We start from the raw sequence: 51,417 nt of genomic DNA, 5'->3' as shown, positions 1-51,417 counted from the left end.
GGCTGAGCGCGCCGCCGCCGCTGGAGATCGACCTGCAGATCGAACCCGACGGGGACGGTGTCCGGCTCACCGACGGCGACACCCTGGTCGCCGTCGCAAACCTGAGCGAGCCCTTGCCGCGCCCGTCGGGGACGCCCGTGACGTTCGCCGAGGCGCGGGCGGTGGGATCGGCATACGAAGGGTTGACGGAGCATCCGTTCTCGACCTGCTTCTCCTGCGGAACGGCCCGCGAGGACGGTTTGGGGTTGCGACCGGCGGCGGTGGGCGATGACACCGGGGCGTATGCCGCGGCTTGGGTCCCGCGGGAGGTCTCGGTCCCGATCGGGTGGGCCGCGCTGGACTGCCCTGGGGGATGGTCGGCGGGGATCGCCGGGCGCCCGATGGTGCTGGGGACGATGACCGCGCAACTCTTCGCGCTGCCCGAGGTCGGGCAGGAGTGCGTCGTGATGGCGTGGCCCGGGGCGAGTTCGGGGCGGCGGTTCGAGTCGTCCTCGGCGCTGTACGGGCCGTCCGGTGAGCTGCTCGGCGCCGCCCGGGCCGTCTGGATCGCCGTGAACCCCGCTGCGGTGCGCCCGGTGGGTCGGTGACAGTCCTCCGAACTTCTGCTCGCAGCAGTTAGTCAACTGTGGACACCTTGCAAGTTGTCCGCAGTTGACTAACTTGTGCTGAGTTGGCCTTGTGCAGAGTCGGCCCTGTGCTGAGTTGGCCTTGTGCCGAGTCGGCCCTGTGCTGAGTTGGCCTTGGGCTGGAGTCGGCAAGGGCAGGCGTGGGCCGGGGCGAATTCCGGCCGGCCGTCGATCGAGTACTTGAAGGGAAGGCACGGCGAGGATGAGCGCCCCCCGGCATTGGGAGTCGACCGCGGTGGCGGTATTGCTGACGGCCGAGGTTCTGGCGCTCACGGTGATCCTGCTCCCGCTCGGCCTGGTCTGCTGGGTCGTCGGCCTGGTGCTGCTGGCCAAGTGCCGCCGGTGGACCCGCGCCCAAATCACCCGCGCCGCACTGGTCCTCGGCACCGGCCTGCCCGTTGCTGGGCTCGCGCTCGTCGCGAGCGGGATGGCATTCCACGCGGCCGGCCGAGTGTGCAGCCCCGGCGCGGACGGGGGTCAGCAGTGCACCTACACGGGGTCCGGCCCGGCGGTGTTGCTGCCTTGGCTGCTCGCTGCGCTCGGCATTGCGTATGCCGCGTTGCAGGTCGTCACGGCCCGTCGCCTTCTCGAGGCCGTCGGTGAGCACGGCCCCCGCCCCCGCGGCTTGCGTCTGCGCTAAGGGACCGGCCCAGCCGGTCAGACCGGCACCGTGGGAGGGAACATGGACATACGCAGCGGTAATGATCCGTTGCGTATGTCCATGTTTCGGCAATGGGCGGAAAAGTGCGCTACCAGCGACAGCGACCCCAGGCGGCCAGCGAACCCACCGGAGCCGGGGGACGGGCGGGCCTCGTGGGCCTAGTGGGCGAAGTGGCGGGTCCCGGTGAAGTACATCGTGACGCCGGCCGCGTCGGCGGCGGCGATCACCTCGTCGTCGCGGATCGAGCCGCCCGGCGCGACCACGGCGCGCACGCCCGCCTCGATCAGCAACGCCAGCCCGTCGGCGAAGGGGAAGAACGCGTCTGAGGCGGCGACCGCCCCCTGAGCCCGCTCCGCGCCGGCCCGCGCGATCGCGAGGCGGCACGAGTCGACCCGGTTGACCTGACCCATGCCAATGCCGACCGAAGCGCCGTCGCGGGCGAGCAGGATCGCATTGGACTTCACCGCGCGCACGGCGCGCCAGGCGAATTGCAGATCGGCCAAGGTCGCCGCATCCGCCGTCGCACCCGCCACCAAACTCCAGCGCTCCGCGTCATCCCCACCGGAGATCGCGCCGTCGTCGGACTCCACCACCGCGTCTAGCCGATCCACGGTCTGCATCAGCACGCCGCCGGAGATCGGCCGGAACTCCACCCGATCACGCGCAGACGCAAAGTCCGTCGGCAACTCCACGAGCCGACGATTCTTCTTCTCCCGCAACACCTCCAGCGCGTCGTCGTCGAAACCCGGCGCGGCCACGACCTCGCTGAAGGTCTCGTTGAGCAGGCGCGCCATCGCCGCGGTGACGGGGCGGTTGGTGGCGACCACTCCCCCATACGCCGAGACGGGGTCGCACGCGTGCGCGGCCGCATAGGCTGCCTCGACGCTCGCGCCCACCGCGATCCCGCACGGGTTGGCGTGCTTGATGATGGCGACCGTCGCCGCGTCGCCGTGGTCGTAGGCCGCCCGCACCGCCGCGTCGGCGTCGACGTAGTTGTTGTAGGACATCTCCTTGCCGTGCAACTGCTCCGCGCTCGCGAGCCCCGGCCGCCAGTGCCGATAAAGGGCCGCGCGCTGGTGCGGGTTCTCGCCATACCTCAGCACGTGCGCCTTCGACCAGGTCGCCCCGGTCCAGGCCGGGAAGCCGGAGCCCCCCGAGGTGTCGACGTAGGCATTGCCGAGCCAGTTGGCCACCGCATTGTCGTAGTCGGCCGTGTGCGCGAAGGCGCGCGCCGCCAGGAGCTTGCGTTGCTCCAGCGTGAAACCGCCGCCGCGCACGGCCTCCAACACCCGGTCGTATGCCGCGGGGTCGGTCACGATGGCCACGCTCGGGTGGTTCTTGGCCGCCGCCCGGACCATCGTCGGCCCGCCGATGTCGATCTGCTCGACGCACTCGTCGGGATCAGCCCCCGAGGCCACGGTCGCCACAAAGGGGTACAGGTTGCACACCACCAGCTCGAACGGCCGGATGCCGAGCTCGGTCAGCTGCTCCAGGTGCTCCGGTTTGCGCGTGTCGGCCAGCACACCGGCATGAATCACCGGGTGCAGGGTTTTGACGCGGCCTTCGAGGCACTCCGGGAAGCCGGTCAGGTCGGCCACCTCGGTCACCGGAATGCCCAACTCGGCGATGAACTTGGCGGAGCCGCCGGTCGAGATCAGCGCCACGCCGGCGTCGTGCAAACCACGGACGAGTTCGGCCAGACCGGTCTTGTCATAAACCGAAATCAGCGCTCGCCGGACCGGGCGGACGTCCTCGGCTGCGCCAGGCGGCGTGACGGTTGTGCTCACGAGCGGGGGTCTCCTTCGCCGGATCCGGGGTGCCATATCGATCCTAGGCGGTGGCCCCGACAGCCAGCGCACGGACCACGTCGATGAGCATCTTGCGCTCGACGACCTTGATGCGTTCGTGCAGGTCAGCCTCGCTCTCCCCGTCCAGCACGCGCACCGCGCGCTGGTCGATGATCGGTCCGGTATCCACTCCGGCGTCCACCCAATGGCACGTCGTGCCGGTCACTTTGACGCCATGGGCGAGCGCGTCCCGCACCCCATGTGCGCCGGGGAAGCTCGGCAGCAGCGCCGGGTGCGTGTTGATGATGCGATTGCCCGCGAGCACCGCTCGCCCCAGGATGCGCATGAATCCGGCCGACACCACCAATCCGGGCGTATGCCGCGCGATCTCCTCCGCGAGCGCGGCATCCCACTGCGGCCGGTCACCGGCCGGGGGAACCACGAACGTCTCGACGCCCGCGCGCTGCGCGCGCTCGATCCCCAACGTGCCCTCACGGTCCGCGCCCACCGCGACGACGCGCGCTGGGAAGCTCGGGTCGGCGGACGCATCAAGCAAGGCCTGCAGGAGGGTGCCGGACCCGGAGACCAAGACGACGACCCGCAGCGGGTCACGGGCCCGAATGTCACGGGCCGGGATGTCAGGCGCCGGGATGTCAGGCGCCGGGATGTGACGGGCCGAGAGGTTGCTTGGCAAGGGTGAATCGGACATGAGACTCATCCTGCCAATAGCCACCGACAGCCTGCGGCAGCCGGGCAGCGGCCCAGGCGGCCAGCGGCCCAGGCAGAAAGTCCCGACAACCGGTCAGCGGCGCAGGCGCAACCAGTCGCGCAGCGTCAAAACAGCCGCGCCCAGCCCCATCAGCAGCGCCATGAAGAACGCCAACGTCGGCGCGGAAACGCCGATGTCGCGGATGCGCTCCATACCGGCGCTCCCGCCACCCAGCAGATCGACCACCGCAAGCGTCACCGAAGTCCCCACCACGGTCACGGCAACGGCCGCGAACTTCACCCGGCCTCGCGCGAGGCGAGGGATCTCGGCGAGGGTGCGGCGCGCGGCATACGCCCCGAGGAGGAGCGGAATGATCAGCAGAAGGCGCGACCACCAGCCGAAGTGACCCGGGCCAGGGATGGCCGCCAGCACGGGCACCTGCGGCAACACCCCGAGCGAGGAGCCGCCCAGGCTCACTCCCGTGCCTTCCGCGATCGAGAAGCCGGGTCCGGCGACGAACCCGAGCGCCCACAGGCCGAGATTCGGCACGATGAGAAGTTGGGCCAGCAGCAACGCCGTGCCACCAGTCAGGCCGGGCGACAGCGTGCGCGTGACCGCGGTGACGTCGTGCCAATGCACGATCGTGCTGATTAGCACCAACAGCACCCCAGTCGCCAGCGCGAGCACGGAGGTCTGCACGATCGGGCGCACACACCGGCGCACCCACCGCGGAAGCCGATGCACCACGTCGTCCAGGCGGCCGCGGCGCATCTCCACCAAGGCGAGCGCCAGGCCCGGCACACCGACGAGCGGCACTGGCACCGTCCACCACACCGTCCGGATAGGCCCCGCAAACGTCAGCGCGATGGCCAGCAGGGCGACCGCGGCATAGCCGCCGAGCCAGGCGAGATAGGGGTCGCGACGCGGCCCCTCGCGGCGTAGTGAGCGGCGTACGCCGAGCACGGCGCCCGCCAGCAGCAGCGCAAAACCCAGCAACGGCGTGAAGGCGACGATCACCTGGTCGACGTGCAGTCGCGCCCCACCGGTCAGCAGCCACAACGCCGATCCGACCCCGAAGATCTCACCCCAGTTGAGGTCCGCCCGGTGGGCCAGGGACGCGGCGATACCGACCAGGGCGAGCACGATCGCCAAGGTCGCAGCCGCCGTCGCGGCACCCCCGACGAACGGGCGCACCAACGGATGCACCGGCGGGCGAGCAGACTCGTCGGCGGGCGATTCGGGGCGGGGTTTGCGCAACATCTCCAGGACCGTCATGAGGGGACCATCGTCGCCCATCGCCGCCACCGATCTGCGGAGGCAGCGCCGTAGACTCGGGCGCCTGTCCCCACCGCTCGCGCCTGTCCACACCGCTCGTCAGAGGTGCCATGTCCATGCACGCCCTACGCGCTGCGTACTACGGCGGCATCGCGGCGGCCCTCGCCCTGATCCTGCTCCGGGTCACCGATGCCGTGTTGCCGGGCCACGCGGCCAAGTACATCGCCGAGAACACCGAAGCCTTGGTGTATGCCGCCCTGGTCGGCCTCGCGATCGACCTCCTGCGCCCGCGGGGCCGGGGGCGCGCCAACTGGGCCATCGTCGCCGCCGTGGCCGTCGCGGAGTTGGTCATCGGCTGGCTTCTCGTCCAGGCGATCGGGACGTCGGTGAGCCCGCGGATCGCCACCCTGAACGAGGGTTTCCTCGCCGCGGCCGTAGTCACGCCGTTCGTCGTCCTGCGCCGACCCGTCCGCTGGGCGGGTGCCGTCGGACTCGCCCTGCTCACGGCGATCGTGGTCTTCAATCGCACGGACTTCGTGACCCAACAAGCCGAGAGCGTCGTCATGGTCGCCCTCGCCCCGTTGGCCTTCGACGTCTTCGATCGACGCAGCCTCGACCCGGCGGCCCCGGCGACCCCCGCGCTTCGGGCGGGATTCTGGGTGGCGATGATCGCCATACCCCTGTTCTTCAGTCTGTTGCAGGACCGGGCGCCGAGCGGGCTCCTCGGGGAGTTCTCCGTCTTCGGCAGTCGGGTGACCGAGGCGTTCTTCGGCACCCTGCTCGTGCTGAGCTATTGCGCGTTGCGACCGAATGCGCCGGAGCGGGCGAGGCGAGGCTCAGAAATAGTCGGCTAGGTTGGCAACGCAACCACCCCACCGCGCGTCTGGTGGAGCATGACCGCCTATGTCCAAGCGCCGGGCCTGCGATGGGGCCCGCCACGCGCCGCGAGGGGAGTGCCAGTCGTCGTGGACTCCGGCCTCGATTTCGATGCGTTCTATCGCGACACGTCGGCCCGGGTGGTCCACCTGGTTTATGCCTCCACCGGCAATCTCACGCTCGCCCAGGACTGCACCCAAGAGGCGTATGCCCGTGCCTGGCAGCGCTGGGGCAGCGTCTCGCGGGCGGATGATCCGCTGTCGTGGGTGCGCACGGTCGCCCGTCGCCTGGCGATCTCGCAGTGGCGCAAAGACACCAACCGCGCCGAGGCACACCGCCAACTGAGTCTCGTCCAGGAGACCGCGACGATCTCGCCCGAGCGCGTAGTGATCGTCGAGGCCCTGAAGTCGCTGTCGGCGCAGCACCGTGAGGTACTCGCGCTGCACTACCTCCTCGACATGAGCGTGGAGGCGATCGCCGCCGATCTCGGCGCACCGGCCGGCACCGTCAAGGCCCGGCTGCATCACGGCCGCAAGGCGCTCGCCGCCGCGTTGGGTGGGAAGGAGGCGCACCATGGCTAAGTCCTTCGACGACGTCGACGACTGGAGCGCCGAGGAGGACGACCTCGTCCGACGAGCCCTGTTGTCGTTGGGTGAGGACGTCGAGGCCAACCCCTTGCCCGGCTCGGCCGCGATCACCGGCGTCGGTATGGCCGCGTCCTCGCCGGAGTCGGCCCCCTCCCGATCCCCGCGTGCCGGGCGATTCGTGGGTGCCGGGCGATCCCCATCCGAGCGACGCCGCAATCCGTGGGTCGTGGGAGGCCTCGGCCTCGCCGCGGCCTCCGTGGCGATCGCGGCCGTCGGCTTGTCGGGCGTCCTGCGGGGCGCGGACCGGGACCCGGGCGATCCGGCGAGCAGCGCGGCATACTCCAGCAGCACCTCGCCCACGTCGACAAGCAGCGCCGGTCCGAGCAGTTCGGCGAGCGATCCGGACCGGCCGGGGATGCTGGCGGCCTCGGACGCCCTGCTGCCGACGGCTCCGGAGTGGCAGGCCGCGCTCGGCGTGGCCGGGACCCTGGGCGTCGCCCCCAACACCGGCGAGGGAGACAACGGCCCGCTCTGCTTAGTGCCACTCGGTGAGGGCGTTGCCAAGGCCAATGAGAAGGTCCAGGCGCTCCCAGCCACGGAGGGGTTCGCGGGCCAGCGCTCCTGGTCCTATCTCTCGGCCGACCTCGCCGTAGGGGCGGTCAACGCGATGACCGAGACGCTGAGCGCGTGCACCCAACCCAAGCTCACGCCGGAGTCCACCGACGCCTTCGAGGAACACCCCACCATCTGGTCGTTCTCGACGGGCACCGACGACAAGGGCTGGGTCGTGCTGACCCAAGTCGGCAAGCGGATCAGCTATCTCGAGATCTGGGCCTCCCCCAATGGCGACCCGATCACGTTGCCCGAGGTGGCCCGCCTCAGCTTCATCGCGGGCCTGCGGCTACAAGGGGCCGACCAGGCCGATCGCGGCGGCTCGACGAGTGATGAATCCGGCGTCGACCGCGTGGTCATCGGACCGCCGGAGGCCACCGTTGCCGACCGCTACTTCCTCGATCCGGCTGACTTCTCCTCGACGGGGCTGACGTCGGGTCGGGCCACCCTTGCGACCGGATTCGAGTTCGAGGGCTCGCCGGCGATCGTGGGGACTTGTGACCCCGACACCGACCCGGCCGGGATGTTCGGGATCATGCGCGTGGTCGAATCCGGGGGCAACTCCGGCACGCTGGCCTGGCAGCGCGTCCGCGATGCGGCCCCCGACAATGGCGGACTGGGCGATGACGACGCCGACCAACTCGCCACGACCGAGGCCATGCGGATAGCGGAAAATCTCGCAAGCTGCGCCACCTCCGGCACGACCGTGACGCCCGGTCCGAGCGAGATGACGTATGTCGTGTCGGACGCCAACGGGTCCATCTTCGTTGCGGTGACCAAGCTGGCCACGCCCGGCTATGTCAGCACCATCGCGCTGACCAGCCCAGATGGCCCAACGGTTGGCGCGGACACCTACTGGACCGAACTCGATCGGCTCGCGGCCCTGGCCGCGAAGCGCTGAGGCCGCCCGGTTATCCACAGGCTCACCCGGCTCGGCGCGCGCGAGGCGAGCCCTCGGCATACCCTCGGAATCGGTGGTGTGGCGTGTTCGGGTGTGACGTGATCGAGTTCGGGGGATCTGACGATGGTGGGGACGGTGCTGGCCGGCGCGGTCGGGCTCGGTGGCGGCCTCGCGGCATACCGGTTCGTGGCTGCCGGCGGGCATCGCGTCGCTGAGGACACCCGGGCGCCGCGCAACCTGGCCTGGGTGCCCGCACTGAGCGCCGCGCTGGCCGCGATCGCCGGCTGGCGACTGGACGATCTGCCCCTGATCGTGCCGCTGACCGTTGCCGTGGCGGTTGTTGTGTTGGTCGCCCTCGCCGCGATCGACCTCGACGTGCACCGCCTCCCGCGGCTGCTGACCTGGCCGGCCTACCCGGCCTTCGCCGTGCTGTTGGCGCTCTGCTCATGGGCGGCTGACGACTGGGCCGCGCTTGGGAGGGCCGTGGAGGCAGCAGCGGCGTCCTGGCTGTTCTTCTATGTGCTGCACTGGCTTTCGCGCCGATCCCTGGGCCGGGGGGACGTCACGCTGGCGGGGTTGCTAGGGCTCCTCCTGGGCTGGTTCGGCTGGAGCGCCGTCCTCGTCGGGCTGTATGCCGCCTTCCTCCTCGCCGGCGTCGCCGCCGGCCTGCTGCTGCTCACCCGTCGCGCCACGCGGCGCTCGCGGATCGCTTTCGGCCCGGCGATGGTCGCGGGCGCACTGCTGGTGCTCTTGGCCTGAACGGCGACCGCCCGGCACCCCTTAAGGGCACCGGGCGGGTTGTCGGTGAGCAGGTCAGGCGGAGAGGCCCTGCATGATCTCGCGCATGAGCGCGGCGGTCTCCGAGGGGGTCTTGCCGACCTTGACCCCGGCGGCTTCGAGGGCTTCCTTCTTGGCCTGCGCGGTGCCGGACGAGCCGGAGACGATGGCACCGGCGTGGCCCATCGTCTTGCCCTCGGGTGCGGTGAAGCCGGCGACATAGCCGACGACCGGCTTGGTCACGTTGTCCTTGATGTATGCCGCGGCCCGCTCCTCCGCGTCGCCACCGATCTCGCCGATCATCACGATCGCCACCGTCTCGGGGTCGTTCTCGAAGGCCTCAAGGCAGTCGATGTGGGTGGTGCCGATGATCGGGTCACCGCCGATGCCGACGCCGGTGGAGAAGCCGAAGTCGCGCAACTCGAACATCATCTGATAGGTCAAGGTGCCCGACTTCGAGACCAGGCCGATCTTGCCCGGGCCGGCGATGTCGGCGGGGATGATGCCCGCATTCGACTTCCCGGGGCTGATCAGGCCGGGGCAGTTGGGGCCGATGATCCGGGTGCCCTTGCCGAGGCTGTAGTTGTAGAACTCCGCGGTGTCTTTGACCGCGACACCCTCGGTGATGACGACCGCGAGGCCGATCCCGGCGTCGATCGCCTCGATGACGGCGGCCTTGGTGAAGGCCGGAGGCACGAAGAGCACCGACACATCGGCGCCGGTCTCGGCCATCGCCTCAGCGACGGTTCCGAAGACCGGCACCTGCTTGCCCTCGGGGAAGTCGACCGTCGTGCCCGCCTTACGCGGGTTCACCCCGCCGACCACATTGGTGCCCGACGCGAGCATGCGCGTGGTGTGCTTCATACCTTCGGAGCCGGTCATGCCCTGAACGATGACCTTGGAGTTCTCGGTGAGAAAGATTGCCATGGCTGTGTATGCCGTCCTTATCCCTGGGTCAGTTGCGTTCAGTTGGCCGCGGCGGCGAGTTCGGCGACGCGGCGCGCGGCGCCGTCCATCGTGTCGACGCGCTCCAGTAGCGGCAGGGCGGCCTCGTCGAGGATTCGGCGGCCCTCCTCGGCGTTGTTGCCGTCGAGGCGCACGACCAGCGGCTTGGGCGACTTGCCGTGGCCTTCGAGGATGCCGTAGGCCTTGACGATGCCGTCGGCGACCGCATCGCAGGCGGTGATGCCGCCGAAGACGTTGACGAAGACGGCCTTGACCTGCTTGTCCTCGAAGATCACATCGAGGCCGTTGGCCATGACCTCGGCGTTGGCGCCGCCGCCAATGTCGAGGAAGTTGGCGGGCTTGGGGTGGTTGCCGTCGGCATTCTCGAACTCCTCGCCGGCATAGGCGACCACGTCGAGGGTGCTCATGACCAAGCCGGCACCATTGCCGATGATGCCGACATCGCCATCAAGCTTGACGTAGTTGAGGTTGCGCTCGATCGCCAGGACTTCCAGTGGGTCGGTCTTGGAGTGATCGACGAAGGCCTCGTGCTCGGGGTGACGGAAGTCGGAGTTGCCGTCGATCGACACCTTGCCGTCGAGCGCGACAATGTCACCGGCGGCCGTCTGGACGAGCGGGTTGACCTCGACCAAGGTCGCGTCCTCGTCGCGATAGACCTCCCATAGCTTCTGCAGGACCGGGACGATCTTGTCGCCGGTCTCGGCCTCGAAGCTGGCCGCCTCGACGATCTCGCGAGCCTTGGCCTCGTCGATGCCGACATTGGGGTCGACCGCGATCCGCGCCAGAGCCTCGGGGCGCTCGACCGCGAGAGTCTCGATGTCCATGCCGCCCTCCTTGGAGCACATGGCGAGATAGGTGCGGTTAGCGCGGTCGAGCAGGATCGAGAAGTAGTACTCCTCGGCGATCTGGGCGCCCTGGGCGATCATCACGGTCTTGACCGTGTGGCCCTTGATGTCCATGCCAAGGATCTGCTCGGCATACTGCTCGGCCTCGTCGGCGGTCTTGGCGACCTTGACGCCGCCGGCCTTGCCTCGTCCACCGGTCTTGACCTGGGCCTTGACGACGGTGACCCCGCCGCTGTTGGCGCCGACAGTCTCCGCGGCGGCCCGAGCCTCCGCCGGGGTGGTGGCGGTGGCTCCGACGAGCACGGGCACGCCGTGCTGCTCGAAGATGTCACGCGCCTGGTACTCGTAAAGGTCCACGCTGGGTTCCGTCCTTGCTTGCGTCGATGCTGCAGGGTCGGCTCCGAGCCTAGAGGGTCCGGGCGGCTGGTTCCGACCGAAGGGGTGGCAATCGGCGGCTTGAGGGATCAGCCGGCCATATCCGTCCAGGCCCAGGTGGCGCCCTTGTCGTGGGACCAGTAGTAGCCCTTGGCGCCGTCGACCGGCAGGAGATAGAACCAATCCGGGCCGGGGGCCCCGACCCACCGCCAGCCGCTCTCGGGAAGGCCGGGGTTGGAGACGACGGCCCAGTGCCTGCCGCCGTCGGCGGTGCGCACGAGGTCGCCGTGGAAGGTGGTTTCGCCGCCGGCCAGCGCCACGATGTGGTCCGGATCGGTGGCCGCGAAGCTGGTGATCGGGGCCGCGACCAGCGTGGTCGCCTCGCCGGACGCAGCCCAGGTCGCGCCGTCGTCGTCGGAGATCCGGATGGTGAGCGCGGTCGTTCCGCCGGCTTCGGGGACCTGGCACATCGCGAGCAGAGTGTTGCCCGAGCCGGGGCGCACGATCGTGGTCGCGGCACCAGCGGGACATCCGGCATCGACGGTGCTGGGGCCACTGATCGGATCGACCACCACGGTCGAGGTCGCCCCGTCGGCCAGCGTCGACACAATGGCGCGACCCTTCCACCAGGCGATCGAGGCCTTCGTGGCATTGGTCACACCGAGGGAAACCGGGTCCGATTTGGCCTGCGCGGCGGCAACCGGGGCGAACTGGAGCTGAAGGTCCCCGCCGCAGCTCTTCCCATCGCACGGGTCGACGCTGCTGACGATGGCGGCCGTGTCGCCGTCGACGGCGACGTCGAGAACGCTGGCGCCAGCGTGGTCATAGGCCGTCCACGTGAGTCCGCCGTCGCGAGTCTGGAGCAGCGCGTCGCCGAAGATCCAGCCGGTGGTGGCGTTCGCCATACGAATCTGGGAGAAGGAGCCGTTGACGCCGGTGCCGGCGGTCGACGGAGCGCCGGTGGTGACGGTCGCGACGCGCTTCCATGTCCCGCCGTTGTCCTGGGAGCGCGCGACCACCAGGCACTCCTTATCCGTGCAGCGGCTGACCCCGAGGGCGAAGACCGTGTTGCCGTCGGCCTGGGACATCGAGAGCGCCTTGAACGTCTGGGGCATCGGCAAGGCGCCGGTGACGGGCGTCGAGGACGGGGTGCTCGCGATCGTGTCTTCGGTCTTGGCCGGCCTACTCGGGGTGACCAGCGGGGGCGGGGTGGAGGTTTGACTTGGCGCGGAACTTAGGGAACTCGTCGTGGAGGCACCGTGTCCGGCTACGGTCCCGGTGCCACCGGCGTCGACACCGCGGCCCACGGCATACCCGACACCGCCGACAAGGACGGCCGCCGCTGCGGCAGCGGCGAAGGTGCGCCACCGCTGGCTGCGACCTCGGCGACCGGCGGCGACGATCTGCTGCCAGCGCTCGTCGTCGGCCGGCTCACGGGTGATCGCCGCGCGTTCTCGCGCAAAGAACTCCTCGATCGGGTCATGGCCGTTCATCGGGCACCTTCCAAAATCACAGCGAGCTTGCCTCGGGCCTCCCAGAGGTCGCGCTTGACCGCGCCCTCGGACTTGCCCATTTGGGCGGCCACCTGAGCGACGGTCAGGTCGGCGAAGTAGTGCAGCATCACGGCGACGCGGAGCCGGTCAGGCAGGCCGAGGACGGCCTCGCGGACGGTCACCGTGGTGGCAACATCGGGGGTGCTGGTCGTTTCGAGGTCATAGGCGACCTTGCCGTATGCCGTGGCCTCCCGCCCCCGCTTGCGCCAGTGGTCACGCACGAGGTTGGCGGTGGCGGTGTAGAGCCAGGCGCGCGGCTCGGCGACCTCACCCCAGTGGCGCAGCAGTCGGATGAACGCTTCCGTGGCGAAGTCGTGCGCGAGGTCGCGGTCGCCGACCAGTCGGGTGGTCCACCCCACGAGGGTGCCGTAGTGGGCCTGGTAGATCTCTCGGACGGCGAACTCGTCGGCGCCGACGAGGGCAACCGGCATACCCGCTCCTCCCCACCCCGGATGCCGCAGCGGCACTGCAATCGTCGTCACAAACCTTACGACGCCGCAGCCGGGCATGCGGTTGGGGGCCAATTTCGCGGCGCCGCCGAAGGTGCGTGCTAGGGGGCAGCCAAGTGGTTGGCGAGGGGGTTCGCGCGTTATCACGGGGGTCGGCCCTGCCCACAAGTCAGCTGGCCCGAATTTTGTGTAACGAATCCGTCACGCTACTCTCGTTGTCAAGCAATTGCCGACGCAACGAGGCGTCCCCCCGATTTCTGCCTTCGTCAGCGTCCCCCTGCCCCCGTTTGTAAGGACCTCCCCCGTGGCCAATCCCGACGGTCAATCGCGCCCTGCCCGGAACACCTCCCACCACTTGGTGCGTCGTGTCCTGGTCGGCCCCGCCCTTCTCGGTCTCGGCATCGCCACGACCTTCTCCGGCTCGGCGATCGCCTACACCGCCGGCGGCACGCAGGCGCTCGCGGTCGGAGCGATCAACGCAGCCGCCACCGACACCGCGGCCGCTCAGGCTGCCGCCGCCCGCGCCGAAAGCGCGGAGCTCGCCAGCCGCCAGGTCGCCAGCCGTTCCGCCGTCTCATTGGCGCAGGGTCAGAAGGAAGAGCGCGCCCGCGCCGAAGCCGCCGCCCGCAAGGCTGCGGCCGAGCGCAAGGCCAAGGCACTGAAGGCCAAGCGCCTCGCCGCCGCGCACCGCTGGGTCATGCCGATCAAGCACCCGAACCTGACCTCGCGGTTCGGCCCCCGCTGGGGCCGCCTGCACGCCGGCCTCGACTTCGGCGCCCCCGTCGGGACGAGCCTGTTCGCCATGTCGAGCGGCGTTGTGACCAAGGCCGGCAATGGCGGTGGCTACGGCAACAAGATCGAGATCACCTACTGGGACGGCACCGTTTCCTACTTCGCGCACATGAGCGAGATCGACGTCAAGGTCGGTCAGCAGGTGCGCCCCGGCACGTATGTGGGCAAGAGCGGCAACACCGGCCAGTCCACCGGCCCGCACCTGCACCTGGAGATGCACCCCAAGGGCGGCGACCCGGTCGACCCGATGGCGTGGCTGCAGAAGCACGGCGTCAAGATCGGCTGACCTCGAACCGCCAGACGGTTGTCAGCCGCCGGCGACGTCCTTGTTGGCGCGGCCTGCGGGGGTGGCGTTGGCGAGGCTTCCGAGGACCCATCCGTAAATTCGCAGGTCCCCTCAGAGTTTGACGAGCGGGGCGTAGCGCAGCAGCAACCGTTTCACGCCCGAATCCCCCCCGAAGTCCACATGCGCTACGGTCTTGTCGGCCACCCCATCGATGCGTATGACCGTGCCAAGACCGAACGAGTCATGACTCACCCGGTCACCTTCCGACAGCGCCAGGATCGGCTTGGTCCCGGGCGAGCGCACCCCCGGCTGCGCGGCGAGGCGGGCCAGTGACGGCGCCTCCACACTGCGCGCCGAGGCCTCCACCAGCCGCTCCCAGTCGATCAGGTCGGCCGGAATCTCGTCGAGGAAGCGTGAGGCGGGTTGGTATTGCGGGCTCCCCCACGCGCGCCGAACTGTCGCCCGCGAGACATGCAGTCGCTCCCGCGCGCGGGTAATGCCGACATAGGCCAAGCGCCGCTCCTCCTCCAACTCTTTGGCGTCGGCAAGCGAACGCATGTGCGGGAAGGTGCCGTCCTCCATACCGGTCAAGAAGACGACCGGGAACTCCAACCCCTTGGCCGTATGGAGGGTCATCAGCGTCACGACGCCGCCGCCCTCCTCGTTGTCCGGGATCTCGTCGGCGTCCGCGACGAGGGAGACCTGCTCCAAGAAGTCGTCCAACGAGATGACCTCGCCGGTCTCCATCCGGGTCTCATCGAACTCACGGGCCACGGAGATGAGCTGGTTGAGGTTCTCCAGCCGCGTCTCGTCCTGCGGGTCGAGACTGGCCCGAAGCTCACGCAGATAACCTGACTCATCGAGCACCGCTTCGAGCAGCGGCGCCACGCCCTCCCCCTCATCGCGGATGCGACCCAGCCTCTCCAGCAACGAGGTGAACCCGGTGATCGCAGTCACCGACCGGGTCGCGATTCCGGGCGCATCGGCCGCCCGCCCGAGCGCCGCGACGAACGGGATGCGCTCCCGCTCGGCCAGGGCAGCCACGCACGCCTCGGCCCGATCGCCGATGCCGCGCTTGGGCACGTTGAGGATGCGCCTGAGGTTGATCGTGTCGGCCGGGTTGGCCAGCACCCGCAAGTAGGCGAGCGCGTCTTTGATCTCGCGTCGCTCGTAGAACCTCGTGCCGCCGACCACCTTGTAGGGCAAGCCGACGCGAACGAAGATCTCCTCGATCGCCCGGGACTGAGCATTGGTGCGATAGAAGACGGCGACATCCTTGGGCTGGACGCCGTGATCGTCGCCGAGCCGGTCGATGCTGCGGGCGATGAAGCCGGCCTCGTCGTGCTCGTTGTCGGCGACATAGCCCACGATGGCCGCGCCATCGCCCGCCTCCGACCACAACCGCTTCTCGCGACGACTGCCGTTGTTGGTGATGACCGAGTTGGCGGCCCGCAAGATGGTTTGCGTTGACCGATAATTCTGCTCCAGCAGAATAGTTTTGGCGTCGGGGTAGTCCCCCTCGAACTCCTCGATGTTGCGGATGCTGGCCCCGCGGAAGGCATAGATCGACTGATCGGCGTCCCCGACGACGACGAGCTCGCCTGGGGGGACCTGCGGGCCGTCGCTCGGGCGGCGGCTGGAGCCGTGGCCGCCGACCAACTCTCGGACGAGGACATATTGCGCGTGATTGGTGTCCTGATATTCATCGACCAAAACGTGGCGGAACCGCCGCCGGTAGTGCTCGGCCACATCCGGGAACGCTTGCAGGATGTTGACCGTCGTCATGATCAGGTCGTCGAAGTCGAGGGCATTGGCCTGCCGGAGCCGCCGCTGATACATCGAGTATGCCTGCGCCAGCAGGCTCTCCTGCTGCGTCGCCCCCGGCGCGGGTTCCTCGGTGCCGACCCGCGAGGCGTAGGTCTCCTCATCGATCAATTCGTTCTTGAGGTTGCTGACCCGATGCGAGAACGCACGCGGGTTGTAGCGCTTCGGGTCCAGATCGAGATCGCGCAGCACCAAGGCCATGAGCCGCTGGCTGTCGGCGGCGTCATAGATGGAGAAACTCGACTTCAGGCCCACCTTGGTGGCCTCGCGGCGCAGAATGCGCACGCAGGCAGAGTGGAAGGTCATGACCCACATGGCCTTGGCGCGCGGCCCGACCAAGCCCTCGACCCGCTCGCGCATCTCGGCCGCCGCCTTGTTGGTGAAGGTGATGGCGAGGATCTGACCGGGCTGCACACCGCGATGCCCGAGCAGGAAGGCAATCCGGTGCGCCAACACCCGGGTCTTGCCCGAGCCGGCACCGGCCACGATGAGCAGCGGCGATCCCTCGTGCACGACAGCGGCGCGCTGCTGTGGGTTGAGCCCGCCAAGCAGCGCCTCCGGATCGGCAGGCTTGCGTGCCGCCCGCGGGCTCGCCGAACCGAGGGCCCGCGCCGGGCCCTCGTCGGTCATCGCCCAGGTCGGTATGCCCGTGGCCGTCACGTCCGCGGACCACTCCGGGAACTCGTCAAACAGGGTCGTCATCTCGCCCGCAACCCTACGTCGAGCTACCGACAACTGCGTCCGCCCCGGCCTCGTCGCTCACTACGCTCAGCGGATGCGCCTCATCCCTCCGGACACTCGATTGCAGCGCTCCTATCTCGCTGCGGTGGATGAGTTCGCCGACGAGATCAGGCATGGCGACGGCCGATGGGTCTGGTTGGACGAGGCCGGCATGGAGCACCCATGGAGTCGGGCCGACCTGGAAACGCCTGACGGATTCGCCGACTTCGTCGCGCGTCGCCGTGACCCAAATGCGGACCTCCCACCCGGATGGGTGCCGTGCACCTATCTCTGGATGGACCACGACGGGGAGTATGTGGGTTCACTCGCCATCCGCCACCACCTCACCGACTTCCTGGCCACCGAAGGCGGACACATCGGCTACGGCGTGCGTCCGTCGGCACGGGGGCAGGGCTTCGCCAGGGAGGCGTTGCGCCAAGCGCTGACCGTATGCCGCGACGACCTCGGCCTCGCCAAGGTCCTCCTCACCTGCGACGACGACAACGCCGCCTCGGCCAGGGTGATCGAGGCGAACGGCGGGGTTCTGCAGGACGTCGTGACCGCCGGAAGTGACGGGCGCGCCGTTCGCCGCTACTGGATAGCGCTGGACTGATCGCGGTGCTCGCTCACCAGCCCACGACGTGGACCTCCTGATCCCCCCGGGCCCCGGCATACCTCACGGTTTGGTCGTGCCGGGCGGCCTGTTGATCGAGCGCTTCTCCCGCTCCCCGGGTCCCGGCGGGCAGTCCGTCAACACCACCGACAGCCGGGTCGAGGTCGAACTGCCTCTTGTGGCGCTCGACACCTTGTTGACGGCTGCCCAACGGCAGCGGTTGCGACGTGCCTATCCCGGCGACGACCAGCGCCTTGTCGTGGCCGCGCGCGAGCACCGATCCCAACACCGCAACCGCGTGGCCGCCCGGGAGCGGCTCGCCGACCAGATCCGTGCCGCCCTCGCCCCGCCCCCGCCGTCCCGGCGCGCCACCAAACCGACGAAAGGCTCGACCGAACGCCGGCTGCAATCCAAGCGTGAGCGTTCCCAGACGAAGGCGGCGCGCACGCGACCACCGCTTGACTCCTGATCAGCGCCCGGACTCTGAACACTTCTCGATCACCTGCCGTCGCTGGACTTCTGACCAGCGACGGGCCCTCGATCAGATCACCGTCGACGGCGGCGCCCTCGATGTCCGCAGCGTCACGTCGCCCGCATCTTGACCCGCGCCCCGGACCCGCGCCTAGCCTGGAATATGACCTTCTCGATCGTCGCCCGGCAGGGAACGTCGTATGGAGTAGCCGTCGCCAGCAAGTTCCTCGCCGTCGGAGCGGTCGTTCCGGCCGCGCGACTGGGCACTGGCGCCGCCGCCACCCAAGCCCGTGCTCGCGTGGCCTATAAACAGGATCTGCTGAGCACCATGATGCGCGGCGCCACGGCGGCCCGCGCGCTCGCCGCGGTGACTGCCGAGGACCTGAACGCGAGCGAGCGCCAAGTCGGTGTCGTCGGGGCCCGGGACGCCGCGACCTTCACGGGCGCCGACTGCCTGCCGTGGGCCGGTGGGCTGACCGGTGAGGTCGATGGCGCGCAGTACGCCATTCAGGGCAACATCCTCGTCGGACCCGAAGTGATCGAGGCCATGGAGTCGGCCTTCATCGAGGCCGCCAGCCAGCCGTTCACGCGCCGGCTCATCGCGGCGCTGATGGCCGGAGATGCGGTCGGTGGCGACCGCCGCGGTCGACAAAGTGCGGCCCTGTATGCCGTGGCCCCCAGGGCTGGCTACGACCGCTCCGGCGTCCTAGCCGACCTCCGCGTCGACGACCATCCGGACGCAACCGCCGAATTGGCCCGCCTGAGCGAGCTCAACGACGCTCTTTAGCTCGGTGCGCTCGTGACCGTTAACTCAGTGCGCTCGTCTAACTGGGGCGCTCGTCACCGACATGCGCCGCCGGCCCGAACATGGGGTCCGCCAGCGGAGTCCCCTTGCGTCCGCGCCAGGTTATTGCGTCCGCAGGGGGGGTGCGTCCGCGCCCAGGGTCAGCGGGGCGACCGGCGACGAGGGGTTGTCGGAGCCCGTGGCTAAGGTCGGTTGTGGGGTCGAGGTGACCCCGCACCATACGACCGGAGGAATCGGATGCCGTCCACGCCTGCCCTGACCGTGCCCCGCAATGGCGGCAGTGATGTCCTCGAGGTGACCGAGCGAGACCTGCCCGCGCCGGGACCCGGCCAGGTCCAAGTGCGCGTGGCCGCGGCCGGGGTGAACTTCATCGACGTCTATCAGCGCCAGGGGGTCTATCCGATCCCGACCCCGTTCACGCTGGGCATGGAAGGCGCCGGCGAGGTCGTGGCGGTCGGTGAGGGCGCCGAGTTCGCCGTCGGTGACCGGGTTGCGTGGGCGATGCAACTCGGCAGTGCCGCGGGGCTGGCCAACCTGCCGGCGGCCCAGCTCGTTCCCGTCCCGGACGGGCTCGCCCTCGACATCGCGGCGGCCGCAATGCTCCAGGGGATGACGGCGCATTACCTCGTGAATTCGACGTATGCCGTGCAGCCCGGCGATATCGCCCTCGTCCACGCCGCCGCGGGCGGCGTCGGCCAACTCCTCGTGCAACTCATCACCGCCAAGGGTGGCCGGGTTATTGCGACCGCCGGCGGCCCGGAGAAGCTCGCCATCGCGGAGCGTCTCGGAGCCGAGGGGTTGATCGACTACCGCCGGGTCGACGACCTCGCCGCGGCGGTGCGGGCCGCCGCCGACGGTGGTGGGGTGCACGTCGCGTATGACGGAGTGGGCAAGGACACCTTCGACGCCTCTCTCGCCGCCCTGCGCCCGCGCGGGACGCTCGCGTTGTTCGGCGGTGCGAGCGGGCAGGTCCCGCCGTTCGACATCCAGCGTCTCAACGCCGCCGGGTCGGCTTATCTGACGCGGCCGAGCCTGGGTGCCTACTTGCAGGACCGCGACGAACTGCTCTGGCGGGCCGGCGAGATTCTGGGGGCGCTGGCCGACGGGAGCCTGGAGCTGGAGATCGGCGGGCGGTGGCCGCTGGGGGAGGCGGTCGCGGCATACGACGCCTTGGAGGGGCGCGGCACCACCGGCAAGCTGCTGCTCATCCCGTGACTTCCCGATACCCCGACGTCTCCGGCGACGGCTTACGCCTCGGCGGACGAGGTCTCCCACAACGCGGCGACCGCGGTGTTGAGGATGCCGAGGACACCGGCGTAGTCGATGAGGTTGCTGTCCCCCGAGCCACGCCGGGCCCGGGCGGCGGCCATCTCCGCGCACATGGCGCATGCCAACGCGATGGCCAGTTTCACGCCGATCTTGGCGTGGTTGAGCGGGTCCTTGTTGGCCTCGTGGATCCCGACGAGGGCCAGTCCGGTCAGCACCTGGAAGCGGGCACCCCACACGACCACGGTCAGGCCCATCCCCGACTCGACGCGGCGCGCGCGCAGGCTGATCCAGCCGCCGACGATGCACGCCATCCCGATGAGGTGCACAAGCACCAGGAGGTTGGTGACGATGTCCATGCGGGTCACCCTACGTTGGCGAGATTCAGACGAGTTTGCGCCCCATCGCCCACGCGGTCAACTCGTGCCGAGAGGACAGCTGCAGCTTGCGCAGCACCGAGGAGACGTGGGTCTCGACGGTCTTGATCGAGATGAAGAGCTCCTTGGCCACTTCCTTGTACTGGTAGCCGCGCGCGATCAGTCGCATCACCTCGCGCTCGCGCTGCGACAGCCGGTCGAGTTCCTCGTCCACCTCGGCGATCTCCCCCGCCGCGGCGCCGAAGGCGTCGAGCACGAAGCCGGCCAGGCGCGGGCTGAAGACGGCGTCGCCGTCGGCCACGCGGCATACGGCATTGGCGAGGTCGGTGCCGGTGATGGTCTTGGTGACATAGCCGCGGGCCCCCGCCCGGATCACCGCGATGACGTCCTCGGCGGCATCGGAGACCGACAGCGCGAGGAAGCGCACGGGCCGACCCCGGCGGCTGTCGACGGCCACACAACCGGCCAGCACGTCGACCCCACCGCGCCCATTGCCGCCCGGCAGATGGACGTCCAGCAGCACGACATCGGGCAGGTCGCGGCGGATGACGGCGATGGCCGTGTCCACATCGGGAGCCTCGCCGATGATGTCGATGCGATCGCCGGCGACCTCCTCCAACTCCGCCTTGACGCCGGTGCGGAACATCCGGTGGTCGTCGACGACGACCACGCGGACGGGTTCGGCGGGGGGGCTGGCCGGGGTGCCGGTCATGGTGTGACTCCTTGAGGTGGGGGCAGGGTGAGGCTCCATTCGGTGCCCGGATCAAGGCGGCGCGAGGAGGCCGCCCCGCCGTGCCGCGTCATCCGGCCGATGATCGACTCTCGCACGCCGAGCCGGTCCTCGGGAATCACTTCCATGTCGAGTCCGGGCCCGTGATCGCGGATGAAGGCTTCGACGCCGGTCGGTCCGGCCTCGACATACACCGAGACGGGCGGGCGACCGTGCCGCACCGCATTGGCAAGCGCCTCGCGGACCGCCCGAACCAGAGCCTGGGTCCCGTCGTCCATCTCCCGATCCCCGGTCATCACCAGATCCACGGGTATGCCGTGCGCCGCCTCCACCTCCCCGATCACCTCCGCGAGGGCGCCGGAGAGGTTGCTCGCCTCCGCGGCGCCACCCCCGTAGAGCCACGCGCGAAGCTCGCGCTCCTGAGCGCGGGCGAGCGTGGCGACGCGGGCGCTGTCGCCGGACTGGCGCTGGATGAGGGCGAGCGTCTGGAGGACGGAATCGTGCAGGTGGGCGGCCATGTCGGCGCGTTCGTCGGCCCGGGCGCGGGCGGCCTGCTCGGCGCGCAACTCGGCCAGGACCCGTACCCCCCACGGCGCCACGAGCAGGCCCGCCCCGATCAGGACGACGATGACGGCGACGATGATGTCCCAGGTCTGGCTGATGGGCGCGTCACGGGTGACGAGCGCCAGAATCCCGCCGGCCGTCACGATGACGCCGAGCCCCAACCGGGCTGCCGTCTGCCAGCCGGACCCGGCCAGCCAACGGGTGCGGCGCGCGGCGTCGAGTTGGCTCAGTCCGATGACTGTCCCCACCGCGATGACCAGCAGCGGCAGCAGCACACCTAGGCGCAGGTCTACGCCGGAGCGTTGGGCCAGCCACGCGACGCCGACGAAGGCCACGACGGCGCCGGCGATGACAAGCATCGGTCCGTCGAAGAGTGATCGCTGCTCACCGGGTGCGCCCGGCTTGCCGGGTGTCGCCTCGACTTCAGGCGTCAGCGCCCAGAGCAGCACATAGGCCACAACGCCGGGACCCATCGCGAGCAGGACCAGCATGATCAGCCGGATGACGCGGACGGGAACCCCGAGGTGCTCGGCCAATCCCGCGCACACGCCGGCCACCTGGCGCCCCGCCAACGGGCGGACCAGCCGGGGCGGGGCCGCGGCGGGGGCGGCGGCATACGGAGTGGGCACGTCCTAAGTCTGGCCCCCCGACGAGGCCCGCGCGGCCAGAGTCAGGGGGGCGAGGGCAGGAATGGGGGGCTCCTCAGGGTCGACCCGAGCGGAGGGCCGGCGCGCGCGACGGCACGATGGACGGTATGGCCCACACCACCTCGTCCGCGCCCCTCGATCGCCTCATCGGGCTCGTCGAGGAGCAGCACGTCCAGCGCCGCCCCGACGACCGCTGGGTCACCGGGGTCTGCTCCGGCGTGGCGGCCCGGTTGGGCATCGACCCCGTCATCGTGCGGGTGGGAATGATCGTGCTGACGATGCTGTCCGGCGCGGGGATCGTGCTCTATGGCCTCGGCTTCCTCTTCCTGCCGACCGCGACCGAGCCTTCCCCCATCGTGCGGCTGAAAAGCAATGTCCCGGAAGGCGTTCTGCTGGCCGGGCTCGGCATCCTCGCGGTGATCGCGATCGGGTCCACCTTCGCCGGCGGCGACTTCGGCCCGGGCATGGGTATGCCGCTGGCCCCGCTCCTGATCCTGGGTGGCCTCGGTTACTACCTGCATTCGCAGGGCAAACTGGGCTCGTGGTCGAGCGGCGCGGGCACAACGGCGCCCCCGCCTCCCCCCGGGGCGACCGGTTCACCCCAGTCGGCGATCTCGCCGCAAGATGCCGTCGACCCCCAGCCGTATGCCGCGCCCGTCCTCATCCCGCCCACTCCCGTCACCGAGTACGCGGGCCCAGCCACTGCGCACCCGATCCCGGCCGCTGTGAATCCGATCCCGACCCCTGCGCACCCGAGCCACCTGCCCGCACCTCCGGACGCCGCCTCCCAGGGCGAGGGCGGGACGGTGCGGCAACGGCGGCCCCGGCACCGGCGCCTCGGCCCGGTGGCGACGTTGGTTGCGCTGGGGGGCGCGGCCGCGGCATACGGTCTGGTGTTCGTGACGCGCCCCGGCGACGCCGACACCAATCTCGTCACGATCGGGCTCGCCGCCGCAGTGGCGGTCCTCGGCCTGGTCCTGCTGATCGCGGGCACGCTGGGCCGGCGCGGGGGGCTCGTCGCGTTCGTCGCTGTGCTCCTGGCCCTGGGCGCCGTGGCCTCTACCGCCGGCGCCGCGAACTACGTCAGCGGAGGCGTCGGCGATCGCACCTGGTCCGCGAGTTCTGTTCCCGCGCAAGGCTTCCGGCTCGGCGTGGGCGATGCGACGCTCGTCCTCCCCACGACGCCCGCGGCCGCCACGGCCGCTGCCATCCGCGTCCACCAAGGCGTCGGCACCCTGACCATCCGCGTCCCGAAGGACCACTCCGTGCGGCTGCGCGGGTCGATCAGATTGGGGTCACTGACCCAGGACCACCGACCGATCACCGAGTCCGATCCCGGCCGGATCACCTTCGATCGCGTCATCGGCACCGGCCCATTGGTGGGCACCATCGACGCGGACTTCGGCGTCGGCTCGATCGACGTGGTGACGTCATGAGGTCCCGCCGACCGATCGCCCGCGGCCCGCACCTGGGCACGATCCTGCTCGGGATCGTCCTGCTCCTCGGCGGCCTGGCCGCGCTCAGCGACCAACTCCTCTCCGCGACCCTCGACTGGCACCGCCTCGCCCCGTATGCCGTGCTCGGCACCGGCGCCCTCCTCGCCGTCGCCGGCCTCGGCGCGGCCATCGCCCGTCGGCGGCGCGAGCCTGGCCAGGTCAGCTAGCCAGCCGCAGCCACTGCGCGAACCGCGGCTGGTCGATCAGCGCAGCCCGCGGCGTGTCGGCCAGCTCATCGAGGGCGATCCAGCGAGCATCGGCCGTCGTGCCGCCCACGTCGTGCACCACCAATGGCTCGCGCAGCGGCACGCGGGCGCGATAGATCAGCCGCACGACCTGATAGTCCTCCCACCGTCCGCTCGGGGCGCGCCCCACCCAGTGGGTGGCGACAAGGTCAATGAGCTCGATGGCGCCGAGATGCTGGCCGGTCTCCTCCCACACCTCCCGGCGCACCCCGACGGAGGGGTCCTCTCCCTCATCCACGCCACCACCTGGCAGTGTCCACAGGCCCTCCCCGGTGGCCACCTGCGCCGACAGTTGCGTGAGCAGGATCGAGCCGTGCTCGACGATGACCGCATAGGCCGAGAGTCGCTGCTTGGCCCGGATCGTCGCCCCGGCCGGCACGCGCTCCGAGACCTGCGCGGCCGGGATCCGCGTGCCGACCCCCGCCTCCTCCCCGGCGAGTGGAACAACCCCGACCCGCAGCACGACGGCGTCGTCGCGGGCAAAGGCGTGGGTGATCGCGGTGCAGGAGAATCCCCGGGCCGCAAGTTCCTCGGCGGGGTCGCGCCCGTGCTCCAGCACGAAGTCGGTCACGACATCGCCGACCAGCGTGCAACCTTCGATCCGTATGGTGCTCACCCGCCTCCCCCTCCCGACCCGCCCTGGGCGGCGGCATACTCCCGCTCGACCATACGCACGACCTGCGGCCAGGACTGATCCGGAACGTGATCGCGATTGTGCTTCGCAATGCGTTGCCGCAGAACGTCATCCGTCACCAGTCGCGTCATTGCCGTGATGAGCCCGTCGTCGTCGGTCGCAAGCAATCCCTCGCGACCGTCGCGGACGAAGTCCGCCGTGCCGGACGACGCCAACGCGACAACCGGCAGCCCCGCAGTGCGCGCCTCCAGCGCCGCGATGCCGAACGCCTCGAGCCGAGCGGGCGAGAGGTAGAGGTCGGCCGCGGCATACTCCTGGACGAGACGCTCCCGCGGCACGCGTCCGGCGAGCTCAATCCAGGCGTCGTCGCCGATCAGACGGCGGGCCAGCGGCATCGCTTGTCCGTCGCCAAAGATACTGGCGCGCAACGGAATTGATGCAGGGACTCGCGCCCGAACGGCGCGCAGCATCCGAATCAACGCGGGCACGCGTTTGCGCGGGGCGAGCCGGATGGCGCTGACGAGGTGCACGGCGTCGCTGGCGGTCCGGCCGTCAGCCAACGTCGACGCACGCCACCGATCCGGGTCGATGCCATTGGGAAGTACTCCGACGTCCGCGCCCCCGGCCACCGCCGCCACCCTAGTCGCCGCCATCCGCGACACCGCGGTCAACCGCGCGCCCCGCTCGGCCCACCGGGCGATGGGGCCGGCCACGCCATACGCGATGCGACTGGCGTCGCCGAGGACGCAGTGCCACGTCAGGACGGTCGGCAGCCCGAGGTCGAGGGCGAGCCCGGTCAAGCCGTACGCGAACGGCGAGACCACTCCCAGGTGGAGATGGGCGACGTCGAAGCCGCCCAGTTCGCGCCGAAGAGCCTTGGGCGCCAACGGATTCACCGGCACGCCGAACGGAGTCCACACCGTCTGGCGGTGGACATAAACCCCCTCGTCCAGCTCGTCGACCCGTCCTCGGCGACCGTCGGACCCCACGGTCGCCGTGTAGACGTGGACCTCGTGCCCGGCCGCGGCGAGCTGTCGGCCGAGGTCGCGCACCTGCGTCTCGATGCCCCCCAGTCGCGGCGGGTAGCAGTCGGACAGCAGCGCGACCCTCACCCGGGGAGCCGGTGGAGTTCGGCGGTGCCGGTGGGCAGGTCGAGAACCCACCCGCCCAGGCCCCGGTAGGTCGCGGGCGGGTTCGGGCTGGACGGGCTCGGCGAGGGCGCGGCATACACCTCAAGGACGTCGGCGTCGATCCACGCTTGAGCCCCCACGGGGACGGCGACGACTAGGCCGGGATCGCCCGCCGAGGTGAGGGTGGCGTCGGCGGCGGGGACGACGACGCACTGCCCTTCGACCGTATGCCGCCCGCTCCCCACCGTCTCCACCGTCGCCGACGCGAGGAGCGCCGCCGCGACGCCCGGGTCGAGGACACAGACCACGCGCCCGTGATCCAGGTGAAGCCGGCGCGGGAAGGTCAGGCAGCCAGCGACCGGCACCTCCGGAGTCTGATCGGGGCGCGAGCGGACCCAGCCCAGCAGCAGGGACCCGTCGCCCGTGTTGACCAATTGCGGTGCGTAGCAACTCGTTCCGGCGTCGAGGACCCCCCAGCCTGCGGCGGTGTCCGCGACGAAGGCGGGCGTGCCGTCGCGGTCGGTGATCGCGCCGCCGACCCAGAAGACCTCAAGGAGTTCCTCGGCGAGCCAGCGCGAGACGATCAGGGCCGTCTGCTCCCCCACCTGCAGCAGTTGCGGGCACTCCCAGATGTCGGCACGGGGCAGGCCGTCCAGGACCGGGTCGCGGTGGTGCGCGAAGTGCCCGGCCGGCTGCCAGGCGAGCATGTCGGCACAGTCATACAGCAGGATCGCGGGCCCGCCCTCGGCGAGTTCCGCCCCGAGCAGCGCCCACCGCCGCTCGCCCCAGCTGAAGAGAAAGGGATCGCGCATGATCTGCACGCCGGGCGGGGTCCGCGCGACGACGATCGGGTCCGACCAGTCGAGCAGGTCGGCCGAGCCCCAGCGCAGGCACACGGTGCTCTGCCCGTCGCTCGCGGCCACCCCCGAATAGACCACGGCCGGGCGCGCCAGCCCGGGCGCGAACACTCCGGACCAGCAGCCGAAATCGTCGGGCCCGCCCTCCTGCGGTCCGAAGGCCACGGGGTGCTCGGTCCAGGTCACCAGGTCGGCACTCGACACGTGACCCCACTGGATGCGGTTGTGCACCGGCGCCTGGGGATTGTGCTGGAAGAAAACATGCCAGCGGCCGTCGACGTGCGCCATACCGTTGGGGTCGTTGAGCCATCCGTAGCCGGGGCGGATGTGCAGCCGGGGCAACGCGACGGGCTCGGGCATGGGCGGGTCTCCTCACGGACACGGCTCGGACGTCCAAGCCAACCACGAACCGATGGGAGGATGGGCCAGCCATGACCCAGACCGTTGCGCGGCGCACCCTGGTCGCCTTCCACGCCCACCCCGACGACGAGGCCTTGCTGACCGCCGGGACGATGGCGCGGGCCGCAGCGCAGGGCCATCGCGTCGTCCTCGTGGTGGCCACGGACGGCGCTGTGGGGCTGGCGTCGGCCGACTACCGCCTGCAGGGACTCGGGGAGGTCCGGCGTCGCGAGGCGTTGGCGAGCGCCGCCGCCCTCGGCGTCACCCACACCCACTGGCTGGGGTATGCCGATTCCGGCCTCGACGACGACCCCGTCCCCGACATTGCGCCCGCCGCCGCCGCCGACGACGACCGCGGGAGCGACCCGGAGGGCGCGGTCCGCTTCGTGCAAGCGCCGCTGGGCGAGGCGGCGGACCGGCTCGCGGACATCCTGGTCCAGGAGCGCGCCGACGTGCTGCTCTCCTATGACGCCAACGGTGGCTACGGCCATCGCGATCACGTGAAGGTGCACGAGGTTGGCGCGCTAGCGGCCGTCCGCGCCGGGACGCCGCGGGTGCTCGAGGCGACCATCCCGCGCGACCTGATCGTGCGCGCGATCCGGCTCTCGGCCAAGGTCTATCCGTATCCGCCGGAGTTCGACCCGGACAGCTTCACCCGGGCCTACACCGCCCGGCGCGAGATCACCCATCGCATCGACGTTCACCGGTATGCCGCTCGGAAGCGCGCCGCGATGCGCGCGCACGCCTCGCAGGCCAGCGCCGACGGTGGCGACCGGACACTGGCGGCGTTCTTGCGGATCCCGCGCCCCTTCTATGACGCGATCTTCGGACGCGAGTGGTATCGCGATCCCGCCCATCCGCCGGGAGCGCCGATCGCGCGGGACATCTTTGCGGGGTTGCCGTGACCGAGGTGGAGGCGGCGGCGCAGACGTGGGGCCCGACCTGGCGAACCGTCGTGCAGATGGTGGTGGGTTTCGGCCTGTCCGCAGTCATTCTGATCTGGGGGTTGCCCCACTTCGCCAAGACGAGTTGGGGTGAGGTCTGGGCGATCGTGTCGCGGTTGTCGTGGCGGCAGTCGGCCGGTTTTGCCGTGTTGGCGCTGCTGGGCCTGTGGAGTTATACCTTCACCCTGACCGCCTCGATTCCCGGCCTGTCCCACCTGCGCGCGTTCATCGTCAACACGGCCGGATCGGCTGTGAGCAATGTCCTGCCCGGCGGCGGCGCGGTCGGGTTGGCCGCGACCTTCGCGATCTGCCGGTCGTGGGGCTTCGGCAAGCGCGTCGTGTCGACGTCGGCGATCGTCACCGGCGTCTGGAACACGTTGGCGCGCATGCTATTGCCGATCATCGCCATCGCCGGGCTGGCCGTTGGGAGCTCACACCTGCCGCCGTTGATGCGCGACGCCGCCGCGGCGGCGGTCGTCAGCGGCGTGGTGATCGTGGCGCTCTTTGTCGCGGTGATCGCCTCCGCCCGGGCCGCCGCGACCGTCGGCCAGGGGCTGGATCGGATGCTGCGGCCGCTGACCCGCCGGGCCAAGCGCTCGATGTCGGTCGAGGCGCTAACCCGGGACCTGCGCGGCCGGATCGTCGACACCGTCCGGACGGGATGGTTCGGCCTGACCATCGGCTTGGTGGGCTACTTCGGGTTCTACTACCTGCTGTTCTTGGCCGTGATGAAGACCGCCGGGGTGGACCTGCCACTGGGCCAACTGTTTGCGGCCTTCGCAATCGGCCGGCTGCTGACATCCGTCGGGGTGACCCCCGGCGGCGTCGGGGTGACCGAGACCGGCACGGCCACCGCCCTGGTGGCCTGGGGCGCCGTCCCCGCCGAAGCCACCGCGGGGGTGGTGCTCTTCTCGATCTTCACCCACCTGATGGAAGTCCCGGTCGGCGCCCTCGGCTGGCTCGCCTGGAGCCTGCTGCCCAAGACCCCCGCCACCACCCCCGACGACGACTGACCCTTCGAGCGCGCAGCTCCGCGGCCGGATTCCCGCCCAATCCCAGTACCCGGCGCGTTGGGAGGCTTTCTGGCCGTGGGTTTGCCATGCAAAGCGCCGGAAAGCCACCCAAACCTTGGGGCGAGGCGTCAGCGCCCGGCCGCCACCAGCCGGCGCACCTGGCGCGTGCGGGCCTCGTCAGCGAAGGTGTCGTCCAGCGCCTCAGGCTGGAACGCGTCCCCGGTGGCGAGGGGCACGGCATACGACAAGAGGGCGTCCGCGAAGGCGGGGTTGCTCGGCAGGATCGGCCCGTGGAGGTAGGTGCCGAAGACGTTCCCCGTCCGCGCCCCCTCGGTCCCGTCGTCACCGTTGTTGCCGAACCCCGCCCGCACCGCGCCGAAGGCCGCTTGCCCGGCGCCGAGCCGAGTGGAGCCGGAGTGGTTCTCGTAGCCCACCACATCGCCGAAGTCGGTCGACATCACGACCGGCCCGATCATCCGCTTGGCATTGCCCTGCGTCGTCACATCGAGTATGCCGAGCCCCGGCAGCCGCGCCCCCTCCACCGTGACGAAGGCGTTGCCGAAGAGTTGGTACATCCCGCAGATCATCAGCATCGGCGTCCCGGCCGCCGCCAACGCCGTCAGCCGGGGACCGATCACCGCCAAATCCTCCTCGACCCGGGCTTGCCCGGAGTCCTGGCCGCCGCCGCCGAGCACGAGGTGGGTGTGTTCCGGGAACTCGGCGCCCGGGTGGTGGTCGTGCAGGACCGGCGTATAGCCGTGCCGGCGCAGTCGCGAGACCATCGTGCGCGTGTTGCCGAGATCGCCATAAATGCTCATCTCGCGCGGATAGAGATGCACGACGTGCACCTCGCCCTTGCTCGCGGCCGCATTCATCTCGGCACCGTCACTCACGTCGGCACCGGCACTCATGACGCCTCCTCGCCGAAAGCCGGCAGGTCGAAGCGGGCGGCGAGCGTGCGCCGCAGCGCCATCATCGCCGTATAGGTGCAGAAGATCCGGGCGGGCTCTCCCCGGTTCGCGCTCAGGAATCGGTCGAGCGCGAGATCGAGGTCGGGTTCGACGGCCTCGACGGCCACGTCGTCATACTGCAACCGCAACGCCATGTCGTATGCCCGCACGCCCGAGGTCAGGGCGACCCCGCGTTCGCGAAGACTCGCGAAGGAGACGTCGTACAGCCAGGACACGTCGCGACCGTCGGCGTAGTTGTCGTTGATCGCGATCATGGTCGCGACCGGCGTGCTGCCGTAGGTCGACAGAGCCACGGTGAACCCGGCCGGGTTCTTGACCAGGACGAGTTCCAAGGTCGACCCGCCGACGTCGATGACTTCGCCCCGGCCGAAGGGGGCCGTGACCTCGGCCAGCGCCCGCACGGCCGCAGCCGGGTCGAAGGCGGAGCCCAGCAGCATCCGGGCCATCTCCGTCGCGGCCGTGGCGTTGATCATCGCGGCCAGCCCGCGCTGCTTCAACTCCAGCGGGCCGACCACGCCGGCGCTCCCCTCGGGTCCGAGCAGCACCTCGAAGCGGTGCTCGTCCAACGGGCGGAGCAGTGCATCGCCATCGCCGGCCGGCGGCACCACTACGTCCTCGCCGAAGCGCACATCCTGCTCCTGCAGCTCCGGCAGCCGATGCGCGATGACCTGATCGACACCGAAATACCGAACGCGCACAGTGGATTTGGCGTCCCCACCGATGCGGGCGACGAAGGCGTCATCGCGATTGAGCACCAGCCCGGTCGTCACGGACTCGGCGAGGGAGGCGAGCAGCTTGGCCGTGTGGTCGATCTCGGCGAACCGATCGAGTTGATCGCGGGCGACGTTCAGCAACAAGGCGTGCGTCGGCGCAACGGCCGCGGCGAAGTGCAGCGCGTGCGCCTCGTCCAACTCCAGAACCGCAAGATCGTCGGCGAGCCGGCCACTGGGCCCGACCTCGCCGAGCAATGCCGAGATCACGCCGCGCGTGAAGTTGGACCCCGTCGGGTTGGTGAACACCGTGCGCCCATGACCGCGCAGGATCGCCACCAGCATCTTGGTCGTGGTGGTCTTGCCGTTCGTGCCGGAGACCACGACGATCCCGTCGTGGACGCGCTCCAAGGCGTGCGCCAACACACGGGGATCGACGCGCTCGGCGACCAGGCCGGGAAAGGCCGACCCCCCGCCCCGCGCCTTCGTCACGACCCGGGCGGCCTTGCCGGCGGCCACGGCAGCGATGGTGCGCAAGCCTGGCATCACGAGTGGCCTTCGAGTTCGGCGTTGACGTCGGAGGCGTAGCGACCGGATCGCTCTTGGCCGCTCATCTCGCCGATCGCGTCCGTGACGGCGTCGGTGATCTCGCGCAGCAACTTCGCCTTCGTGAACTGTGCCGCCAGACCCGCCACGTCGATCGGGGGGCCGAAAGACACCGTCACCTTGGCCGGTCGCGGCAGCCGCGCATCGGGGGGCTGGACGTCCTGGGTCCCCGACAGCGCGCACGGAATGATCGGGGCGCCGGTGGTGAGCGCCAGCCGGGCCACCCCCGTCCGGCCACGGTGAAGTCGACCGTCACGCGAGCGGGTCCCTTCGGGATAGATACCGAACGCGCCCCCCGAGGCCAGCACTCGCTCGGCGATGTGGAGCGACTCGGCGGCAGCCCGCGCATCCTCCCGCTCGACCGGGATCGTCCCGAACGACCGCATCCACGAGCGCAGGAATGCGCCCTTGACACCCGTGCCGGTGAAGTATTCAGCCTTCCCGAGGAAGCTCACGCGGCGCCCTGAGGCCAGCGGGATGACCATCGAGTCGACAAAGGACAGGTGGTTGCTGGCAATGATGGCTGGCTGGCCCTCGGCCGGGATATGCTCGCGCCCAGAGATCTTCATGCGCGTCATCCCGTGGACGATCGGCCCGATGACCACATAACGCATCAGCCCGTCCAGAACGCGATTGCTGTCGCCAAACTCCGGCTCGCTCACGACCCCTCCTTCGTGCCAGCGCGTCGCGGCGACCGGGTCGGCCACCAGGTGCTGCCGGGCAGAATGTGTCGGTCCGCGACGACGGCACACAAACCGATGGCAAGCCCGACAGCCAGGGCGACGACGACGATGGATCCAAAGAAGAGCGTATGTGCGCGCGAGCCCTGCAGGGGTTCCAACCCGGCCGCCCACCAACGCCACGCGGCCAGGCCCGCGCCGACCACCGCCAAGGCCGGGTGCCCGACCGCCCGGTCGAATCCGGCGGCGCGCGCCTTCGGGAACGCGCTATATCTCGCCCCTGCGGTCAGCGCCAATGCCGCCACGATCATTACCAGACCCGCCGCGGCCAGCACGTCGGAGGGCCGCTGCCACTGCCGAGCCAACACCCCGATGCCGATGGCGCCGGCGAAGAACCCGCCGACCAGGCTGCCGACCGGCCGGGCGATCCGGGGCAGCCCCACGACCAGGGCCACCGCCATCACCAAGGCAACCGTCGTATGGGTGCTCGGCAAAGTCAGCGGCACCACCGGAGTTCCCGGGGCCCGCTCGAACTTCTCCTCACGGAGGTAGCCGGCCGCCCACATGCTCACCCCGGCGAAGGCCGGAACCGCCATTGCCAGGCGGAGGTGGCGCTGCAGTAGCGCTGCCGCGGCGGCGGCGAAGACGAGCAGGAGCACCGGCCCGGAGGACACCCAGCCGAGCATCCTATTAGGCAAGGCCGCGGCATCGATGTGCGCCCCGAAGGCGAGCCGAATATCGTCGTCCAGACGGGCCGAGGCCGGATGCCGCAGCCCCAGCCACCACGCGGCGACCAGGACGGCGACTCCGCCGATCCCGAGAACGACGAGATCCGCATACGCCCGGGCGGTGCGCACCGGGCCGCTCACTCCCACCCGCCCGTCACTCCCACTCGATCGTTCCCGGCGGCTTGCTGGTGACGTCGAGGACGACGCGGTTGACGCTGGCGACCTCGTTGGTGATCCGGGTGGAGATGGTGGCCAGAACGTCATACGGGATGCGGGTCCAGTCGGCCGTCATGGCGTCCTCGGAGGAGACGGGGCGCAGGACAACCGGGTGCCCATAGGTGCGGCCGTCGCCCTGAACCCCGACCGAGCGGACGCCGGCCAGCAGCACCACCGGGCACTGCCAGATGTCCCGGTCGAGGCCGGCGGCGGTGAGTTCGTGGCGGGCGATCTCGTCGGCCGCGCGGAGGGTGGCGAGGTTGTCGGCGGTGACCTCGCCGACGATGCGGATGCCCAGGCCCGGGCCGGGGAAGGGCTGGCGCCACACGATGGCCTCGGGGACGCCGAGTTCGAGGCCGACCTTGCGGACCTCGTCCTTGAACAGGTCTCGCAACGGCTCGATCAGCGCGAACTGCAGGTCGTCGGGGAGTCCACCGACGTTGTGGTGGCTCTTGATGTTGGCCGTGCCGGTGCCGCCGCCGGACTCGACCACGTCGGGATAGAGCGTGCCCTGCACCAGAAATTCGACCGGGTGCCCGTCCGCGGCGGCGTCGCCCACGACATCGCGGGCCGCTTGCTCGAAGACGCGGATGAACTCGCGGCCGATGATCTTGCGCTTCTCCTCGGGGTCGGTCACGCCGGCCAGGGCGTCGAGGAAGCGGTCCTTGGCGTCCACGACGACGAGCCGGACGCCGGTGGAGGCGACGAAGTCCTCCTCGACCTGCTCCGCCTCGCCCTGGCGCAGCAACCCGTGGTCGACGAACACGCAGGTCAACTGGTCACCGACAGCCTTGTGCACGAGCGCCGCGGCCACCGAGGAGTCGACCCCGCCGGAGAGGCCGCACAGGACCCGCTTGTCGCTGACCCGCTCGCGGATCGCGGCAACCTGCTCCTCGATGACACTGCCGGCGTCCCAGTCACCGGTGAGCCCGGCGCCCTGGCGAAGGAAGTTCTCCAGCACCTGCTGACCGAACGTCGAATGCAGCACCTCGGGGTGCCACTGCACGCCATACAGCCGACGGGAGGGGTCCTCGAAGGCGGCGATCGGGGCGCCGCCGGTCGCGGCGGTCGCGGTGAACCCGGCCGGAAGGTCGGTCACCGCGTCGCCGTGGCTCATCCAGACGGACTGTTCCACCGGTTGCCCGGAGAACAGCGTGGAGTCGGTGGCGAGGTCGATGAGGCGGGTCGCGCCATACTCCCCCATGCCGGTGCGAGCGACCGTCCCCCCGCTGGCCTGGACCATCGCCTGGAATCCGTAACACATGCCGAATACCGGAATCCCGGCGTCGAGCAAGGCCGGGTCGAGGGCGGGCGCGCCCTCGGCATACACCGAGGAGGGCCCGCCGGACAGCACGATCGCCAGCGGCTCGCGCTCAAGGAGTTGCTCAAGGGTATGGGTGTGGGGAACGACCTCGCTGTAGACCTTCGCCTCGCGAATGCGTCGGGCGATGAGTTGGGCGTACTGGGCGCCGTAGTCGACGACGAGCACGGGTCGGCGGCCTGCAGTCACGTCGGAAGCCTAGAACATGGCCCTCGCCGGGCCCGGCAGGCTCAGGCCAGGCGCGGCGCAATCTCCCCCGCGACGCGGCGCTCGACGACGAAGCTGAGGAAGGGAATGCAGCCCGCGAGCATGATCCCGACCATCTTCGGCAACGACCACCCGACCTTGAAGCCCAGATTGGCCGTCGCCGCGAGATAGATCATGTAGAGGAAGCCGTGCGGCTGTGGCCACCAGTCGAGCGCGTTGTTGTCGAAGCCGTAGTGCAACACCATCTCCAACACCAGCACGAGCAGCCCGATGCCGACCAGGAAGGCCATGACCTTGAAGAACGTGAAGGCGCCGCGCGCCTTGGGATCGGTGATGGGTGCTGCGCTCACGGGTGCGGGACTTCTTTCATGGTCGATTCGGCCGATGCATCGGCGGCCGCTGCGAGACTATCCCGCTCGATTTCCTCGCGATGAGCCTGGTGAACCATCTTGACCCAGAGGAACAGCGCGAAGGCGGCGAACACCCACCACTGCACGGCGTATGCCGCGTTGCGCCCGTTGACGCCCGTGCTCGGCATCGGAGGCGGCACCTGGGTGAGTGCTTGCGTCGTCTCGGCCGGTGGGGTGGGTTGCTCGTCCTGAACGAAGCCGAACCCGTTGTAGAGGTCACCGGGCCAGGAGTTGACCAGCCGCGCGAGGTCGACAGAACTCAGCACGCCGTCGGGCAAGCCCGTGCGGCTCGGGGACTCACTCGGTGCCAGCGAGGCGCGAATCGTCAACTCTCCCGGCGGAATCGGGGGTGCGTGCGCTCGCGGAGTCCACCCGCGCAGCAGCGGCAACGTCGCCCCGTTGGAGGTGAGGGTGAACGGGGTGATGACCCAATAGCCGGTCCGGCCGTGGAGAAGGCGATCCTGGACCAGGACCTGGCCCGCGGCATACGTCCCGGTGGCGGTGACCAGCCGACCCCCCGCCGCGGCCGGGAACTCCGCGTGCGGGCGCAGCAAGGTGGTCACGTCGACAACCGGCTTCGCCCCGGCCTCCTTGACCGCCTCGACGCGCGCCTTGTCGTGCGCGACGCCGAGCTGCCACCGCCCAAGTTGAATGAAGGCCACGATAATCAGGATCACGACGCCCAGCAGCCCCAACCAGCGGGGTTTGAGGGCGGTCCTGATCACCCCCTCAGCCTAAGAGGCGGGACTGACAGCCCCTTTGGGTGCCGTCAGCCCTTGAGTTTGGCGTCATCGAAGACGATCACGCTGCCGCCATAACAGGCGACCCAGACCTGCTTCCTGGTCGGCTCATAGGTGATGCCGATGGGCGAGGCGTCGGTGGCGACGGTCTGCAGGACGGACATATCGGAGGTACGGATCTTGCTCATCGAGGCCGAGCCGTAGTTGACGACATAGATCGCCTTGCCGTCCGAGGAGATCGTCATCGAGCGTGGCTCACTGGCGGTGCGGACGGTCGCGACGACATTGCCGGTGGCCCGGTCGACCTTGGCGACGGTGCCGTCGTTGTTGAGCGTCACAAAGATGAAGGCGCCGTCGGGGCTGTTGACCAGGTGACGCGGTCCGCTACCGGGCTGGCTGAACGGGGCGACCGTCTTGTTGGCGATGTCAACAGACACGACCCGCCCGGAGCCCATCAGCGCGACATACGCCGTCTTGGAGTCGGGCGAGACGACGATGCCGCGGGGGTACTTGCCCCCGAGGTCGATGCTGGCCTTCGGGGTCGCCGTCTTGGCATCGATCACCGACAGGCTCCACGAGCACCAGTTGCTGACCAGGACGTCATTGCCGTCGGGGGTGACCGCGACATACTTCGGGACCGCGCCGACGGGGACGACCTTGTCGATCGCGAGCGTGGCCGTGTCGACCCGATAGACGTATGACGTGGACGTCCCGTCGCCCGCGGTGCACCGGTCGAGGCCCTCGGGGCCGAAGCCCGCGCCATACATCGAGTAGTTCGAGACCCAGGCGTACTTGCCGTCCGGGGTGAACGCCATCTCGACCGGAGCGCCCTGGGAGACGCCCGCGTGGCCGGCGATGCCGAACTTGCTGAGGTCGACCGAGTCCGGGATGGTCTTGAGCAGGGCTCCGTCGGCGCGGAAGACGCTGATGGAGTGGTGATACATCATGTTCTGCGCGAAGAGCAGGCCGGCGGGGCCAGCGACGACGGACTTCGGCGACATATTGGCCGCGGCGAGGCGCATCGTGCGCACCATCGTGGTGACATCCGAGGCGCCGGCGGCGCCTTGCTTCTCCGCGGGAGTCGGAGTGGGTGCGGGCACCTCGGGCACAATCGCCTGCGGCGGCAGCGAGGCCCCAGTCGTGCCGGGGCTCCAGGTGGCCGACTCGCCGGTGGCGTTGGCGGTGGCGGGGACCCGCGAGGCCGACGTCGTGGTGCCCCCGTCGAAGAGCCCGCCGATGAATCCGGCCACGGCCTTGACCGTGAACCAGGTCACCGAGAGCAAGGCGACCAAGATGGCGACGGCGATCAGGCGGCGCGCGGTGTAGTTGGGCTTGGGCGGGCGCTGGCGCGGCACCCGAGGTCCGGTGCCACTCGGTCCCCCCGGCCCGCGACCCCCCGGCTTGGGCCGGGCAGGCGCCGGGGCGCCGATCGGCGACGCGCGGTGCACCGACGGCGGCGGCAAGGTCTGGTGGCGCACCTGACCGCCGGCCCTCGCGGACGGCGTGGGCCGCCCGGATGCGGGACGCACCCGCATCGGGCGAGGCTCGTCCTCCCCCTCCACCTGCTGCGGCAACGGCATCGTCACGCGGGCCAATGTATGCGGCGCCCCCGGGTGACGGGGTGAGGCGCGCCCGGGCGAGGTGAGCTGCGAGAAGGCGGGGCGCGGCATACGTCCGGAAAATGGGTGTCGGGCCGACCATCCGGCACGTAGCCTGGTTGGTCGCCATGAGATCGAGCATCCTCGCCCCGCCTGCCGCGCCGACCACCACACCAGGAGCTTTCCTGACGTGGGGCGCGCGGCTGCAGTGGCGCACCCTCGTGGGCGGGCTGGTGTTCGGCGTCATCTGGATGACGGCGATTGCGTTGGTGCCGTGGGCGATTGGGCGCGGTCTTGACGCGGGTGTGGTCCACGACGACCCGGGGGCCCTGCTCCGGTGGGCTCTCATCCTGACCGGACTCTCGGTGCTCGTGGGTGGCGGCGGGGCGGCGCGGCACTGGTTCGCGGTCGAGAACTGGCTCTCGGGCGCCTTCCGCACGATCGTGGTCGCCGACGAAGCGATCACCACACGCGGACAGGAGATCGGCCGGCAGTTGCCGACCGGCGATGTCGTCAGCATCGCCTCCAACGACATGGAGAAGATCGGCGGCGTCTACGACGTGACCGCGCGCTTCTCCGGCGCCATCGTCTCGTATGTCGTGGTCGCCGTCCTGCTGCTGCGTCAGTCGGTGGTGACCGGGCTGGTGGTCCTCATCGGCTCACCGGTCCTGCTCGCCCTGCTCTCGCTCATCATCAAACCCCTCCAAGCCCGCCAGGCGGCGCAACGCGAGGAAGCCGGTCGCCTGACCACCCTCGGCACGGATACCGTCGCGGGTCTGCGGATCCTGCGTGGGATCGGCGGCGAGCGCGAGTTCGTCGGGCGGTATGCCGCGCAGAGCCAGCGCGTGCGCCGCGCCGGAGTGCGCGTGGCCGGGTATCAGGCTGCGCTCGATGCCAGTCAGACCCTGCTGCCGGGGCTATTCGTCGTCTTGGTGGTGTGGATCGGGGCGCGCTCGGTGATCGCCGGAGAGCTGACGCCGGGTGAGTTGGTCGCGTTCTACGGCTATGCGACGTTCATGAGTTTCCCGTTGCGCACGGTGACCGAGATGGTGGACAAGTTCATCCGCTTTCGCGTTGCGGCGGGGAAGGTCCAGGGGCTGCTGCGGATCGAGAGCGATCATCCGGCGCGGCCGGCGGGGGCTCCGGTGCCGGTCGATGGAGACGTGGTGGACCCCGAGAGCGGTGCCCGTATGCCGAGTGGTCGCCTCACCGGGATCGTCTCCACCCGCCCGGAGGAGTCCGCCGCGCTCGCCGCCCGCCTCGGTCGCGTTGGGGTGGAGTCGGCGGTTACGTTGGGTGGAATCCCATTGGCGGACATGCCGATTGACCACGTCCGCGCGCATGTGCTCGTCAACGACCCGGACAGTCGGCTCTTCCATGGCACCGTGCGGGAGCAGTTGTCTGCCGGGCGGACCGTCCCGGACGCGCACCTAGTCGAGGCTGTTGACGCGGCGTGGGCACGGGACGTGCTGCTGGCCCAGGCGGCCGGGCTCGACGGCATCGTCGAGGAGAAAGGCCGCGGCTTCTCCGGTGGCCAACGGCAGCGCCTCGGTTTGGCGCGTGCCTTGGCCATCGATCCGCCGGTCCTTGTGTTGATCGAGCCGACCAGCGCCGTGGACGCGCACACCGAGGCGCGCATCGGCGCGTCCCTGGCGCAGGAGCGTCGTGGGCGGACCACCGTCGTGGCCACCGTCAGCCCGCTTTTGCTCACCCATACCGACCACGTCGTGCTGCTCGTCGACGGGGTGGCGGTTGCCGAGGGCCGGCACGCCGACCTCGTGCGCGAGCACGCGGCATACCGATCGATCGTGTTGCGCGGAGGTGACGACGAGTGACCACGACCGCCCAACAGCCGGCGACGCCCGGCGGGACGCCCGACCCGGCGAGCGGGACGCGGCGAGTGCGGCCGCGGCATACGAAACCCACTGCGGCGCAGACGGATCCCTTCCAGCGGTCGCTTCCCGTGGCCGAGCCGAGGCAGGTGCTCTCGCACGCCCGGATGGTCTTGCGCCACCATCGGGGTGAGTTGAGCTCGGTCATCGGGCTGCACGCGCTCGCCGCGATGGCGGGGCTCGCGCTCCCCTACCTCATCGGGCGGCTCATCGACGACCTCATGGGAGGCGCGACGGCCGGCGAGGTGGATCGTTTCGTGCTGATCCTCCTTGCTGCGGTGATCGCGCAAACGGTGCTGATGTGGCTGGCGCGGCGGGCGGCGTTCATCTTCGGCGAGAGTGTTTTCGCGGATCTGCGCGAGCGTTTCATCGACCGCGCCTCGCGGTTGCCGCTGCCGGTGCTCGAACGCGCGGGCACCGGCGATCTCGTCGCCCGCACGACCAACGACATCGAAGCCCTGTCCTGGGCCGCGCGCTTCGGCCTGCCCGCGATTTTTGTCGCCCTCGTGACAGTCGTGATCACCCTCGGCGCGTCGGTGCTGGTGTCCCCGCTGGGGACGCTCGCGGTGCTGGCGATGGTGCCGTTCGCGCTGCCCGCGACGACGTGGTACCTGCGCCAAGCGCGCAATGGCTATCTCTGGGAGCGCGCGATGTGGGCGCAGCTCAATGGCGTCATCGCCGAGAACGCGGAGGCGGCGCGCACCATCGATGCGCTCGCACTGGGCGGCGCCCGGCACGAGCGGCTCCTGGGGTCAGTGCGCGAGTCCTATCGGGCCGAGTGCTACACCCGCTGGCTGCGGATGTGGTGGTTCGCGCCAACGGAGTTCTCGTATGTGGTGCAGGTCGCCGCCGCGCTGCTGTGGTGTGGCTGGCTGGTGCACGACGGGTCGCTGAGTGTGGGCGGCGCGACGACGGTGATCCTGTATCTGCGACAGCTGATCGACCCGCTCGATGAACTGATGAGCTGGCTGGATGAGATCCAGGTGGCGGCGACGTCGCTGGCGCGCATCATCGGGGTTGAGGAAGTGCCGGACGATCGGCAGCCCACCGGCGCGGCTCCGGTCGGTGATCGGCTGGTTGCCCGCGACGTGACCTTTGCCTATCGCGCGGATAACCCGGTGCTGCATGGGGTTTCGCTTGACCTGAAACCTGGCGAACGCCTGGCGATCGTCGGCCCGTCCGGGGCGGGCAAGTCGACGCTGGGGCGGCTGTTGGCGGGGATCGATGCGCCGACGTCGGGGGCGGTGACCGTCGGTGGGGTGCCGCTGATGGAGTTGACAATGGACACGCTGCGTGGCGAGGTAGCACTGGTCACCCAGGAGCATCACGTGTTTGTCGGGACACTGCGCGACAACTTGTTGCTCGCGCGGCCTGACGCCGACGACGCGGCATTGCGCTCGGCGTTGGAATCGGTCGACGCGTGGGAGTGGGCGAACGGCCTGCCGGACGGACTGGCGACCGAGGTCGGCTCGGGTGGCCACGAATTGACGCACCCGCAAAGTCAGCAACTGGCGCTGGCCCGGCTGGTCCTGGCCGATCCCCATACGTTGGTGCTCGACGAGGCGACGTCGCTGCTCGACCCCCGCGCGGCCCGGCACTTGGAGCGCTCGCTGGCGCGCGTCGTGGAAGGCCGGACGGTCGTCGCGATCGCGCACCGACTCCATACGGCCCATGACGCCGACCGGGTCGCGGTGGTCGAGGACGGGCGGATCAGCGAGCTCGGCTCGCACGACGAACTCCTGGCCGCCGACGGCCCGTATGCCGCCCTCTGGCATTCCTGGCGCGCCGAGTAGCCATCCGCGGCACCAAGTTCGAACGTGCCCGCGTGTTCAAGTTCGGAATGTGGGGCAGCTCAGCCCTGCGGCGGGCGGGGGTCGGGGGTGCCCGCCCGGGGCCAGAAGGCGAGGGCGCGCTCGGCCTGGGCGGTGATCGTCAAGGACGGGTTGACGCCGAGGTTCGCCGAGATCGTGGAGCCGTCGGTGATGTGCAGGGTGGGGTAGCCCCAGACGCGGTGGTACTTGTCGACCACGCCGGTCGCCGGCGAGTCCCCGATCACCGCGCCGCCCAGAAAGTGTGCGGTCATCGGGAAGCCGAGGATCTCCGCCCAGTTTCCTCCCGGTATGCCGCGCGCCCCCAACCGCCGGCCCATCGCCTCCGCGATCGCCCGGGCTCCGGCATGCCCGGCCGGGATCCAGGCCGGGTTCGGCTCGCCGTGCCCCTGCCGGCTTGTGAGCGTATGCCCGCCCAGCCGCCGCCGCCGCCCCGACACCGTCAGCGAGTTGTCGCGGGTCTGCATCACGAGCGCGATCATTGAGCGCTGCGACCACTTCCTGTTGTCCAGCGCCATCAACTGCTTCGGCTCGCGAACCACCGTGCGCACGAACTCGACCAGCTGCGGGCGCCCCGAATCCCCCGGCACGAGAACGCTTTTCAGCAGCCCCATCGAGTTCGACCCGGCGCCATAGCGCACATTCTCGATGTGCGTCTCGGGGTCGGGATGGAAGGAGGAGGTGATCGCCACGCCCCGGCTGAGGTCCTGACCAGCCGGCACCTTCGGCACCTGGGCGCCCAACAACGCCTCGGAGTTGGTGCGCGTCAACTCCCCCAACCTCGGCGACAACGCCGGGAGTATGCCGCGATCGCGCATCGCGTGGAGCAACTGCTGTGTCCCCCACGTCCCAGCGGCCAAGACCACCTGGTCGGCGGTGAAGACCTGGCGATCCCGCCGCACCCACGCTCCCGACCGCTGCGTGACGACCTGCCAGCGACCACTCACCCGGCGCGGCGGCTGCAACTCCACCACCGTCCGCAGCGGCTCGATCCGCACGCCGCACTTCTCGGCCAGCGCCAAGTAGTTCTTCATCAGCGTGTTCTTGGCCCCGACCCGGCAGCCCACCATGCAGTTGCCGCACTCAGTGCACCCGGTGCGCGCCGGCCCCTCCCCACCGAAATAGGGATCGGCCACTCGCTCCCCGGGCGGCCCGAAGAAGACACCGACCGGCGTTTTGCGATAGGTCTCCCCCACCCCCATCGCCTGCGCGGCGTCCCGCATCGCGTCATCCACCGGGCTCTGACAGGGATTCGTCACCACGCCGAGCATCCGCGAGGCAGTGGCATAGTGCGGCGCCAACTCGGCCTCCCAATCCGCGATGGCCGCCCACTGCCGGTCCTGGAAGAATGCCTTCGGCGGCACATACAGGGTGTTGGCGTAGTTCAGCGACCCACCCCCGACGCCCGCCCCGGCCAGGATCAGCACGTCGGGCAGTTTGTGGATGCGCTGGATGCCGAAGCAGCCCAGCTTTGGCGCCCACAGATAGCGGCGCGCGTCCCAGTTGGTCTCGGCGAAGTCCGCGTCTTCGAAGCGTGCCCCCGCCTCCAGCACGAGAACTCGATAGCCCTTCTCCGCGGCGCGCAACGCCGCGACCGACCCGCCGAAGCCGGACCCAACAACGATGACGTCATAACTGGATGTCATTGCAGCCGAAGCGCTTTCATCACCCGCAGGGCGCCGGTCAGGACCTTCGTGAAGGTCTCGTCCCCGAGCCCGCACGCAGGGGCCACGGGCAGGACCCGCTGCGCGGTGACATTCTGGCTTTCGGTGAACCGCAGCAGCCCCTCGGCCCCGTGCCGACGTCCGATCCCGCTCGCCTTCATCCCACCCATCGGCGCGGCGACGCTGGCCCAGGCCGCGGCATACGCCTCATTGATGTTGACCGTCCCCGTCCGGATTCGGGCCGCGATCCGCCGCCCCCGCGCGACATCCAGGGTCCAGACCGAGGCATTCAGGCCGTATGCCGTGTCGTTCGCGAGCGCGATCGCCGCCTCATCGTCGGCGACGGGAAAGAGCGCGACCACCGGACCGAACGTCTCCTCATCGCGGCATGCCATCGCGGGGGTCACCCCGGCCAGCACCGTCGGCTCATAGACGAACGGCCCGATGTCGGGCCGTGGCCGACCGCCGGTAAGGACCGTGGCTCCCTTTTCCTTCGCGTCGGCGACGTGCCGCTCAACCCGTCCCAGCTGTTCCGGCGAAGCCAGCGAGCCCATGTCGTAGCCGAACTCCAACGCCGTCCCGAGCCGCATCCCTGCCACCGCGGAAACGAAGCGCGGCACGAACTCGTCATACACCGCCTCGTGGACCAGGACACGCTCGGTCGAAATGCACAACTGCCCCGCCGAGGAGAAGCACGCCCGGATGGCACCCGGCACCGCCGCGTCGAGGTCCGCATCGTCGGCGACATAGATGGCGTTTTTGCCGCCGAGTTCCAGCGAGGCGCCGACCAGACGCTCTCCCGCCGCCGCCGCGACCCGCCGCCCGACCGGCGTCGAACCCGTGAAGCACACATAGTCGGCCCGGTCGAGGACTGCTGCCCCGATCGAGGGCCCGTCGCCGAGCACCACCTGCAGCACCCCGGCGGGCAACCCCGCGGCTCGCAACAGGCTCACCCCGGCCAGCGCGGTAAGCGACCCTTGCGGATCGGGCCGCAGCACAACGCAATTGCCGGCGATCAGGGCCGCGAGGGCGTCAGTGATCGAGAGACTGAGCGGATAGTTCCACGGCGACACGATCCCGACGACGCCCTTGGGCAGCCGCTTCTCGATGGTCTGCGACAGAAGGGGATAGACACCCCGGCGGCGGCGCGGCGCCAAGGTCTTGGCGGCGGTTGCCGCATAGTGCCGGGCGACGATGGCGCAGTCGGCGACCTCCTCAAACGCCTGCAACCGGGTCTTGCCCGACTCCAACTGCACGAGGTCGAGCAGCGGGGACCGGTCGGTCAGCACGAGATCGTGGAACCGGCGCAGCAGCGCGGCTTTCTCGGCGACCGGCACATCGGCCCAGTCGAGCGCGGCGGCGCGGGCCGCGGCATACGCCCGATCCACATCGGCGACAGTCGAGACCGGCAGGCGACCCACGACGTCCCCGGTCATCGGGCTGAGCACGTCCCGGACGTCACCGCCCGGCGTCGCGACCGCCTGCGCGGCGAGACCGTCCACGTCAGGAAGGGGGTCGGCGAGGCGAAGGCGGCTGGCTACGGTCACTACCCGAGAGTAACCCGGGGTCAGCTCAACCCGCGAGCATGCTTTCCATTTGGGTGATCTCCTCCTGCTGCGTGGTGACGATGCCCTCGGCGAGGTGCTGGACCTGGGGATCGACACCGTCCTCGAAAAGGCTGTTGGACATCACGATTGCGCCTTGGTGGTGGGCGATCATCAGCTGCAGCCAGGCCTTGTCGAAGGCGGCACCGGACAGGCCCTCGAGCCTCGCCATGTCCGCCTCCGACATCATCCCGGTGCTTCCCATGTCGTGCATGTGCGCCTCGGCCATGGTCATCGGCGTGAGGCCCCAGTCCTTGAGCCAGCCCGTCATTTGGTCGATCTCGGGCTGCTGGGCCGCCTTGATCGCCGCGGCCAAAGTCGTCAGCTCGGCGTTGTCGGTGTGCGAGGGCACGAGATCGGCCATCTCGATGGCCTGCTCGTGATGGGGCACCATCATCAACACATACATCTCATCGGCGTCATTGTGCGTTGCCGCGGACTCGCTCGACTCGCCCGCGCTCGACTCACTCGCCCCCGCCGAGGCTGACGCCGATGACGCCGATGACGCCGATGACGAGGTCGAAGTTTGGGTGGTGTCGCCGCCAGAGCACCCCGCGAGCGCCCCCACCGCAACCGCAGCACCCGCCAGCACGGCGGTCATTCCCTTGAAAACCACTGTCCCTCAGCTCCGTTGGTGCGGCGCAACCACGACCTCGATGCGCTGCAATTCCTTCAACTCGACATAACCGGTGGTCGCCATGGCCCGGCGCAGCGCCCCCATCAGGTTGGTCCGGCCCGACGCATCCGCGCTGGGGCCGAACAGAATTCGCTCCATCGTCCCGGCCGTGCCCACCTGAACGCGTTCTCCCCGAGGCAATTCCGTATGGTGCGCCTCGGGCCCCCAATGGAAACCAGACCCGGGCGCGTCGTCACCGCGCGCGAGCGCGGCCCCGAGCATGACGGCATCGGCGCCGCAGGCGATGGCCTTGACGATGTCGCCGCTGCGCCCCATACCCCCATCGGCAATGACGTGGACGTAGCGTCCGCCGGACTCATCGAGGTAGTCCCGGCGCGCGGCCGCGACGTCGGCGACGGCGGAGGCCATCGGCGCGTGGATGCCGAGCGTTGTGCGCGTCGTGCTCGCCGCTCCGCCACCGAAGCCGACGAGGACGCCCGCGGCGCCGGTGCGCATGAGGTGCAGCGCCGGGGTGTAGCTCGCCACGCCGCCGACGATGACCGGGACGTCGAGTTCATAGATGAAGCGCTTGAGATTCAACGGCTCGGCCCGGCTGGAGACATGCTCGGCGGAGACCGTGGTTCCACGGATGACGAACATGTCGACACCGGCTTCGAGAACGTACTTCGCGAACTGCGCCGTCCGCTGCGGCGTCAACGCTCCCGCGACCGTCACACCGGCATCACGGATCTGCCGGATGCGCTCGACGATCAGCTCGGGCTGAATCTCCTCGCGATAGATCTCCTGCATCCGCCGGGTGGCCTCCTCGGCGGGCAGATCGGCAATCTCGGCCAGCAACGGGGTGGGGTCGCTGTAGCGCGTCCAGAGGCCCTCGAGGTCAAGAACCGGCATGCCGCCGAGGCGACCGAAGGCGATCGCCGTCTCCGGCGACATCACCGAGTCCATTGGCGCCGCGACGACCGGGATGTCGAAGTGGTAGGCGTCGATCTGCCACGCCAGCGAGACATCTTGCGGGTCCCGGGTGCGCCGCGAAGGCACCACGGCGATGTCATCGAAGCTGTAGGCGCGTCGCCCCCGCTTGCCGCGGCCAATGTCGATCTCGTTCACCAGCACAGGCTATCGGTGCTGTCCGACATCTACCCTCCGGGTAGACTTCTACCCATGGGGTTGAATATCAAGAACGAGCGCGTATGCCGCCTGGCCCGCGAGGCGGCCGAGCGCACCGGCCAGACGCAAACCGGCGCGATCGAGAGCGCCCTGGAGCGCTACCTTGCGGGCCTGCTGGCAGCAGCAAGCCCAGCGAACACCGACCAGGTCGCCACGACCTTTGCCCGGCTCGATGCCGTGATGGCGCCTGCGGACCGCGAGGCCATTCGCACCGGGGTGGAGGACCTCTACGACGAAGCCACGGGCCTACCGGCATGATCGTCGACACGTCGGCGGTCGTGGCCATGATGCTCGGTGAGCCGGAGCGGGCCGAGTTCAGCGAACTCATTCGCGCCGCAGCGGTTGCCGGTCTGGCCGCCCCGAATTATGTCGAACTGGCGCTCGTGCTGGACTCGCGCGGGCCGGCAATTGGGCGCGAACTCGATCGCGTCCTCGCCGATCACCGCATCCGGATCGTGAGCTTCGACCCAGCTCAAGCCAGGGCGGCTCGCCTAGCGCACCGACTCTACGGCCGGGGATCCGGCTCGCGAGCGCGGCTCAACTTCGGCGATTGCCTTGCGTATGCCGCGGCGATCGTCCTCGACGAACCCTTACTGTTCAAAGGTGACAACTTCACCTACACCGATGTTCGCGACGCCCGCGCCGAGTTGGCCCGCTGAGTTTGGCCCATTGAGCTTTGGCCCATTGAGCTTTGGCCCGCTAGCCAAACCGCCGAGGTGACCCCGCGGCATACGACAAGCTCGGTCACCGACCGCGATAGTTGGGCGCTTCCGCGATCATCTGCACATCGTGCGGGTGAGACTCCTTCAGGCCGGCGGCGGTGATGCGCACGAAGCGCCCGCGCTCCTGCAACTGCGGGATCGTCCCGGCACCCACATAGAACATCGATTGGGCGAGCCCACCGATCAACTGATGCGCGACGGCAGACACCGGACCGCGGTAGGCGACTTGGCCCTCGATTCCTTCGGGCACGATCTTGTCGTCGCTGGTCACATCGGCCTGGAAGTAGCGGTCCTTGGAGAACGACCGCTTGCCGCGCGAGGACATCGCGCCGATCGACCCCATCCCGCGATAGGCCTTGAATTGCTTTCCCTGGATGTACACGGTGTCGCCGGGAGTCTCCTCGCAGCCGGCGAAGAGCGAGCCGATCATCACCGAGTCGGCGCCGGCGACGATGGCCTTGGCGATGTCGCCGGAGAACTGCAGCCCGCCATCCCCGATGACCGGGACGCCGGCCGGCTTGCAGGCGGCCGCGGCATACATGATCGCGGAGACCTGGGGCACGCCGACGCCGGCAACCACTCGTGTGGTGCAGATCGAGCCGGGGCCGACGCCGACCTTGACCGCGTCGATGCCCGCGTCGACGAGAGCCTTGGCTCCGTCATACGTCGCGATATTGCCGCCGATCAGTTGCACGTGGGACGTCGCCGGGTCGGCCTTGAGCCGGCGAACCATGTCGAGCAGCAGGCGGGCGTGGCCGTGGGCGGTGTCCACCACGAGCACGTCGACACCCGCGTCGACGAGAGTGGTCGCGCGTTCCCAGGCATCCCCGAAGAAGCCGACCGCCGCGCCGACGAGCAGGCGCCCGGAGGCATCCTTGCTGGCATTGGGGAACTGCTCGTTCTTCACGAAATCCTTGACCGTGATCAGCCCGGCGAGGCGCCCCTCATCGTCGACGAGAGGGAGCCGCTCGCGCTTGTTCTGGCGCAGCAGGGCGACCGCGTCCTCGCGGGCGATGCCGACCGGCGCGGTGAACAGCGGCATCGGCGTCATCACATCGGCGACCTTCGTGCTCGCCCACTCCGCGACCGGGGTGAAGCGCAGGTCGCGGTTGGTGATGATGCCGAGGAGCTGATCGTCGACGCCGACGACGGGCAGGCCGGAGACGCGGTACTCACCGCAGCGCTCATCGAGCTCCTCCAACGTCGCGTCCGGGCCGATCGTGATCGGGTTGGAGATCATGCCCGTCTGGGTGCGCTTGACCAGGTCGACTTGATAGGCCTGGTCCTGGATCGAGAGATTCCGATGGAGTATGCCGAGCCCGCCCTGGCGGGCCATCGCGATCGCCATCCGGGCCTCGGTGACGGTGTCCATCGCCGCCGAGATGAGGGGTACCCGGAGGGAGAGTTCTCGGGTGAGCCGGGTCGTGGTGTCGACCTCGCTCGGGATGATGTCGGACTCACCCGGCATCAGCAGGACATCGTCGTAGGTGAGGGCGACCGGGGGCTCGACGGGCAGATGCGGCATGGAACCGAGCGTCATTTGACGATTCTACGAGCCGAATCTGGGGCGCCCGACCGGGTCGGCCGGCGCACCGCCCCCGACCTGCGCTTTCGCCGCGCCGTTAGCCCGGAACAGCCTTGTGACCCCCGTCCCGAGGCCCCGGGGCCCCCGGATTTCTTGACCATTCCTTGAATCAATCCTTACTCAGACCTTGCCCAACGCCGATGCTTCCCGGCGTAACCTCCCCGCTGTAATCGCCGGACGGGCCATCGTGGGAGGCCGGTCAGCGTCGACCGAGGGAGTTCGCCGACATGGCTGAAATCACTGCGCCAGCGCCGCTCGCAGCCGAGTGGGACTGGCAATTCGCGGGGCTTTGCCGCGACCTGAGCCCCGAAATCTTCTTCCACCCCGAGGGCGAGCGCGGGTCGGCTCGGCGGGTGCGCGACCAGAATGCCAAGCAGGTGTGCAAGGACTGCCCCGTCCTCCTTCAGTGTCGCAGCCACGCCTTGGCCGCGCGGGAGCCGTATGGCGTGTGGGGCGGAATGAGCGAGGACGAGCGCCTCGCGTTCTATGAGGAGCAGGGAATCCCGGTCCGCCGCGCCAGCTGACGCTGGGTCAGCGTCGTCCGCCGCGTCGCGGAGCGCACTTTAAGAGCACGAACCCAAGTCCGTCAGTGCTCGCCGGAGCCGTTCCAGTTCGTCGTCGCCGATGCGCTGCGCCCAGTCGGCCTCGATCTCGGCAAAGAGGTCATGCACGGTCCGCTGGGCGGCCGCCCCGCGCTCGGTGAGCGTGACGACGCGGGCCCGCGCGTCGGAGGGGTCGGCCGTCACCGCGACATAGCCCGCCGCCTCCAACTGCGCGATCTGCTGGCTCACGGCCTGCTTGCTGACGCCGCACTCGTCCACGAGCCGACTCGCGCGCACCGGTCCGTCACCGAGGTGGCGCAGGACGCCTCGGCTGTGCGCCAAGGTCAAAGAGGTGTATGCCGTGTCGGCCAACCTCCGGTCGAACTCGGCGACGTAGGCAATCTCGGCGCGGTGCAGCAACCGGACAAGCGGCACGCGCCCGTGCTCGCCCCGTCCGAACCCGCACTCACCATCGCTCATGCGTCCAGTCTAGCCAGTTCGTCAAGCCGCTTGACTTTTAATAATTCATCCATCAACATTTAGTCAATCGGTTGACCAAAGACGCATCGACCACGTCGCTTCCCCAACCAGCACTCGCTCCCCCAACACAAGAAGGGTTCGTCATGAACGTCCTCGTCCTCGTCGGCAGCCTCCGCGCCGCCTCCACCAATAACCTCCTCGCCCGCGCAGCCGTGCGCCACCTGCCGGCCGGCACCGACGTCACGTTCTTCGAGGGGCTCGACGCCCTGCCGTTCTACAGCGAGGAGCTTGACGCCGCGACGCCGCCGGCAGAGGTGGCCCGGCTGCGCCAGGCCGTCGCTGACACGGACGCCATCCTCATCGCCACCCCCGAATACAACGGGACCATGTCGGCGGTCCTGAAGAACGCCATCGACTGGGCGTCCCGCCCGCGCGGCGCCGCGGCCATCGCTGGGAAGCCCGCCGTCGTGTTGGCCGCCAGCGGCGCTGGCCGCAACGCCGTCTGGGCGCGCGAAGACACCATCAAGGCACTCCGGGTCGCCGGCGCCGACGTCAGCGAGGATAGCTTCGGGATCGCCAACTCCTGGAAGGCTTTTGACGCCGAGGGCACGCTCGTGGATGCGGATCTCGACGCCGAACTCGCCTCGCTTGTGAACCGTATGGTGCGCATCCCCGCCGCCGCCTGACGCCACCCCCGTGGGGGCTCCGGGCGCGCTATCCGGCCCGGGGCCTCCTTCGGGTGAACTCCTTCAGGTCACCGTCAGGGCGCTCAGGTCACGCCCCGCGCGCGACCCTCGCCCGGGTGCGGGCCCGCCACTCCCGCCGCAGTGCCTCGCGCCACGGCGGGACCACTCGTCCCTCCTCCTCGGCGAGCAATCGGCGAGCCCGCCCCCGGGCGCGGTACATCAAGACGATGCCCCCGGCATACAAGGGAAGTTGCACCGCCATGGCGAGCCGGAACTCGCCCAGGGAGTAGCGCGGGGAGTCCGACACGAGGTCGAGCACGACCCCGATGAGTTGCGTCGCGATGACGCAGGCGGTGAACCCGCCGAGGTTGACGACCGCGTTGGCCGCGCCCAGCCGGTGACCAGGATTGGACGTACGCGCGAAGTCGAAGCCGATTGCCGAGCCCGGTCCGCCCGCGGCTAGGCCGGCGCACAGCACAACCAGCAGCCACAGCGGCGCGCGGCCGGGCCAAAGCAGCACGGTCAGCCACGGCACCAGGCCGGCCGCGACCATGGCGAGCACCAGGTTGCTGCGGCGTAACGGATGTCGCTGCACCAGCATCCCCAGGACGGGCCCGACGAGCGCCCCGACCACCGCAAGCAGGCTGAGCAAGAGGCTCGCGACGGGCTTGCTGATGCCCTCGCCCTGAGTCAGATAGGGAAAGCCCCACATCATGCCGAATACCATCGGGGCGAAGCAGGTCGTCCAGTGAGTCCACAGCCCGAGTTGGGTCCCCGGATGGCGGAAGGCGTCACGCAGATTCGAGCGCATCCCCTTGGTCGGGCGGGTGGGCGGCGGCATACCGGCAGGTCGATCGCGCAACGTGAGGAAGGCCGCCGCGGCGGCGACGAGCGCGACGACCGAGACGGCACCGAAGGCGATCTCCCACCCGCGCGCCGCTAGCAGCCAGGCGAAGGGCAGGGCCGAGACAATTTGTCCGGCCTGGCCCGCGAGACCGATGAGCTGCGTCACGATCGGGACCTGTTTGGCTGGGAACCACGACGGCAGTAGCCGGACGACGCTGCTGAACACGAAGGCGTCGCCCGCCCCCAGGATCATCCGCCCAGGTATGGCGACGCTGACCGAGTCCGCGAGTGCCATGACGATCTGCCCCGCGCCCATGACGAGCAGGCCGAGCGACACCATCCGCCGGGGGCCGTAGCGATCCAGCAGCACCCCCGCCGGGATCTGCATGGCCGTATAGACGAGCAGTTGCAGCGTCACGAAGGTCGCGATGATGCTGGCCTTGGCCTGGAAGTGCTCCACCGCGGTGAGTCCGGCGACCCCGAGCGTGGTCCGCCCCAACACCGCCGTGCCGTATGCCGCGACGCCCACCCCGAACATCAGCCACGCCCGCCGGCCCCCGGGTGGGCTCAACACGGGTGCGGTCACAAGGGTCGATTCTCCCACCACCGACCGGCCCAGGCGGCCCGGCCAGCCCCGCGCGCGACCGCGAGCGACCGCGGGGCACCGCAGCCGCGCAAAGGCTCTGACAACGAACTTGAGCACGCCTTACGAACTTGAGCACGCCTTGCAAGGCGTGCTCAAGTTCGTAAGGCGTGCTCAAGTT

The 51,417-nt window shown here is 69.8% G+C and carries 50 protein-coding genes; 21 read left to right on the top strand and 29 right to left on the bottom strand.

Annotation, left to right across the window (positions count from 1 at the left end; all coding sequences use genetic code 11):
- Together BN13_RS04625 and BN13_RS04620 are read left to right on the top strand one after the other, a co-directional pair.
- Positions 1-587: hypothetical protein (locus tag BN13_RS04625; protein WP_048544828.1), on the top strand; the 587-nt coding region annotated here is incomplete at its 5' end.
- A gap of 241 nt (positions 588-828) precedes the next feature.
- A complete protein-coding gene (locus BN13_RS04620) occupies positions 829-1,266 on the top strand; it encodes a hypothetical protein (RefSeq protein WP_048544825.1) in 438 nt (145 codons plus the stop codon).
- A 179-nt stretch (positions 1,267-1,445) separates the two neighbouring features.
- Here the strand turns inward: BN13_RS04620 and purH are convergent, their stop codons facing one another.
- The 3 genes from purH to BN13_RS04605 all read right to left on the bottom strand — a co-directional run bounded on the left by purH (position 1,446) and on the right by BN13_RS04605 (position 5,058).
- Positions 1,446-3,110 (bottom strand): bifunctional phosphoribosylaminoimidazolecarboxamide formyltransferase/IMP cyclohydrolase, encoded by a 1,665-nt coding sequence (gene purH / locus BN13_RS04615; protein WP_084733568.1) that lies wholly within the window; start codon positions 3,108-3,110, stop codon positions 1,446-1,448.
- 7 nt (positions 3,111-3,117) lie between these two features.
- Positions 3,118-3,783 carry a phosphoribosylglycinamide formyltransferase gene (gene purN, locus BN13_RS04610; RefSeq protein ID WP_084733567.1) on the bottom strand — a complete coding sequence of 222 codons (666 nt, stop codon included), beginning with the start codon at positions 3,781-3,783 and terminating at the stop codon, positions 3,118-3,120.
- A 93-nt stretch (positions 3,784-3,876) separates the two neighbouring features.
- Positions 3,877-5,058, bottom strand: coding sequence for a cell division protein PerM (locus BN13_RS04605; RefSeq protein ID WP_157038434.1), 1,182 nt, complete (start codon positions 5,056-5,058; stop codon positions 3,877-3,879).
- Positions 5,059-5,174: 116 nt separating this feature from the next.
- Here BN13_RS04605 and BN13_RS04600 point away from each other — a divergent pair, with 116 nt between their 5' ends.
- The 4 genes from BN13_RS04600 to BN13_RS04585 all read left to right on the top strand — a co-directional run bounded on the left by BN13_RS04600 (position 5,175) and on the right by BN13_RS04585 (position 8,793).
- The gene (locus BN13_RS04600; RefSeq protein WP_157038433.1) at positions 5,175-5,912 is read left to right on the top strand and encodes a hypothetical protein; all 738 of its coding nucleotides are present in this window, start codon (positions 5,175-5,177) and stop codon (positions 5,910-5,912) included.
- Positions 5,913-5,951: 39 nt separating this feature from the next.
- Positions 5,952-6,515: an RNA polymerase sigma factor gene (locus tag BN13_RS04595; RefSeq protein WP_084733566.1), complete on the top strand. Its 564-nt coding sequence runs from the start codon at positions 5,952-5,954 to the stop codon at positions 6,513-6,515.
- Positions 6,508-8,034 carry a hypothetical protein gene (locus BN13_RS04590; RefSeq protein WP_048544820.1) on the top strand — a complete coding sequence of 509 codons (1,527 nt, stop codon included), beginning with the start codon at positions 6,508-6,510 and terminating at the stop codon, positions 8,032-8,034. The genes BN13_RS04595 and BN13_RS04590 overlap by 8 nt, the downstream gene beginning before the upstream one ends.
- A gap of 123 nt (positions 8,035-8,157) precedes the next feature.
- On the top strand, positions 8,158-8,793 hold the full coding sequence (locus tag BN13_RS04585) for a prepilin peptidase (protein ID WP_084733565.1): 636 nt from the start codon (positions 8,158-8,160) through the stop codon (positions 8,791-8,793).
- Between the two features lie 54 nt (positions 8,794-8,847).
- Here the strand turns inward: BN13_RS04585 and sucD are convergent, their stop codons facing one another.
- The 4 genes from sucD to BN13_RS04565 form a co-directional block, all read right to left on the bottom strand.
- Positions 8,848-9,738 (bottom strand): succinate--CoA ligase subunit alpha, encoded by an 891-nt coding sequence (gene sucD / locus BN13_RS04580; RefSeq protein ID WP_048544819.1) that lies wholly within the window; start codon positions 9,736-9,738, stop codon positions 8,848-8,850.
- Positions 9,739-9,776: 38 nt separating this feature from the next.
- On the bottom strand, positions 9,777-10,979 hold the full coding sequence (sucC, locus tag BN13_RS04575) for an ADP-forming succinate--CoA ligase subunit beta (RefSeq protein WP_048544818.1): 1,203 nt from the start codon (positions 10,977-10,979) through the stop codon (positions 9,777-9,779).
- A gap of 107 nt (positions 10,980-11,086) precedes the next feature.
- Positions 11,087-12,490, bottom strand: a complete 1,404-nt coding sequence (locus tag BN13_RS20165) for a sialidase family protein (RefSeq protein WP_048544816.1) — start codon at positions 12,488-12,490, stop codon at positions 11,087-11,089.
- Positions 12,487-13,032, bottom strand: coding sequence for an RNA polymerase sigma factor (locus BN13_RS04565; protein ID WP_235433936.1), 546 nt, complete (start codon positions 13,030-13,032; stop codon positions 12,487-12,489). The genes BN13_RS20165 and BN13_RS04565 overlap by 4 nt, the downstream gene beginning before the upstream one ends.
- A 271-nt stretch (positions 13,033-13,303) precedes the next feature.
- Here BN13_RS04565 and BN13_RS04560 point away from each other — a divergent pair, with 271 nt between their 5' ends.
- A complete protein-coding gene (locus tag BN13_RS04560; protein ID WP_048544812.1) occupies positions 13,304-14,077 on the top strand; it encodes a M23 family metallopeptidase in 774 nt (257 codons plus the stop codon).
- A gap of 111 nt (positions 14,078-14,188) precedes the next feature.
- Here the strand turns inward: BN13_RS04560 and pcrA are convergent, their stop codons facing one another.
- A complete protein-coding gene (gene pcrA / locus BN13_RS04555; RefSeq protein WP_048544810.1) occupies positions 14,189-16,603 on the bottom strand; it encodes a DNA helicase PcrA in 2,415 nt (804 codons plus the stop codon).
- 73 nt (positions 16,604-16,676) lie between these two features.
- Here pcrA and BN13_RS04550 point away from each other — a divergent pair, with 73 nt between their 5' ends.
- The 4 genes from BN13_RS04550 (at position 16,677) to BN13_RS04535 (ending at position 19,725) form a co-directional block, all read left to right on the top strand.
- On the top strand, positions 16,677-17,234 hold the full coding sequence (locus BN13_RS04550; protein WP_048544809.1) for a GNAT family N-acetyltransferase: 558 nt from the start codon (positions 16,677-16,679) through the stop codon (positions 17,232-17,234).
- A 28-nt stretch (positions 17,235-17,262) separates the two neighbouring features.
- Positions 17,263-17,703, top strand: a complete 441-nt coding sequence (gene arfB / locus BN13_RS04545; protein WP_048544806.1) for an alternative ribosome rescue aminoacyl-tRNA hydrolase ArfB — start codon at positions 17,263-17,265, stop codon at positions 17,701-17,703.
- A gap of 165 nt (positions 17,704-17,868) precedes the next feature.
- Positions 17,869-18,492 (top strand): DUF1028 domain-containing protein, encoded by a 624-nt coding sequence (locus BN13_RS04540; protein ID WP_053079717.1) that lies wholly within the window; start codon positions 17,869-17,871, stop codon positions 18,490-18,492.
- A 255-nt stretch (positions 18,493-18,747) separates the two neighbouring features.
- Positions 18,748-19,725, top strand: a complete 978-nt coding sequence (locus BN13_RS04535) for a quinone oxidoreductase family protein (RefSeq protein WP_048544803.1) — start codon at positions 18,748-18,750, stop codon at positions 19,723-19,725.
- A gap of 32 nt (positions 19,726-19,757) precedes the next feature.
- Here the strand turns inward: BN13_RS04535 and BN13_RS04530 are convergent, their stop codons facing one another.
- From BN13_RS04530 to BN13_RS04520, 3 genes are read right to left on the bottom strand one after another with little or no spacing between them, the layout of a single operon-like run.
- Entirely contained in the window at positions 19,758-20,135 is a 378-nt protein-coding gene (locus tag BN13_RS04530) for a hypothetical protein (RefSeq protein ID WP_048544801.1), read from the bottom strand.
- 25 nt (positions 20,136-20,160) lie between these two features.
- Positions 20,161-20,865 (bottom strand): LuxR C-terminal-related transcriptional regulator, encoded by a 705-nt coding sequence (locus BN13_RS04525; protein ID WP_048544800.1) that lies wholly within the window; start codon positions 20,863-20,865, stop codon positions 20,161-20,163.
- Positions 20,862-22,076, bottom strand: coding sequence for an ATP-binding protein (locus tag BN13_RS04520; RefSeq protein ID WP_084733563.1), 1,215 nt, complete (start codon positions 22,074-22,076; stop codon positions 20,862-20,864). The genes BN13_RS04525 and BN13_RS04520 overlap by 4 nt, the downstream gene beginning before the upstream one ends.
- A 125-nt stretch (positions 22,077-22,201) precedes the next feature.
- On the opposite strand from BN13_RS04520, the gene BN13_RS04515 reads away from it, so the two are divergent.
- Positions 22,202-23,530 (top strand): PspC domain-containing protein, encoded by a 1,329-nt coding sequence (locus BN13_RS04515; RefSeq protein ID WP_048544798.1) that lies wholly within the window; start codon positions 22,202-22,204, stop codon positions 23,528-23,530.
- On the top strand, positions 23,527-23,757 hold the full coding sequence (locus tag BN13_RS04510; RefSeq protein ID WP_048544796.1) for a hypothetical protein: 231 nt from the start codon (positions 23,527-23,529) through the stop codon (positions 23,755-23,757). Before BN13_RS04515 ends, BN13_RS04510 begins: the two co-directional genes overlap by 4 nt.
- On the opposite strand, the gene BN13_RS18240 is transcribed toward BN13_RS04510, so the two are convergent.
- Genes BN13_RS18240 through BN13_RS04495 form a run of 3 tightly spaced genes read right to left on the bottom strand, consistent with a single transcriptional unit; the run spans position 23,750 to position 26,816 of the window.
- Positions 23,750-24,451, bottom strand: a complete 702-nt coding sequence (locus tag BN13_RS18240; protein WP_053079716.1) for an NUDIX hydrolase — start codon at positions 24,449-24,451, stop codon at positions 23,750-23,752. The two genes, BN13_RS04510 and BN13_RS18240, sit on opposite strands and share 8 nt — an antisense overlap.
- Positions 24,448-25,581 (bottom strand): glycosyltransferase family 4 protein, encoded by a 1,134-nt coding sequence (locus BN13_RS04500; RefSeq protein ID WP_048544793.1) that lies wholly within the window; start codon positions 25,579-25,581, stop codon positions 24,448-24,450. Before BN13_RS04500 ends, BN13_RS18240 begins: the two co-directional genes overlap by 4 nt.
- Positions 25,578-26,816 (bottom strand): glycoside hydrolase family 32 protein, encoded by a 1,239-nt coding sequence (locus BN13_RS04495; RefSeq protein ID WP_048544791.1) that lies wholly within the window; start codon positions 26,814-26,816, stop codon positions 25,578-25,580. Before BN13_RS04495 ends, BN13_RS04500 begins: the two co-directional genes overlap by 4 nt.
- A gap of 71 nt (positions 26,817-26,887) precedes the next feature.
- On the opposite strand from BN13_RS04495, the gene BN13_RS04490 reads away from it, so the two are divergent.
- The gene (locus tag BN13_RS04490; protein WP_048544789.1) at positions 26,888-27,760 is read left to right on the top strand and encodes a PIG-L deacetylase family protein; all 873 of its coding nucleotides are present in this window, start codon (positions 26,888-26,890) and stop codon (positions 27,758-27,760) included.
- A complete protein-coding gene (locus BN13_RS04485; protein WP_235433935.1) occupies positions 27,757-28,812 on the top strand; it encodes a lysylphosphatidylglycerol synthase transmembrane domain-containing protein in 1,056 nt (351 codons plus the stop codon). Before BN13_RS04490 ends, BN13_RS04485 begins: the two co-directional genes overlap by 4 nt.
- Before the next feature lie 128 nt (positions 28,813-28,940).
- Here BN13_RS04485 and BN13_RS04480 read toward each other — a convergent pair whose 3' ends face one another.
- From BN13_RS04480 to BN13_RS04445, 8 genes are read right to left on the bottom strand one after another with little or no spacing between them, the layout of a single operon-like run.
- Positions 28,941-29,723, bottom strand: coding sequence for a type 1 glutamine amidotransferase (locus tag BN13_RS04480; protein ID WP_048544787.1), 783 nt, complete (start codon positions 29,721-29,723; stop codon positions 28,941-28,943).
- On the bottom strand, positions 29,720-31,039 hold the full coding sequence (locus BN13_RS04475) for a Mur ligase family protein (RefSeq protein ID WP_048544786.1): 1,320 nt from the start codon (positions 31,037-31,039) through the stop codon (positions 29,720-29,722). Before BN13_RS04475 ends, BN13_RS04480 begins: the two co-directional genes overlap by 4 nt.
- Positions 31,039-31,761, bottom strand: coding sequence for a lysophospholipid acyltransferase family protein (locus BN13_RS04470; RefSeq protein ID WP_235433934.1), 723 nt, complete (start codon positions 31,759-31,761; stop codon positions 31,039-31,041). Before BN13_RS04470 ends, BN13_RS04475 begins: the two co-directional genes overlap by 1 nt.
- Positions 31,758-32,636, bottom strand: a complete 879-nt coding sequence (locus tag BN13_RS04465) for a hypothetical protein (protein ID WP_157038430.1) — start codon at positions 32,634-32,636, stop codon at positions 31,758-31,760. The genes BN13_RS04470 and BN13_RS04465 overlap by 4 nt, the downstream gene beginning before the upstream one ends.
- Before the next feature lie 25 nt (positions 32,637-32,661).
- Positions 32,662-34,233, bottom strand: coding sequence for a glutamine-hydrolyzing GMP synthase (gene guaA, locus BN13_RS04460; RefSeq protein WP_048544782.1), 1,572 nt, complete (start codon positions 34,231-34,233; stop codon positions 32,662-32,664).
- A 41-nt stretch (positions 34,234-34,274) separates the two neighbouring features.
- Positions 34,275-34,601: a DUF3817 domain-containing protein gene (locus tag BN13_RS04455; RefSeq protein WP_048544780.1), complete on the bottom strand. Its 327-nt coding sequence runs from the start codon at positions 34,599-34,601 to the stop codon at positions 34,275-34,277.
- Positions 34,598-35,386 (bottom strand): SURF1 family protein, encoded by a 789-nt coding sequence (locus BN13_RS04450; RefSeq protein WP_048544778.1) that lies wholly within the window; start codon positions 35,384-35,386, stop codon positions 34,598-34,600. Before BN13_RS04450 ends, BN13_RS04455 begins: the two co-directional genes overlap by 4 nt.
- A gap of 44 nt (positions 35,387-35,430) precedes the next feature.
- Positions 35,431-36,981: a cytochrome D1 domain-containing protein gene (locus BN13_RS04445; protein ID WP_235434126.1), complete on the bottom strand. Its 1,551-nt coding sequence runs from the start codon at positions 36,979-36,981 to the stop codon at positions 35,431-35,433.
- A gap of 146 nt (positions 36,982-37,127) precedes the next feature.
- On the opposite strand from BN13_RS04445, the gene BN13_RS04440 reads away from it, so the two are divergent.
- Together BN13_RS04440 and BN13_RS04435 are read left to right on the top strand one after the other, a co-directional pair.
- Positions 37,128-38,834: an ABC transporter ATP-binding protein gene (locus BN13_RS04440; RefSeq protein WP_048548864.1), complete on the top strand. Its 1,707-nt coding sequence runs from the start codon at positions 37,128-37,130 to the stop codon at positions 38,832-38,834.
- Complete coding sequence (locus BN13_RS04435; RefSeq protein WP_321162890.1) at positions 38,831-40,684, top strand: ABC transporter ATP-binding protein; 1,854 nt, start codon at positions 38,831-38,833, stop codon at positions 40,682-40,684. Before BN13_RS04440 ends, BN13_RS04435 begins: the two co-directional genes overlap by 4 nt.
- A gap of 59 nt (positions 40,685-40,743) precedes the next feature.
- Here the strand turns inward: BN13_RS04435 and BN13_RS04430 are convergent, their stop codons facing one another.
- The 4 genes from BN13_RS04430 to BN13_RS04415 are packed head-to-tail and all read right to left on the bottom strand — an operon-like array spanning position 40,744 to position 45,732.
- Positions 40,744-42,366 (bottom strand): GMC oxidoreductase, encoded by a 1,623-nt coding sequence (locus tag BN13_RS04430; protein ID WP_048544775.1) that lies wholly within the window; start codon positions 42,364-42,366, stop codon positions 40,744-40,746.
- The gene (locus BN13_RS04425) at positions 42,363-43,931 is read right to left on the bottom strand and encodes a succinic semialdehyde dehydrogenase (protein WP_048544773.1); all 1,569 of its coding nucleotides are present in this window, start codon (positions 43,929-43,931) and stop codon (positions 42,363-42,365) included. Before BN13_RS04425 ends, BN13_RS04430 begins: the two co-directional genes overlap by 4 nt.
- A 25-nt stretch (positions 43,932-43,956) precedes the next feature.
- Positions 43,957-44,604, bottom strand: a complete 648-nt coding sequence (locus BN13_RS04420) for a DUF305 domain-containing protein (protein WP_201329044.1) — start codon at positions 44,602-44,604, stop codon at positions 43,957-43,959.
- Between the two features lie 6 nt (positions 44,605-44,610).
- Positions 44,611-45,732 carry a GuaB3 family IMP dehydrogenase-related protein gene (locus BN13_RS04415; protein ID WP_407667835.1) on the bottom strand — a complete coding sequence of 374 codons (1,122 nt, stop codon included), beginning with the start codon at positions 45,730-45,732 and terminating at the stop codon, positions 44,611-44,613.
- 54 nt (positions 45,733-45,786) lie between these two features.
- Between BN13_RS04415 and BN13_RS04410 the strand changes: the two genes are divergently transcribed.
- Positions 45,787-46,050 (top strand): type II toxin-antitoxin system VapB family antitoxin, encoded by a 264-nt coding sequence (locus BN13_RS04410; protein WP_048544769.1) that lies wholly within the window; start codon positions 45,787-45,789, stop codon positions 46,048-46,050.
- Positions 46,047-46,451, top strand: coding sequence for a type II toxin-antitoxin system VapC family toxin (locus BN13_RS04405; RefSeq protein ID WP_048544766.1), 405 nt, complete (start codon positions 46,047-46,049; stop codon positions 46,449-46,451). Before BN13_RS04410 ends, BN13_RS04405 begins: the two co-directional genes overlap by 4 nt.
- An 85-nt stretch (positions 46,452-46,536) precedes the next feature.
- Here the strand turns inward: BN13_RS04405 and guaB are convergent, their stop codons facing one another.
- Positions 46,537-48,054 (bottom strand): IMP dehydrogenase, encoded by a 1,518-nt coding sequence (gene guaB / locus BN13_RS04400; protein WP_048544765.1) that lies wholly within the window; start codon positions 48,052-48,054, stop codon positions 46,537-46,539.
- Positions 48,055-48,326: 272 nt separating this feature from the next.
- On the opposite strand from guaB, the gene BN13_RS04395 reads away from it, so the two are divergent.
- A complete protein-coding gene (locus BN13_RS04395; RefSeq protein ID WP_048544763.1) occupies positions 48,327-48,623 on the top strand; it encodes a WhiB family transcriptional regulator in 297 nt (98 codons plus the stop codon).
- A 39-nt stretch (positions 48,624-48,662) separates the two neighbouring features.
- On the opposite strand, the gene BN13_RS04390 is transcribed toward BN13_RS04395, so the two are convergent.
- Positions 48,663-49,121, bottom strand: coding sequence for a MarR family winged helix-turn-helix transcriptional regulator (locus tag BN13_RS04390; RefSeq protein WP_048544761.1), 459 nt, complete (start codon positions 49,119-49,121; stop codon positions 48,663-48,665).
- Positions 49,122-49,264: 143 nt separating this feature from the next.
- Between BN13_RS04390 and BN13_RS04385 the strand changes: the two genes are divergently transcribed.
- Complete coding sequence (locus tag BN13_RS04385) at positions 49,265-49,807, top strand: NADPH-dependent FMN reductase (protein ID WP_048544759.1); 543 nt, start codon at positions 49,265-49,267, stop codon at positions 49,805-49,807.
- A gap of 88 nt (positions 49,808-49,895) precedes the next feature.
- On the opposite strand, the gene BN13_RS04380 is transcribed toward BN13_RS04385, so the two are convergent.
- Positions 49,896-51,239, bottom strand: a complete 1,344-nt coding sequence (locus tag BN13_RS04380; RefSeq protein ID WP_235433933.1) for an MFS transporter — start codon at positions 51,237-51,239, stop codon at positions 49,896-49,898.
- Positions 51,240-51,417 lie beyond the last annotated feature (178 nt).

Source organism: Nostocoides jenkinsii Ben 74 (assembly GCF_001046875.1).
Taxonomy (GTDB): domain Bacteria; phylum Actinomycetota; class Actinomycetes; order Actinomycetales; family Dermatophilaceae; genus Nostocoides_A; species Nostocoides_A jenkinsii.
This window is presented reverse-complemented; position numbering and strand designations above follow the sequence as displayed.

Coding starts and splice junctions, on each gene's coding strand:
- BN13_RS04525 (WP_048544800.1), bottom strand. CDS start 20,865: ATGACCGGCACCCCGGCCAGCCCCCCCGCCGAACCCGTCCGCGTGGTC.
- BN13_RS04495 (WP_048544791.1), bottom strand. CDS start 26,816: ATGCCCGAGCCCGTCGCGTTGCCCCGGCTGCACATCCGCCCCGGCTAC.
- BN13_RS04600 (WP_157038433.1), top strand. CDS start 5,175: ATGCACGCCCTACGCGCTGCGTACTACGGCGGCATCGCGGCGGCCCTC.
- BN13_RS04490 (WP_048544789.1), top strand. CDS start 26,888: ATGACCCAGACCGTTGCGCGGCGCACCCTGGTCGCCTTCCACGCCCAC.
- BN13_RS04440 (WP_048548864.1), top strand. CDS start 37,128: ATGAGATCGAGCATCCTCGCCCCGCCTGCCGCGCCGACCACCACACCA.
- BN13_RS04540 (WP_053079717.1), top strand. CDS start 17,869: ATGACCTTCTCGATCGTCGCCCGGCAGGGAACGTCGTATGGAGTAGCC.
- BN13_RS04430 (WP_048544775.1), bottom strand. CDS start 42,366: ATGACATCCAGTTATGACGTCATCGTTGTTGGGTCCGGCTTCGGCGGG.
- BN13_RS04445 (WP_235434126.1), bottom strand. CDS start 36,981: ATGCCGTTGCCGCAGCAGGTGGAGGGGGAGGACGAGCCTCGCCCGATG.
- BN13_RS04535 (WP_048544803.1), top strand. CDS start 18,748: ATGCCGTCCACGCCTGCCCTGACCGTGCCCCGCAATGGCGGCAGTGAT.
- BN13_RS04605 (WP_157038434.1), bottom strand. CDS start 5,058: ATGACGGTCCTGGAGATGTTGCGCAAACCCCGCCCCGAATCGCCCGCC.
- BN13_RS04385 (WP_048544759.1), top strand. CDS start 49,265: ATGAACGTCCTCGTCCTCGTCGGCAGCCTCCGCGCCGCCTCCACCAAT.
- purN (WP_084733567.1), bottom strand. CDS start 3,783: ATGTCCGATTCACCCTTGCCAAGCAACCTCTCGGCCCGTCACATCCCG.
- BN13_RS04620 (WP_048544825.1), top strand. CDS start 829: ATGAGCGCCCCCCGGCATTGGGAGTCGACCGCGGTGGCGGTATTGCTG.
- BN13_RS04585 (WP_084733565.1), top strand. CDS start 8,158: ATGGTGGGGACGGTGCTGGCCGGCGCGGTCGGGCTCGGTGGCGGCCTC.
- BN13_RS04595 (WP_084733566.1), top strand. CDS start 5,952: ATGACCGCCTATGTCCAAGCGCCGGGCCTGCGATGGGGCCCGCCACGC.
- BN13_RS04510 (WP_048544796.1), top strand. CDS start 23,527: ATGAGGTCCCGCCGACCGATCGCCCGCGGCCCGCACCTGGGCACGATC.
- BN13_RS04475 (WP_048544786.1), bottom strand. CDS start 31,039: ATGCCAGGCTTGCGCACCATCGCTGCCGTGGCCGCCGGCAAGGCCGCC.
- pcrA (WP_048544810.1), bottom strand. CDS start 16,603: ATGACGACCCTGTTTGACGAGTTCCCGGAGTGGTCCGCGGACGTGACG.
- BN13_RS04405 (WP_048544766.1), top strand. CDS start 46,047: ATGATCGTCGACACGTCGGCGGTCGTGGCCATGATGCTCGGTGAGCCG.
- purH (WP_084733568.1), bottom strand. CDS start 3,110: ATGGCACCCCGGATCCGGCGAAGGAGACCCCCGCTCGTGAGCACAACC.
- BN13_RS04590 (WP_048544820.1), top strand. CDS start 6,508: ATGGCTAAGTCCTTCGACGACGTCGACGACTGGAGCGCCGAGGAGGAC.
- BN13_RS04530 (WP_048544801.1), bottom strand. CDS start 20,135: ATGGACATCGTCACCAACCTCCTGGTGCTTGTGCACCTCATCGGGATG.
- BN13_RS04395 (WP_048544763.1), top strand. CDS start 48,327: ATGGCTGAAATCACTGCGCCAGCGCCGCTCGCAGCCGAGTGGGACTGG.
- BN13_RS20165 (WP_048544816.1), bottom strand. CDS start 12,490: ATGAACGGCCATGACCCGATCGAGGAGTTCTTTGCGCGAGAACGCGCG.
- BN13_RS04390 (WP_048544761.1), bottom strand. CDS start 49,121: ATGAGCGATGGTGAGTGCGGGTTCGGACGGGGCGAGCACGGGCGCGTG.
- BN13_RS04550 (WP_048544809.1), top strand. CDS start 16,677: ATGCGCCTCATCCCTCCGGACACTCGATTGCAGCGCTCCTATCTCGCT.
- BN13_RS04515 (WP_048544798.1), top strand. CDS start 22,202: ATGGCCCACACCACCTCGTCCGCGCCCCTCGATCGCCTCATCGGGCTC.
- guaB (WP_048544765.1), bottom strand. CDS start 48,054: ATGACGCTCGGTTCCATGCCGCATCTGCCCGTCGAGCCCCCGGTCGCC.
- BN13_RS04410 (WP_048544769.1), top strand. CDS start 45,787: ATGGGGTTGAATATCAAGAACGAGCGCGTATGCCGCCTGGCCCGCGAG.
- sucD (WP_048544819.1), bottom strand. CDS start 9,738: ATGGCAATCTTTCTCACCGAGAACTCCAAGGTCATCGTTCAGGGCATG.
- BN13_RS04480 (WP_048544787.1), bottom strand. CDS start 29,723: ATGAGTGCCGGTGCCGACGTGAGTGACGGTGCCGAGATGAATGCGGCC.